The sequence below is a fragment of the Mesorhizobium sp. M0293 genome (assembly GCF_040321735.1).
Lineage (GTDB): Bacteria > Pseudomonadota > Alphaproteobacteria > Rhizobiales > Rhizobiaceae > Mesorhizobium.
In genome coordinates this window covers 1-52565 of record NZ_JAMYSA010000044.1, presented here as the reverse complement: position 1 = coordinate 52565, position 52565 = coordinate 1, and the positions used below count along the sequence as shown (strand labels likewise).

The window sequence follows — 52565 nt, the reverse complement described above, 5'->3', positions numbered from 1 at the left end:
TCCTGTTTTCCCGTCTCGCGCTTCTCGCGTGGCCTGGACATTCGCCGTCCCTCGATTCGCCGCCGCCGAACCAAGTGAATCACGCGCCGCAGCACAAGGGAATCGCAAAACCGAATTGCAGGAAAACAGCCCCCATAAACCGCTAATCCTGCAATCCAAAAGCCGCTATCCGCCTCAATCAACATGCCAGATCAACGGCTTGCGGATAGTTCACGGTCGACGAGCCCGGCGTACTTTTCCTTCATGCCGTGTCGGAAAAAGGCGCACCAGAAAAGGTGCGCGTGATCGAATGCTACGCTGATCAGGCGGCCTACGAAGCCCACCTGACCACGCCGCATTTTCTCAGATACAAGACGCAAACGGCGCATATGGTGCGGTCACTTCGGCTCATCGAAACTGACCCGATCACGCTGGCAGCGAAATCCGGTCAGGTTTCAGACTGACCCGCGACCGAGACCCGGCTCGACACCGCCGTTCATCCAGAGCGGTCGACTCCCTCTCAACGCGATGCGCTCTGGTTAAGAGTATCTGGCCGAACAACGGCCGATATCAGACCGGCGCCTTGCTGCGCACTTCCGACTTTTCCAGATAGTAGCTCGAGTATTTATCGAAGAATTTTTCCGAGCCGCCGAACGATCCGTATTTGGCAAGCTTCTTCAGATCGACCTTGTTCAGCACCGCGCCAACGATCTTGTTGGCGACATAGGGCTCGGATTCCAGCATCGACCTGACCATCGCGCGCGGCGTGCGGCCCCATTCGGTGACGAGCACAAAGCCGTCGACCAGCGGCGCGAAGGCCTTGGCGTCGACCACCGGTCCGAGTGGCGGCAGATCGACGACGATGTATTCGAACGTCTCCTTGGCGTTCTCGATGAAGCGCCGCATGCCGGCCGAGGAAAGAAGTTCGCTGGTATGCGAGAAGTTGCCGCGCAGCGCTGCCGGGATGATCGCCAGCTTCGTCTGCCTGTCGATCTTTCCAACGGACTGCCAGGTCTGGCCGCTGACCACCGCCTCCATCAAGCCTTGCTCGGCTTCCATGCCGAGGCCTCGGCTGAGGCCGGGATTGCGCAGGTCGCCGTCGATCAGCAGCGTCTTGGCGCCGTTGGCGGCAAGCAAGCCGGCGAGATTTGCCGCGACCGTCGACTTGCCCTCGCCGGGAAGCACCGAGATGACGCCGATGACGCGGCTGCCTTGCCCTTCCAACACGACGTCGAAGGCGATCTTGGTGCTGCGCAGCGTTTCGGAGAACATCGAGGCAGGCGAATCGATGCTGACCCGCATGCGCGCCCGCTTTTCCGCCGCCGAAAGCGATTTGGCGGTCTTGGTATCCATCTTGGTCTCGCCCGGCTTTTCTTCCTTGCCGAGCTTGCCGCCGATCGTCGGCAGATAGCCGAGGAATTTCAGGCCGACGCGGTCGCGCACATCCTCGCCCGTCCTGAAGAACCGTTCGTTGAACTCGTTCAGGCCGCCGAAGCCGGCGCCCATCAGCGTGCCAAGAACCAGCGAAAGTCCGAGCACGATAATCGTACGCGGGCTTGACGCGGTAAGCGGCATCGAGGCGTCCGAGATGATGCGGATCTTGCCGACAGGGAAGGACTGCTGCTGCGCGGCTTCCTCATAGCGGCCGAGGAATGTCTGATAGAGCGTGGTGAGTGCCGTCGCCTGCTGATCGAGTTCACGCAGCTTGACTTGCGTCTGGTTGTCGACGGAACTCTTGCCTTGTGCGGCCGCGACATTGGCCCTGAGCGCGGTCTCGCGCGCCTGCGCCACTTCATATTCGTTGCGATAGCTTTCGGTCAGTTGTTTCAGTTCGCCGAAAATCTGCGTCGATATGTCGGCCTTCTCCTTGGCGAGCGCCACCGCCTGCGGATGCTCGGGACCGAAATTCGCCTCGACATCCTGCAGCCGCTTGGCCACCGTCAGGTAGCGGGTCTTGAGCGCCGCGATGACCGAGCTGCTCGGCTGGTCGCTCGATATGGCGGCATCCTTGAAGGCATTGTCGGAGCCGCTGTCGACAATCGCCTTGTACTGCTGGTAGCGGGCGCTGGCGCGCGCAGTGTCGGCCTGCGCGACGATGAGCTGGGCGTTGAGATCGGAGAGCTGCTTGTCGCTCATCAGCTGGCCATCGCTGTTGGCGGCAAGCCCGTGTTCGGCCCGGAATTTCTCGACCGCGAGCGAGGCTGCCTGGGAACTCTGGCGCAGTTCGGTCAACCGGCCCTGCAGCCAGACCGCCGCCCGCTCGGTGGCGTCGAAGCTGGCATCGAGCTGATCGGCGAGATAGGCATCGGCATAGGCTTTGGTGACCGCGTTCGCCAGGGCCGGATCCGTCGCCTGATAGCCAAGCGCGATGACATAGCTTCGGCCGACGCGCTCTGCCTGCATCTCGTTCTGCAGCTTGAGGATCGCGTAGTCACGACGCGACGTCGCGATCAGCGCGTCGCGGGCCGCGGGATCGAGCTTGCTGATGTCGCCAACGCCCGGCATGGAAGGGCTGGGGCGGACATACTGGATCACGCTTCGGACAAAACCGACGCCCTTCGCCAGAGCCGATACGGGCGGATTCATGAACGCATCGTTCTGGTCGAGCTTCAGCTTGTCGACCACCACCGAGGCAAGCCGCGTCGAGGTCAGGATTTCGATCTGGCTCAGGATGGCGGAATCGGTCTGCATGGTTGTCGACGCCGCCGAGATGTCGTCCACAATCTTGTTCAAGCCCTCGTCGATCAGCACGCTCGCGACCGACTGATATTTGGGCGGCGTCGTCTGCAAATAGAGCACGCCCAGGAAGAGACCGATGACAGCGCACACGGCAACCACCTTGGCCTGCCGTGCAGCCATGCCAAGCAGCCGCTCGATATCGATGAAGTCTTCGCCGTCTCCTGCATCCGAATTCGGCAATGGCATCCTCTTGTCGAGAGGAAAGTTGGCATAATTCATCTTCGGTCCAATTCTAGAGCCGGTCCCATTCCGATCGATCGCAATGGGCTCTATCTTACTGTTTAAGCATGATCTTTGCCGGAAACCGGGACCCACTTTCCGGAATCATGCTTTGGCTTGCAGGCCCCTCGAAGATCGGGAGCATCGCCAGAATCGATGCACGCGTCGTGCCAGACAGCGAGGGCCTGTCGGCCCCTCTTCGCCAGCCATCTGAAAATGCTCCCGAAAAATGGGCATTATGCGGCTTCTTCCTGGCGTTCATGCGACCGGACGAACTCCTGAAGCATCTCGAAAACCGGGCCCTTCATGTCGTCGCGCGCCAACGCGAAGGCGATATTGGCCTGGATGAACCCTTCCTTGGAACCGCAGTCGAACATGCGGCCCTTGAAAGGCTGGGCGAAGAACGGCTGATCCGTCGACAGACGGACCATGGCGTCCGTCAGCTGGATCTCGTTGCCGGCGCCGCGCTGCTGATTGCCCAGAAGCGCGAAGATCTCGGGCTGCAGGATGTAGCGGCCGTTGATGTAGAAATTCGACGGCGCGTTGGCCGGCGCTGGCTTTTCAACCATGGCCGTCACCTCGAAGCCGCCGCCGATTTCGGCGCCACGGCCAACGATGCCGTATTTGTTGGTCTCGCTCGGGTCACAACGCTCGACGGCGATGACATTGCCACCGGTGCGCTCATAAAGGTCGACGGTTTCGGCCAGGCATCCGCGCCCGCCGAAGGAGACCATGTCCGGCAGCAGCAAGGCGAAGGGCTCGTTGCCGATAACCTCGCGCGCGCACCAGACGGCATGGCCGAGGCCTTGCGGCGATTGCTGGCGGATGAAGCTAGTGGCACCGGCCACCGGCAAAAGGCTTTCCAGCGACTGCAATTGCGCCTTCTTGCCGGTCTGCTCCAGGGTTCCGATCAGTTCCGGATGCAGGTCGAAATAGTCCTCGATCACCGCCTTGTTGCGACCGGTCACGAACACGATGTGCTCGATGCCCGCCTCGAAAGCCTCATCCACCGCATATTGCACTACAGGCCTGTCGACGACGGGAAGCATTTCCTTCGGCATCGACTTGGTCGCCGGCAGGAACCGTGTTCCAAGCCCCGCCACCGGTATCACGGCTTTCCTGATTTTCTTCATCGCAAATTCCTTCTGAGGAGATCGACTTCAGTCCATTCGCAGGCCATGAAAAAACCCTCCATGTGCCTGCATCTTCACCTCCCCGCCCCAACGGCAAACTGTGCCGCCATTCTTCGGAACCGCACCGCGATCGGCATGCCCATATGCCTGACCGCCGCCGGGTCGCTGAGCGCTGTCCAGATCGCCTTTAGCGGGGACCGCGCCTTGATGTGCTGAACCATCGACAGGAACGACGCGGCCTTGCGCAGGCTGCGACCGCGTCGAGCGAAGGCGGCCTGCGCGGCCTCATCCATCTGATGGGTTTGAGCGAACACCGCATCTGCCCTGAGCATCGCTTCGACGTGGTGAAGCTCGAGCACGCGCGAGATGGAACCGCTACGGATATGGTAGGCATAGCCGATATCAGGTTCGACCACGCATTTGCCGCCCTTGGCCAGGGCGCCGGCAAACAGGATGTAGTCTTCGCCGATCCTCAGTTTTTCATCATAACGAAGCTGGTTCTCGTTCAGGAACTCGCGCTGGAAGATCGGCTTGAGGTAGCCGAGATTGAACTTCGATTCGAAGACGACGTTGCCGGCGATGTAGGTGGCCAGCGAAATTTCGCGCAAGCCTTCCAGATAATGCCGCGGGAACATCGCGTCCTCGACGACACCGTCCTCACGAATGACCTGCAGATTGTCGACGGCGATCTGGGCACCTGCTCTTTCAGCACGAGCGATCATTGCGGCGAGCCGGTCGGGAAAGACCGCGTCATCGGAATCGAGAACCGCGATCCATCTGCCTCGGGCGGCATCGAGGCCTGCATTCCTGGCGCCGCCAGGGCCGCGATTGCTGGCCAGGGCGACGACGCTGACGATATCCTGCGCGTAGGCCCGCGCCACGTCGAGCGTCGCGTCGCGCGACTTGTCGTCGACAACGATGATTTCGACGCTGACGTTTTTCTGGGCGATGGCGCTGGCGATCGCCCGGTCGAGGGTCGCCTCGGCGTTGAAGGCGGCAATCACGAAGCTGACATCAGGCTGCACGCTTGCCTCCTTCCTGTGGCGAAGGCTGACCGTAAAGGCGGATTTCGCGGATGCCGACAAGGCCACTGACTACGCCGACATGCATAATGCCGCGCAGCACGCTTCGGTTCCTGCGGACCGGACTGATGACGACCGGAAGTGCCGAAGCGAAGCAATAGAGGGCCTTTGCCGACGCCAGCCCGACCTGCTTGACCAGACCGATGCCGCTGGCGCTACTACCCAGAAGATGGCCATGCGTCTGCCCAACGCGGAAGCGGCGGCGGCCGAGCCAGTCGAATGCCGCTCTTGAGCGCGGCACCACCTCGTCGACCCAAGCTTCCGGCGCAAAAGCGATGCGGCCGCCGGCCTTGTGCATCTGGTCGAAGAATTCGGTGTCTTCGCCACCGGTCTGGCCGCGCGCCAGGCCGAAACGGCGGCCGCGCAGGCTGTCCGATCCCATCCGCAGCAGAACGTTGCAGGTGTAGCCCGTCTGGATCTCGCCGCGCACCCAGACGGGCAAGGTCGAATGGAAGTCGCCGCGCCGCATCCAGTCCGGTGCATCCTGGCGATAGCGCGCCCTGACAGGGCCGAGCACGGCGGCGGCACCGCTGGTTTCAGCCATCGCGACCAGCTCGGCGAGCCATGCGGGCGTGGCGGTCTCGTCGTCGTCGATGAAGGCGACGAAATCCGCCGTACTGGCGTCGAGGCAGGCGTTGCGAGCGATCGAGATGTTGCGCGCCGGAGCATGTTGATAGTGGATCGGCACCGTCAATTCCCGCGACAGCACCGCCACCAGGTCGCGAGCGGTCGGGGTGTCGTCATTGTCGGCGACGATGATGCGGATATCGAATCCCGTCGGCATATCCATGGCGTCGAGCGAGCGCAGCGTGTCGGCCAGTTCCGGTCGCCGGAACGTGCAGACGCCGATGTCGATGCTGCGGTTCTTGGCCTGCAACGCCATCACGCCACCCCGCGCCGAGAGCCGAGGCCGAGAAGCTGCAGCCAGAAGCCGACCGACCAGCCCAGATGCATGACCATCGCCGAAACACCGGCAAGCGCGATATCCGCATTGCGCTGGCGGATGGCCGTCCACAGGCCATAGCCCAGGCACACCGATGCCCAGATCAGCAGCGGCACCGCCGCCAGCCAGTACACGAAAGACAAGACCGCCAGCAGCACGACCGGAAACACCAGCAGCGGCACCATCTGCCGGACTTTTGGGATGACGCGGTGCTTCAGCACGTTCTTGGCACGGCCGCGGCCATAGCCAAGATACTGGAAATAGAGGCCGGAGAGCGAGGCGCGCGGATAGTAGATCATCTGCGTCTTGCCGCTCATCCAAATCTTGTAGCCGGCTTGTCTCAGCCGGTAATCGAGTTCTGCATCTTCGTTGTGGCTGAACGTCTCGTCATAACCGCCGACTGCCCCGAAGGCCGATATCCGCATCAGAGCGTGATGGCCGTGGTCGATCCACTCTCCCCCCGAAAGGTGCCGATGTTTCGAGCCACCGGTGCCGAGCTTGGAGTTCTGTGCCGCGGCGGCCGCCTTCTGCACGGTGCTGCTGCCGCTGGTCAGCATCGAAACCACAACCGAATCCGCTCCGGTGGCCAATGCCTCCTCGACCAGCCGGTCACAATAGTCGTCGGGATAGCCGCCATGCGCATCGATGCGGATGAGATAGTCGGTACCCTCACCGAACGTGCCGACGACGAGATTGATCGCCGCACTCTGGATGCGCCGCTCATTGTGAAGCAGGATAACGCGCTTGTCCTTCGCAACGATGTCCTGGACGATGGCCAGCGTACCGTCGGTGCTGCCGCCATCGGCGACGATGATCCGGGCGTCAAGCCTGGCTGCAGCGGGTCGCAATTGATCGAGCAGCGCGCCGATATGGGCGGCTTCGTTCAGGCATGGGATAACGATCAGGCTGGATGATGTTTTCTCGGTCTGCGTCATCAGTCCATCTTGCCTCTGTCCATCTCTGGCCATCCTATGCCAATGCCTCCGCTGCAAAGGGGCCGGGCACGGCGGTCAGGCTGCGCAGCCGTTCGACGAGCGCCCGGCAATCGCTGCGATCGTAGCTCCAGGTCCTCGGATTGCGGGCCAGAACACGCCCCTTCAGCCTGGCGAAGCGATGCTCCTCCATCTTGCCTAGCGCGGCTTCGAGCGCATCGGGCGACGCATCGGGCAGGAGCACGCCGATATCCTGCTGTTTGAGGAACCGCCCAGTCTCGGTGTTGCCCATCGAGATCGGCACCGCGGCGAAACGGCAGCCTTCATAGAGCCGGTTTGGCAGAAGCCATTCGGAGTTTTGCCCTGCTTCGAAAAAGTCGATCGCCCAGGAAAAATGGACGTCGTTATAAATCGCCGCCATGTCCTCCGGGTTGCGGTAGGGCCCGCGAAACGACAGCCATGGTTCGGCTTCGACGAAGCCATGGAAATCCGGGAATTCGGACAAAGCCGGACGGCCGCGCAGCACGATCTCGAAACGTCCCTCCATGCGGCGGGAGAAATCGGCCAGCAGTTCGAGCGAACGGCGGCAGCGCAAGGCGCCGAACCAGCCGATCCGCCATGGCGGGCCGACCGGACTCTCCAATGCCTCGGGGGCGCCGGGCAAGATCGCCGCGGCCTCGAAGTACTTGTTTTCGACCAGATCGATGGGTGCCGCGACCTGGCCGAACGGCTTGAAATAATTGGCGATGAAGGCCGGCGAACTGGTCACCAGCAGCTTCACATCCCTTGCCAGAAAGCGTTCCGTGGCGCGCAGCGCCTTGCCCAGGACATCGTTGCGCAGCACAAGGCGATGAATGTCGAGGCACTCATATACGATCGGCACCGACGCACCGAAGGCTGACCGGGCGCGGCGGGCGAGCGCCAGCATTTCCAGGTTGCGCGCAATGATGAGATCGGGTCTCGGCATGCCGCCAAGTTTCGAGCCGATCGATAGAGCCGCCTTGGCGACCGCCGCGAGGCGCTGGCCGAATCGCCCGTCACGCGTCGCGCCAAGGTCGATCGGCCGCAATCCCTCGACATCCGCAATCGGATTCGTGGTGCGACGGAAGCCGGCCAAGGTGACCTGGGCCCCACCTGCCCTGAGCATCGTAATCCGCCGGCGCACGGCCGGGTCGGAGACGTCGTGCACAAGGTACAAGACATGCAGCATGAAACTCGACCGCTGTTGGCCCACCCATGGGAATGCTAGTACACCTCTTGCTGCATCGCAACATTTTTGGTGCAACGATCCACGTTTTCTGTTGCACTGCAAAATTATTGTCGTAGTTTGTGGTCGGCGGCGGTCGTGGATTTTCGAGTTTGGAATCCGCGCAAAAAATCAGGAATCCTGAATTTGGAAGCCAATGCATTTGATCCGCCAGAAGGCTCTTTGCGCAAATCGGTTGGGCGCGGCGCAGTTGTCACGGCCATGGCGCAATCGGTGCGGGTCGCGACCCAGATCCTGTCCGTCATCGTGCTGTCGCGGCTGTTGTCGCCACAGGATTTCGGTGTCGTGGCGATGTGCGCGCCGGTGCTGGCCTTCATCGCGCTGTTCCAGGATTTCGGCCTGACCCAGGCGACAATCCAGAAAAGCGGCATCCGGCATGAGGAGGTGAACTACCTCTTCTGGATCAATGTCGCCGTCAGCGCGATCCTGGCCTGTGTGCTTGCGGGTACCGCGCCGCTGGTCGCCGCCTTCTATGGCGAGCCGCGCGTGACCGGCCTGGTGGCCGCGTTTGGCTTGCAGATCATGGCCTATGGGCTGGGTGCGCAGCATCTGGCGCTCTTGACGCGCCGCATGCAGTTCGGCCGGCTGGCCGTCATCGACGTCGCCAGCGCCATCGCCGGGCTCACTGTCTCGATCGCCTGGACCTTCATCGACCGCTCTTATTGGGCGCTGTTTGCCGGCACGCTGACCGGTGCCGTGCTGCCGACGCTCTGCTACTGGGCGAGCTCACGCTGGCGTCCGGGCCTGCCGCGCAAGGTCGCCGGCATCAGCGAATTGATCAATTTCGGCGCCGGCATCACCGGCTTCAACTTCGCCAATTTCTTTGCCCGCAACCTCGACAACGTGCTGATCGGCAAATACTGGGGCGAGGCGCAGCTCGGTCTCTATGACCGCGCCTACAAGCTGCTTTTGTTTCCGCTGAGCCAGATCACCAACCCGCTGTCGAAGGTGATGGTTCCGGCACTTTCCAGGCTGAAGGACGAGCCGGACCGCTACCGCAGCGCCTATCTGCGCGTCATGCCGCTGATCCTGCTGGTGGCGCTCCCCGGCGTCGCCTTCGCCACCGCGATGTCGGATGTGCTGATCCCCTTCGTGCTCGGCGAGCAATGGCGCGCAAGCGCCTCGATTTTCCTGGCACTCGGCTTTGCCGGGCTGCTGCAGCCGCTCAACAATCCGGCGGGATGGCTTTTTGTCAGCCAGGGCCGCTCCGGCGATTTCATGCGCTGGGGCATCATAACGGCGGTGACATCGGTGCTGGCCTTCATGCTCGGTCTGCCCTATGGCGCGCTGGGCGTGGCGATAGCCTACGCGATCAGCGAGTATCTGCGGACGCCGTTCCTGTGGCTCTATGTCGGCAAGAGCGGACCGCTGCAGGCGCACCATGTGCTTCGCGCGGCAACGCCGTTCGTGCTTGGCGCCCATCTGGCGCTGGCCGCGATCTGGTTCATCAAGCCGCAGCTGCCGCAGCAGCATGTGATTGCCCTGGCCAGCGGCGCCGTGCTCGCTTACCTCATCACCATCGTCATCGCACTGGCATTCGCCTCCGGCCGCGAAGCCCTGCGCGAGGCTCTCAAGATGCTGCCGGCAAGGCTGCCCGCGGCAGCGCCGCGCGAAGCGCAATAATTTGGGCGCCTTCGACAGCTACGGACATACCCTCCAGGACCAGGTCTGAACCATGCACTACCGATCGATCTCCGATATGAACGACGCCATTGTCAGGGGCCTGCACCGGCTGCCGCGTGACATCGACCTGGTCGTCGGCGTTCCCAGAAGCGGCGTGCTGGCGGCAACGCTGGTCAGCCTTGCGGCCAACATCCCGATGACCGATCTCGACAGCTTCCTGACCGGGCGGATCTACACGTCCGGCGTCACCAAGCGCCGTGCCGCGCTCGACCGCAAGGTCTTCGAGATGCGCAAGGTGCTCGTGATCGATGACAGCGTCGCCGGCGGTAACGCCATGCGCGACGCACGCGCCCGCATCCAGGCTGCCGGCATCGAGGCCGATTTCACCTTTGCCGCCGTGTTCGGCTTGCAGCCGCAGCACGAGGAAACCGACCTCGTCTTCGAGGTCGTGCCGCATCCGCGCATGTTCCAATGGAACTTCATGCATCACAAATTCCTGGCGCAATGCTGCGTCGACATTGACGGCGTGCTATGCCTCGACCCGACGGAGGCCGAGAACGACGACGGCCCAGCCTATGAGAAATTTCTGAGCGAGGCGCGGCCTCTCCATGTCGCGACCCACAAGATCGGCTGGCTGGTCACCAGCCGGCTGGAGAAATACCGCGCGCTCACCGAGGCATGGCTTGCCAAGCATGAGATTAAATATGACCAGCTGATCATGCTCGATCTGCCGAGCAAGGCGGAACGGCAACGGCTTGGCGCACATGGCAGTTTCAAGGCTGATTTCTATCGCAAGTCCGATGCTATCCTGTTCATCGAGAGCGAACATGAACAAGCGCTGAGGATCACCGAACTGTCCGGCAAGCCGGTGCTGTGCGTCGAAACGCACATGGTCAGCTTTCCCGACACGCTGTCGCTGCCGGCACTCGGCCAGGCAGCCCGCAACCTGCCGGCAAGGCTGCGGCAGATCAACTCGCAAGAGGGCCGCAAGAGTACCGCCAAGACCATTGCCCGCGCCCTGCTGGGCGCCCGTGGCTACGAGACGCTGAAAAATCGCGTCAAACGCCTGGCCTGATCCCCACGCTAGAGCAATTCCAGGAAAAGTGTGAAACGGTTTCCCCGGGAAAAGCGCATAGCGCTTTCCCTTGGGAATTGCGTCAAAACAAGGAGTTAGAGCGGTTCGCCGTTTCCGTGAAACGGTGAACTGCTCTAAGCAGTCTTGCTGCGCGCCTTGGCTAAGCCGCTTGCCGCGCGCGCTGCTGCATTGCCTTGTCCAATATCGAGAAGAAGGTCATGAACTGGCGATCGGGATCGAGTTCCGAGCGTCCGGCGAAGCTGCGCGCGAGGCCTGAAAGCCGGTCATATTCCTGGTTATCATTCCACAGCCGCCTGACGGCCGCGACCCAGTCGGCAAGCGGAGCATCATAGTCGAGCACCACGCCGCCCGAGCCGATCGCCTCGGGCAGGCCGCCGCGCCGCGAGCCGACAACCGGGATTCCGCTGCAATGGGCCTCCGATGCAACGCGGCCCCAGGCCTCCTCCCACTTGCTGGGAGCAAGCAGGATCTTGGTGCGGCCATAGACGGTCTTCATGTCGCTGGTGCGGCTCTCCAGCACGACATTGCCCGAGGGTGCGATCGTCTGCTCGATCCGCGTCCGATGATCGTCGTCCAGCTTCCAGCTTTCGACGAACAAGAAAGGGATTTCGCGGCAGGCGCCAGCGATGCGCACCGCAAGCTCAAAACCCTTTTCCTCATAAGGATTGATCAGCGTGACGAACTGGCCCGTTGTCGGCGTGGAGTAATGCGCCGGGTTGATGGTCGGCGGGATCACCGCCGCCTCGATGCCGAACTCTCGCTTGTAGGTGCGCGCGGTAAACTCGGAATTGGCGATGTAGACTGCCGAGTGCAATTCGCGCAGATCGCCGCCCAGTTCGTGGAACTCGACATTGCGGAGATAGATGACCAGAGGCACGCCCTTCGCCTGCAGCGCCTTGCCGATCGGAACCGATTTGTGACACTGGACCACGGCCACATCCGGCTTCAGCCTGTCCACGGCAAAGGCCGCCGCTTCCCAGGGAAACCAGGCCCGCACCACCGGATAGCCGGGATAGCTGTCGATGACCGCCGGCTGCCGCAGCAGCTTCATCTTGGCACGCGCCTTGAAGCCGAAGACACCATCGCCGAACAGGGCGGCAAGCACCGCGGCTTCATGCCCATGTTCGATCAGCTGTTCGGCCAGATGGTGCGTGCTCGACTGCACGCCGCCACTGAACTCGGGTGTGTAGCCGTTGCCACCTGCAAAAAGAACTTTCATGATCGGGCTCCTTGTCGCATCTCGTATTCTTCGCTGAGAGGCAACAGGCATAGTCCGCCGCCTCGCTTTCGACGTCAGGCAAGTTTCGGCGGCTCCAGATTCGCGAAGGGATTGGTACAGGATTGCCAGCCGGTAAACCGGATCGGGTCGTTGGGCGAACTGCGCCAGGCATAGTCCGTCAGCATATGGAACTCGGCGATGACCCAGCGGTCGAAATGCACCAGATCTTCCCACTTCTGCTGGGGCAGCAGGCGGCGCGCGGCGCCCAATTTGAGTTCCTCCACCAGAGTGACGGCGTCGCTCAGTTTTTCGCTTGGAAAGACCCACGGATTGCGGTTGCGGAACTCCAGCACGAACTGCTGCAGATGCTCGATGCGGATGTTCAGTCTGCCAAGGTATTTTTCGAGCGTGACGCGCACCAGATCCTCGTCCGAGAATGAGGAAACGGCGGCGTAGGCGACCCCTGTCGAAACCACTCCGCCAGCCATGATGGCCAGGACCGAGCGTCGCGAAATTTCGATCATCCGATGCCTCCTTTCACGCGATCCGGCCCGCCGCCCGCAAGGACAGCGCTGCCGCGGTCAGACTTGGGTTGGCGCAGGAGCAGCTCGGATAGGTGCTGGTGCCGACGACGACCAGATTTCTGAGCTGGTGATGGATCATGCCGCTGTCGATCACCGAATCGGCCGGGCCGGTACCCATCCTCAGCGTCCCCTGAACATGCGATTCGGTCGGCCGGATGCCACGGTCGAAGAGCTTTTCGACCGGCAGCGGCGCCAAAAGGTCAGGCAATTTGTCCAGCGCGCGAGCCATGCCCTTCACCGCGTAATCCGATGGCGCCTTGAAGCTGACGAAGGCATTCTCATCCGCGTCAAGCGTGACGAAATTCTCGGGGTCGAGCAGGTTTTCGGTGACCACGACAAGCGGCAGCGCCTGGCGCAGCCGCCCCTTTTCGGCACGCATTCCGTGCTGCCAGCGGTTCTCGAAATAGACCAGTGCCGCTGCGTGCTCCGATCGATGCGGGCCGTCATAGAGGCCGAAATTCAAGCCGGTGGTGATGGTGCTGCCGTCGAAATTGTCGACGCCGTCGAGATAGACCTCGAAATTCCAGCCGTAGGATTCGTGCAGGCCGCGGCCGACGAATTCACCGCCCAGGCCGGACCGCAACATGATCGCCGCGCTTTGGATGGCATTCGCGCCGAGAATGAAGAGATCGCCGCTGACCTGATATTCCTTGCCGTCATGCATGAACGTGACCGAACGGACCGCGCCGCCGACGTGATCGAGCCGGCGCACTTCCGCACCAAGGCAGACCGAAACATCGGGATGCTCGAAGACATGCATCAACCCGTTGTTGACGGTGAATTTCGCGTCGGCCGGACATAGCCAGCAGCGCAGATTGGCGCAGCACGAGGTGCGTTGTGAAGTCGGTACCCGTGCCCGCGCGGTCGGCATGACGAAATGCTGGCCGGGCTGCGCCGCCTTCATCATCCGGTCGGGTGTCGACATGCGATGCGGCGGTTGCGGAAACGGCTTCGAGCGCGGCAGCATCGCCGCCATGTCGGGGTCGCCTGAGATCGACATGATGTCTTCGGCGTCGCAGTAGAACGGCTCGATGTCGTCATAGCTGATCGGCCAGTCATTGCCGATGCCGTAGGTACTTTTCAACCTGAAGTCATTGGGATGGAACCTTGGCGTCTGCGCGAACCAGCAGTTCGTTCCGCCACCCAGCCCGATCGTGTAGTTCCACGGCTTGTCGGAATTGGTCTTGTAGGTCGTTTCATCGTCGATGTCGGTGTTGGCGTTCTGCTCGAGCTGCCATTCATGGGTGTTGTGGCGCCCCCACTCCAGCACCAGAATGCGTGCCTTTCGCCGCTTGGCGAACTCATGCAGGAAGAAGGCCGAACCGAAGCCGGAACCGATCGCGACGAGATCGAAATGATCCTTGGTGATTTGCTCTGGCTTTACGTCCAGCACCATCAGCTACAACTCCACACAGAAATACGCGCTCAATCCTTGCGCCCGTCGGCTGGACCGGTCTTGCATCCGCCTGTCCCTGCCCGGTCTCATGCCGCCATTCTGCCGATCGAGTGATATTCGATGCCGTGGCGGGCGATGACCTTGGGGTCATAGAGGTTGCGGCCATCGAAGATGACCGGCGTGGTCAGTGCATCTCTCAGCGCGTCGAAGGAGGGCGCGCGGAAGCTCTTCCACTCGGTGGCGATCAACAGCGCGTCGGCGCCGCGCAGTGCCGCCTCCTTGGTACCGCACAACAGCAGATCGTCGCGCAGGCCGTAGATGGCCTGGCATTCCTGCATCGCCTCTGGATCATAGGCCTGGACATTGGCGCCGGCCTTCCACAGCGCTTCCATCACGACACGCGCCGGCGCCTCGCGCATGTCGTCGGTGTTGGGCTTGAAGGCCAGGCCCCACAGCGCGAAGGTCTTGCCTTTGAGATTGCCCTTGAAGTAGCGGTCCACCTTGTCGAAGAGAACCGATTTCTGTGCGTTGTTGCGCTCCTCGACGGCGCGCAGCAGCTTGGCGTCGAACTTGACGCCTTCGGCGGTCTTGATCAGCGCCCGCACATCCTTCGGGAAGCACGAGCCACCATAACCAAGACCCGGATAGATGAAATGGTAGCCGATGCGCGGATCGCTGCCGATGCCCTTGCGGACCTCCTCGATGTCGGCGCCGAGCTGCTCGGCCAAATTGGCCATCTCGTTCATGAAGCTGATCTTGGTCGCCAGCATGCAATTGGCGGCATATTTGGTGAATTCGGCGCTGCGCACGTCCATCACGATCATCTTCTCGTGGTTGCGATTGAACGGCGCGTAGAGTTCACGCATCACCGCCTCGGTGTCTTCGCTGTCTGTGCCGACGATGATGCGATCCGGCTTCATGCAGTCTGCGACCGCGGACCCTTCCTTGAGGAATTCCGGATTGGAAGCGACGTCGAAGGCCAGATCCTCGCGGCCTCGCTTCTTCAGCGTTTCGGCGATCCTGGCCTTGACCTTTTCGCAGGTGCCGACCGGCACCGTCGACTTGCCGACGACGATCTTGGGCTTGTCCATCTCACGACCGATGGTCTCGGCGACGGCCAGCACATATTTGAGATCGGCGGAGCCATCCTCGCCGGGTGGCGTGCCGACCGCGATCATCTGGATCTCGCCATGTCTGACGGCGGCGGCGGCATCGGTGGTGAACTTGATGCGGCCGGCCGCATGGTTCTCCTTGACGAGGTTTTCCAATCCGGGTTCGAAAATGGGAACCAGGCCCTGATTAAGCCGCTCGACCTTGGCGGCGTCGATGTCGACGCACACCACATGATGCCCGACTTCGGCAAGCACCGCCGCCTGCACGAGGCCGACATAGCCAATTCCAAACACCGTCAAGTTCATTCGGTTTCATTCCCATGCAAGGCAACGGACCGCCTTCGGCCCGGCCAGTTCAAATCGACTTTCCCAACTACTTTACGCTGCATGCCAGCGATTCCGGAAATTGACAGGGTTCGCCCAAGGCCGTGAACGCGACGCGATCGATCTGCAGCGTGAGCTTGCGCCCAGGATCCGCGAACGCTCCCAACCAACCGGTCATCGTATCGCTGCCCCACAGGCTGAAGAAAATCTTCTGCGCATGGCTCGGCAATTTCGCCGGATCGGTGATCGTGTTGACCAACTCACCGTTGACGTACCAGCGCAAGCTGTCCTTCTGCCAGACGAAGGCGTAGTCGTTGAACGCATTCTGGGTGCCGCCCGGCACATCGACCAGCTTCTCGTTCTTGCCCTTGCCCGCGATATAGGCATTGACCTGCACCTTGGAGGTATCCTTGGTCAGGATTTCGAAGTCGATCTCATCCCAGGGCTGTTTGTCGGATGGACCGATATAGGAGAAGAACGCTGCGTTGAGGCCGGAGCCGGTGTCGGTCTTCAACCGGGCCTCATAGGTGCCGTAGCCGAAACGCTGCTTGGTCTGGACCTCGCCGCAGGCAAACTCACGGTCCTTCAGCTGCTGCTTCTCGAAGCCCAGCGACAGCACGCCGTCCGACAGGCTGACCTGTCCCTTCGACCAGGTGCAATTCTGATGGTTGCCATTGTTCCAGCCGTCGGAAACATACCAACGTGCACGATCCAAGCTTTTGAAATCGTCGACAAAGGACGGCGATGTCGGAATGTCCTGGGCATGGGAAGGGGTTGCCAGGAAACTGCCAAGAGCGGCCAGCAGCAACGCACCGAGCGAAACCAGCCGCCGCCGGCCGGCTTGCCCGGTCTGCTGTGCGAACGACGGTGCGTCAAGTGTTGTCGTGGACCTAGGTTTCGGATTCGAATTCATACAAACTCACCTTTGCGCTGTGCGTCCCCAACCCAAAGTCGACGTTCGAACCGCTCCTGAGCGGGCAACCTTGACTCTTTTGTGACCCTCCCGAATTGCTTTTCTTGCCTTGCATCAAATCCGTTGCAACAGTTCCGAGCCCTCACCTTCAACCCCTGCCGGCTCCCGCCGGCCTGGCGAATTCAGCCGCGGGGGCCGTATCGGCACTCTCGTCGAAGACGATATCCAGCGAATGGCGAAGATCCTTCATCATGCCGTCCTGGCGCGACAGCGCCGCAATGCGGCGTTCGCAATTCAGGATCGACTGCGTCAGTGCGCTGACTTCGGATGACCGTTTGTCAGAGGCGGAACCGTTTTCCATTGCTTCGACCAGGAAGGCGGCGTTGGTCGCCTTCGTCCGATAGCGATTCTCGAGTCCGGCCCTCTCGGACTCGATCTCGGCCGCGATCTGCTCGAACAGCTTTGCCAGACGATCAAGACGTGAAACATCGGTCTGCCGGTCGCGGGCCGGATCCCTTGATCTGAAACCGAATATCGAGGCCATGAACTCAGATTCCTGTCATCGCCGGCTTGTGGGCCGGGCTTCTGGCCGATCCCCGCAGCCGGGGCTCAGAAAACTCGCGTCGCATTGTCCTGCTTCTCCCGGGGGGAGACGTCAGACCAATCCGATCGGGGCCAGTTCGGCTGGTCGTCCAATTGCTGCACCGCAGCATAGACTGCCATCGTCGGGGCCGCGAGGCAACTACCCAATTCGTAAACTCATAAATCCGGCCGAAATGGTTTGCGTGATGCCGAAATGGCTTGTGTGCAGCCTTACCGCTCCTTGCCCGTGCTGGTTCCGGCCATCAGAAAGCGCAGCGGCGGCACATGCTTTTGCCTGGAAGCAAGGCCGACACGGCGAAACAGCGCCTCAAGCTTGTCGGACGCCACGCCCTGGACAATGGGGATGAGGTTGGATTGGCTGGCGAAAGCGTAAGCCGCGGCCGATGCCAGCCCCTGTTCGGACTTGACGTCGAGGAAGTTGCGCAGCCGATATTTGTCGCGCACGTGCCGCTCATGTCGCCGCAGCACGGCTTTCGAGCCTTCCGGCAGGCTGTCGATGGCCAGCAGCGCCAGATCCGCATCGGCCAGACGCTCCAGGTCCTGGGTCTTGTGGCGGCCGCTCAGCGAATCGGCGCGGACGATGGCGCCGTAGCCGCAGGAGCGAATGACCTTGAACCGCGCCCCGCGGGCGACCGCGCGGGCGTAGAGTTCATAGTCCTCGCCCAGCCGCAGGCGCTCGTCGTAGCGCAAGCCATGGCGGTCGAGGAAGGCGCGGCTGATTACCGGCTTCAAAAAGCCCAGTTCGCCCCTTTGCACGCGGCGCCTGGAGATATTGCCTTCGACGAAGCGCTCGAAATCGAGGAACTCCGGATCGGCAGCAAATTCCGGCGCGACGATTTTCGTTGCATCGCCCGTCGCATCGTCCCTGATCAGCATGATGTTGTCGGCCGCGAAATCCCAATCGGCGCCGGCAAACAGGTTGCGAAACCGGCCTTCGAGGAAAAAATCGTCGGCATCGAGAATGCTGATGAACGGCGATTTCGAGGCGCTGATCGCGGCGTTGCGGGCAGCGGAGGGGCCACGATTGACGTCGAGGCGCATCACCGTAAGCCGGCCGCTGCCGTCGTCGGCGGATCGCGCGACGTCAGCGGTGCCGTCGGTGGAGCCGTCATCGACGACGACGACCTCCGCCACTTCCCGTTCGCGCAACGCGGACGCTATAGCGACAGCGATTGTCACCGCCGCGTTTTTTGCCGCGATGATCACGCAGACCTCGGATTTCGTCATCGACATGGATTTGCCTCTCGTACAGGTGATATCGATTTGCCCTCGCCCCGTACTCGTTCGATGCCCGATGAAATTGCCATCAGCGCCCAATCTGTCTTCATTCAGCGATTGCCCGGCCGTTCAAAGATCCGGCGGCTGATGTCGGCGGACGCCGCCCAGCCGGCTTCGGCCAGATAGCGGACCGGCGCGCGGCCGCACAGTTCCCACAGCACCGTTCGCCGCTGTGGCCACCGCAGCGACGGCTGCCACGGCGCGATAACCATGCTGAGCAGATCCTCATTGCCGATGCGCGACAGGATTCGTTTCGCCCGCTCCGACAGCAGCGTGCCGGCACCGCCGAGCAGCACATCGGCGGCGCGCAGGCCAAGCAGCAGCGTGTCATCCAGTCCCTGCGCGGTTGCGGCATCGAGCACATGCTGCTGATCCGCCTCGTCGAGGCGGCTGGCGCTGGCTTGAACGTCGCAGACATAGCCCGCACAGGGTTCCCGGTTGAAAAGCGCCTTGGCGACGCTGATGCAGGACAAAAGCAAAGTATCGGCTGCCGAGGTGAACGGCGCCGTCGCCCCGGCGATCTCGACCTGTCGTTTGCGCCGCAGAAACCCGTCCGCGTCGCGCGGGCTCGGCGAGCCGGGCTGCTGGAGGCGGTAGTGAAGATCGACCGTGGACTGCCTCGGCCCGTCGCCGTGGGTCATGTGTTGTTCGCCGAGGAAGCGGACCCACCAGACGGAACGCGACTTGCCTGATACCTCGTAGCCGATCGTGCGAAGCGCATCACGCGCCCTGAAAAACCCGACGGGCGAAACCAGAATGTCGACATCGCCCGAAGGCTTCATGAAGTGGTCGCCATAGAGCAGCTGTTGCTGGAAGGGGCCCTTCAGGAAGACGAAATCGATTTCGCTGGCGCGCAGCACGTCATGGATCGCCATCGAATCCATGATGCAGGATGCGTTCATCGAAACCGTCCTCCTGCGGTAGGTGTCGAGCCACTCGAAAAGCTCGGGCGGCCTCTCATGCGCAGTTGCGCGCGATAGGGCCTTGAGGACAAAGGTCGCGACCTTGTTCAGCCTGGCAATGTCGGCAATTTTGGCGCAGCCAAGGCCAGGCATCGACACGTTGCCGGCGGCGGCGTGCGGCCCCGCGAAATACAACCGCAGGCATGCCTGCACATAGGCCACCTCGTCGGCACAGTCGGCGGCGCGCAATCGTTCGTATGAACCATCCGGCAGGGCCATTTAGCGCATAGTCTCCAAATAAAGCGGTTTGCGCGACGCTTATGCTGCAAGTGCGAAACAAGCATCACCAAAAACCTTGATGCCGTAAAGCCTTTCCTTTTGCAGTGCGGAATTTTGCAACCGGGGCGTTTACCGATACCGCCTGAAAGGCAGTGAAAATCGTAGTTGAAACATCCCCACCAAGGCGTTTTTCAGCCGGGCTCAGCAAGGATTTGCCAAATGAAGTTGCTCCATTAGCAGCGCCTAAAATACAAGCGCCAAGCAAATACTTTATGCAAGCAAAATCAAATGCTTAAAGAATCGTCGTCGCTATAACTCATGTGCCTATGAAATCCACTCAAAAGAAGTCAGATTTTGGGCGTAGCTCACACATGTAGTGACACCCGCAACCCGTAATTGATTAACGCCTGGTAAATCAGGCTTGACTCATAAATGCTGCTATGCAGCTATTGCGTTGCAGCATGAAAGTGCTGACGGCACTCGACAGGCCGTTTCCAGTCCTTATCGGAGAGTAAAATGGAACAGAATGTTGAAAAGCATGAATATGAAACGCCAAGCCTGACGGTGCATGGTTCGATTGAAACCATCACCCAGGGCGGCGGCGGCAGCACGGCGATCGACGCCTCGTTCCCCGCGCACACGCCGATCGGCGACCTGACGTTCTCCTGAGCCTATCGTAGTTTTCCGGAGTGACGACGTTACGTACTCTGGACCCAAGGAAATAGGAGAGTCGGGGGCAAACCTCCGACTCCGCTTTCATTGCCTGGAACTGCCTGTGCGTATTGTAAGCGAGGTTTTGGGATGAACTGGAAGCTATCTGACCATGATCTGGCCGACCACGATTTGATAGGCGCGACCAAGGATGCCGTGGCTTGCGAGTTCGGCAATGGCCTGGCGCTGCTTTATCTCAAATCCAATGTCTATTACAGCCTGAATGGCGTCGGCGCCTTCATCTGGGAGTTGATCCAGGAGCCCAGATCGATCGCCGACATCCGCGGTGCCGTGCTTGCGCGTTACACTGTCGACCCACAGCGCTGCCAGGCCGACGTCGACGCATTGCTGAAGGGCTTGGCCGATAACGGGCTTGCGAGGCTGCAGCATGAGGCACTTGTCTAAGCCGGTTCCGCAAAAGTGGATCACGGATTCGCGACAGGAATCCGCGAGAAAGAAAAGTCCCAAGCAAACAAAGCGCGGGGGAAGCCGGCGCGGGCTGGTCAGGGTTTTCTCCCTGAGCGGCTCGGAAATGATCTTTCTTAGCCACTGCCTGCTGGTGGTCGCGGCGGTTCGGCTTGGGCTGACGCTGCTGTCCTATAACCATGTTCGCAGCCTGGTGACGCGGCTCGACGCACGTCAGTGCGCTTCAATGGGCGAGTTGCGGCGTGTCGCCTGGGGCGTTGCCGCCGCAGCCCGTTTCGTCCCTTACGCCACGTGCCTGACCCAGGCACTTTCGGGCCAGTACATCCTCGCCCGCCAGGGCAATGCCTCTAAAATACGCATCGGCATCGAACGTGGCACGGGCAAGCAGTTGAAGGCGCATGCCTGGCTGGTCAGCGACAACCATATCGTGCTTGGCGGATCGATCGACGGTTTCGCCTATCTCGTTGATCACGGCAGCCGATGAGCGGCGTCGCCGGAATCTTACTGCGACAGAGGCTCGCACCGGCGGTCGCGGCGGGTGACATCCAGCAGATGCTGGCGCGCATGCGCCATCGTGGCCCTGACGGCAGTTCGTGGTGGCTGGACGCCAGCATCGCGCTTGGCCACGCCTGGCTCAATACGTCAGATGAAGCCGGTCCGGGTCCGCGGACGATGGCCGGCGGCAGGCTCGCCATCACCGCCGATTGCCGGCTGGACAACCGCGACGAGCTGCTGGCCAGGCTCGGCATCCGCGACCAGTCGGTCGCCGACGCGATCGTGCTGATGCGGGCCTATCTGCGCTGGGGCGAAGCCTGCACGGAGCATCTGCAAGGCGATTTCGCCTTCGCCATCTGGGACGGCGAGCGGCAATCGTTGTTTTGCGCCCGCGATCATTTCGGCGTCAAACCGTTCTACTACCACGCGGCGGACCAGCGTTTTTGCTTTGCCTCCGAGATCGGGCCGATCCTTGGTGTCGATGGCGTCGGTGCGCGCGTCAGCGAGCATCAGATTTCCGGATTTCTGGCCGGGCTTCCCGACGACCCGCAGTCTACTCCCTACAGCGATATTTTCAGCCTGCCGGCCCGCCACAGTCTCACCGTCACCGCGCAACAAGTGGTGCTGCGCCGATACTGGCAGATCGAACCGTCGGTGCGGCCCTTGCGGTCCGACGCAGCCGAGGAGTTCGCCCACCTGTTCTCGCAATCGGTGCGCAACCGCATGCGGGGAACTTCCGCGGTCGGCGCGATGCTGAGCGGCGGCCTCGATTCCTCGTCGATCGCCTGTGTCGCCGGCCTGCAGAATGCCGCCGCGGGCAAGCCGAAGCTGCCGACCTTCTCGCTGATCTTCGACAAGGGTTCGCCGATGGACGAGCGGCCCTTCATCGACGCCGTTCTCGACCAGCAGCAGGTCGACGCGACGCTGATCCCGGTCGGCAACTATGCGCCATTCGCCGAATTTGAACGCGTGCTGGAAGAACAGCAAGGAACGTTCCTGGCGCCGGGCCTGACGCTGACACGCGGTATCTATCGGACTGCCGGCGCCAAGGGCATCAAGGTGCTGCTGGACGGCCATGGCGGCGACGAGGTCGTTTCACAAGGCCACGGCCATCTGCATGAGCTTGCCAATGCCGGCAGATGGATGGATTTGTGGCGCGAGGTCCGCAGCGCCTCCAACACTTATGGCGACAGCACGCTTGGCCTGTATTTCCAGTTCCTGGCCCTCTACGGGCCGGCCTGGCGCATCGCCAGGCTGAGATATCTGGCGAACCGTGCCCTGAACAGGATCCGCAAGACGGTGCAGATGCCGCGCGGCTGGCGCGACCTGATCAATCCGGACCTGGCCAGGCGAACCGAGCTTGTCGACCGGTTCCACCGGGCCGGATATATGCCGCCCGGCATCCAGGCCAGCGACGCGCTCAGCCATCGCTGGATCCTGTCAAACGGCTATGTCCCGCATGCTTTCGAGGTTCTCGACAAGGCCGCGGCCAATTTCGGCGTCGAGCCGCGCTACCCCTTCTGGGACAAGCCGCTGGTCGAGTTCTGCCTTGCGCTGCCGGGCGAGGCGAAGCTGAGCCACGGCTTTGGCCGTTATGTGCTGCGCCGCGCCATGCAAGGCGTCCTGCCGGCGGCGGTGCAATGGCGGCGCGACAAGATCGATTTCACCGCCAATCTCGTCAACGGCATGCTGCGCAACCACCGCGACCTCCTGGAACAGCTGCTGGTCTCGGATGCGGGCCGCATTGCGCCCTACGTCAACCTGCCACAGGTGAGTGCTGCCTATGCGCGCCTGCTGCGCCGGCCCGATCAGGCAGCGCCCCTGGATGTCCAGTATGTCTGGCGCTCGGCCTCGCTGTCGCTGTGGCTGCGGCAGCTCCAGCACAGCGGGAGCCACGCATGACGCCGCGCAACGAGCCGCTCACCGCATACAACGGTCACCCCCATCCGCATGGCCGGACTGTACGAGAACGCCGCTTCTACCGGGCTTATGGCATGACCATCGCATCCGAGGTGACGTTGCCGGAGCTGGAGCCGGCGCCGCCGGGAGCGGCGGATGTCGTGATTGCCGTCGGCGCCATCGACATGCCAAAGCCCTCGCCGGAGGCCGCGACCGACTTCCGCTTCGAGCCGCACCGGCAATATCTGACCTGGCATGCTGTCGGTGCGTTCCTGATCAGCGATGACTGCCGCATCGACATAGAACCGGCACCCGGCGTCGACGACACGCTGATCGCGTTTCCGCTGCTCGGCCCGGTCATGGCGCTGCTCTTGCACCGGCGCGGCCTGCTCGTCCTGCATGCCAGCGCCATTGCCGCCGCCGGCACGAGTGCCATCTTCATGGGCGACAAGGGTGCCGGCAAGTCGACGACGGCGAGCGCGATGATCCGGGCCGGACACCAATTGCTTACCGATGACGTAGTAGCGCTCGACCTCGCCAATCCGAGTGAGCCGATGATCGTTCCGGGTTTCCCGCAGATCAAGCTGGCGGCCGACGCGGCGGCGGCGATCTCTCTCGGGGAAGCGGAAGTGCGCCCACAAGTGCATCCGGCGATCGACAAGATGCAGCATCGCCTGAACGGCGGCTTCTCCGGCGACAAGGTGCGGGCAACCAGGATCTATATTCTCGAGCGCGGCGAAAAAGCTGACATCACGCCCTTGCCCGCTATCGCCGCTCTGCCGGCCATCATCAAATTCTCCTATGTGACGCGTTTTGGCCGCGCGGCGCTGCCCAGCGATTTCGCGGCGGTGCATCTGCGTCAATGTTCAGCGATTGCTAACCATATCGGCGTGTGCCGGCTGGAAGTTCCGACGGGTCTCGGCAGGATCGGCGAAGCCGTGGACCTGATCGAAAGGGATCTGGCGGCCGGCAGTCGGCGGCCGTGAGCGCGATCATGTCGAAGTCCTCAATCCTTCGCCTGTCGCTGTTTCGAGAAATTGCCGCATTCGGCGCCGTCATTGCCCAGATCGGCGGGCGGCGAACCTGGACGGCGCTTCTCTTCCTCATCCTGGGCAGCCTGACCGAGGGCATCTCCATCCTGCTGTTGATCCCGCTGCTGCATCTGGTCGGACGCCCCGACCAGGATTTCGCGGTCAGGCTGCCGAACAATGATTTCGTGCACTGGCTGGTGCCGGACGGAACACTGCAGCTGACGACAGTGCTTTGCGCGCTGGTCGGGCTTGTTGCTGTGCAGGCCGCGTTCAACCGCTTCAAGTCGGTCTACATGGCCAAACTTCTGTTCGATTTCATCAACCGCGTTCGACTGAACCTGTTCGAGAGCATCGGCAAGGCGCGCTGGGGCGTTTTCACGCGCATGCGCAGCTCCGATCTCGACCACGCCCTGACCGGCGACATCGACCGCGTCCAGGGGGCTGCTTTCTCGCTGTTGATGCTGGTGCAGATCGCGGTACTTCTGGCCGGCTATCTCATGATCTCCGTGTTCATCTCGCCGGTCATGACGCTGTTTGCCGTCATCATCGGCATCCTGATGTTCGTGGCGCTGCAGCCCTTCCGGACGCGGGCCACCGCCTTTGGCCGGGTGCTGACCGCCAATCGCCAGGATCAGTACCGGACGGTCTCGGAATTTCTCGCCGGCATCAAGGTAGCCAAGAGCCTGAACGTCGAAGCCAGCTATTTCGCGCAACTGCAGTCGACACTGGAAAAGATGAAGGCCGACAATATCGACTATGTGCGCAACAGCACCATCGGCACCGCGGTGTTCCAGGTGGCGAGCGTCGTGGGCTTGAGCCTGTTCATCTATGTGGCGCTGGTCCGCTTCAACCTGTCGCTGGCCGAGATCGTCGTGTTGCTGCTGGTCTTCATGCGCATTGCGCCGCGCTTCATGGACATGCAGACGCAGGCCCAGCAAGTGCTGATCAACCTGCCCGCCTATACGGCGATGCGCAGCATGCAGGCGCGGTTCGACGCCGAACGCGAACCGGATGACGGCGGCGGCATTGCGGAAGGCGGCAAGCTGTCACTCGCCACCGGGCTCAACATCAGGGACGTTTCCTTCGGATATGGCGACGACCCCACCAAGGCGGTGGTCGCCGGCATCACCTTCGGCTTGCCGGCCGGCAAGGTCACCGCCCTGATCGGCCCCTCCGGATCGGGCAAGAGCACGATCGCCGACATGCTGCTTGGCCTGCTCGAGCCTACCGCCGGCAAAATGCTCGTCGACGGCGTCGAGATCGATGCCGGCAATCGCCGCCGCTGGCGCGATCAGGTGGCCTATGTGCCGCAGGACGTGTTTCTGCTGCATGACACGATCGCGGCGAACCTGCGCCTTGCCGCGCCGCAGGCCAGCGATGACGATCTGTGGGCCGCGCTGCGCTCGGCGCACGCCGGCGAGTTCGTCGAACGGCTGGACCTCAAGCTCGAGACGGTGGGCGGCGACCGCGGCGTGCGGTTTTCTGGCGGCGAACGCCAGCGCATCGCGCTTGCGCGCGCGCTGCTGCGCAAGCCGTCGCTGCTCATTCTCGACGAAGCCACCAGCGCGCTCGACTGGCAGAACCAGTCGCTGATCGCCAGGTCGATCGACGGATTGCGCGGCACGATGACGATCCTGACCATTGCGCACCGGCCGTCGATGATCGCCTTCGCCGACTGGGTGGTGGCGATGGAAAACGGCCGTATCGTCGAGGTCGGCCAATACCAGCGGCTGAAGGAAAAAACCGGCAGCCGGTTGTCGAGGATGCTGTCGGGGGAACAGTCGGAGACCCAACCCGCCAACGTGGCGTGAGGCCGGCGAGCCTCCGGCCAGCTAGTGCAGGCCGCGCCTGGCGCTGCCCAGCTTCTCGCCTTCGGCGACCTCTGGCGCATTCAGCTTTCGCTCGGCGTCACGAGCCATGTCTGCCGGCGTCGGCGCGCTCCTGGCGATCATGGCATAGACGAGCACGAAATAGCCCGCCTGAATGACGACGGCGCAGATGATCACGCGCACCACTATTGTGCCTATCGACGCGCCGCCCAGCCAGGACCAGCCGACCACGATAGCCAGAGCGAAAATCATCCCGAGGATGAATTTTGGAAGCGCCATACCCAACAGCCCATAAACCGGCTCGGGTACATATAACGATTGCCCCACCCGAGCGCCGTCCCTTGTCATGTGGGCTTGTTAAAGGTCGCCCACTCTCGGCCGGTTGCTTCCGGCCTTTTCTACCTGTCGCCACTCTGACAGATATAATTTGCAATTCTATTAAGGCGAGCAATAGGCGGCAAGGGCAACTCCGAATATTTTTCATTGGGTTTTTGCGATCGACTCCGCCATGGTGCAATGCACGCAACGGGATTTAAGCCGATCTCCGGCCTTCAGCGCTTTTCAGTAAGATAGACAATATTAAGTAGTATTTTACATGGTTTTGTCCAAGCATCACCGCGAGCTAAAGCACTAATGTGTACCATGCCTTGGCAACTAGGTAGGCTTGCCTAAAAACCGCCCTAAAAATGTCCGTATTTTTTCGACGATGCCCATTTCTTGTCACAAATGTGCTAAATATGCCGAAATTTGTGCATGTCTAGCTTATTATTTAGTCAATTCATGACGCGACTATTTCAACGGGGTGGGAAATTGTGTGTTGCGCTGCAACATTTTTTTGGTATCTTGCCGCGAACCATTCGTTCAACGCATGGAGTTTACGGCATGAGGGACGTTGCCAAGTCGGCCACCGCGGGCTTTTCGCAGGCTGACATCGATTTTCCGCCGCCGATCGGCGGCCTGCTCAAACGCAGCTTCGATATCGCCGGTTCACTGATCGGCTTGATCGCTCTCAGCCCGCTGTTTGTCATGATCGCGCTGCTCGTCAAGTTTTCCGACGGCGGCTCGATTTTCTACGGCCACAGGCGAATCGGGCGCGGCGGGCGGATTTTTCCATGCCTGAAGTTCCGCACCATGGTTCCGGACGGCGACAAGGTACTGGCAGCCTATCTCGCCACCAACCCGGACGCCAATGCGGAATGGATTGCGACCCGCAAGCTGAAGAACGACCCGCGTGTCACCCGTGTCGGAGCGGTGCTGAGGAAACTCAGCCTCGATGAACTGCCCCAGATCATCAACATCCTGCAGGGCGACATGAGCCTTGTCGGCCCTCGTCCGGTTGTACGCGACGAACTGGAGATCTATGGCACATCCGCCGTCTATTACCTGAAATCCCGCCCAGGCCTGACCGGCCTGTGGCAGGTCAGCGGCCGCAACGATGTGTCCTATGACAGCCGCGTCGCCTTCGACCGCCACTATGTCGAGAACTGGTCGCTGTTCGAGGACGTTCGCATCATCATCAAGACCGTCCCGGCCGTCTGGATGTCGCGCGGCTCTTACTGACCGGCCGGAGGCCAATACCAGACACTGGGACAAGCATTCGACGGCAAGCTCATCGGGCGATGGGGCTAAAGCGGATCGGAACGTTCAGTTGAAGACAGATATGTTCGAAGCCTTTCGCAGCGGCCCGGTTTCCGGCCGCCTGCGGCGGGCGCGTTTATTGGCCACATGCCTTGCCGTGTCGCTCGTCGTCCCCCACATCGCCGCCGCCGGCGATTACCGCCTCGGGTCGCAGGACAAGCTCACCATCCGCGTTGCCGAATGGCAGACCGTGGAAGGCACCTTTCGTGACTGGTCGGCGGTGAATGGCGAGTACACGGTCGGCCCATCGGGCACGCTGTCGGTGCCGTTCGCCGGCGAGTTGCCGGCATCCGGCAAGACCACGTCCGAAATCGCAGCGGCGATCAGCGAGGCGCTGCAGCGTAAGCTCGCCCTATCGGACAAGCCCGAGGCCTCTGTCGAAATGGCGCAGTTCCGGCCATTCTACATTTCGGGCGAAGTGCAGAACCCCGGCCAATTTCCTTATGTGCCCGACCTGACAGTGCTGAAGGCGATCAGCGTCGCCGGCGGCATCAGGCGCAGCGCCGATTATGGCCCCCAACTCGGCAAGGACCTGGTCACCGCCAAGGGCAATTTCGATATCTCCGACGACCTGCGCATTCGGCTGATCGTCAAGCGCGCCCGCATCGACGCGGATATGGCCGGCAAGACGAGTTTCGATGTGCCTAAGGAGGTCGAGGGCGACCCCAGACTGCCAGCCATCGTCGCCGACGAGATGACGATCCTGACGTCCGACCAAAGGGCGTTGAAGCTGAAACTCGAGGCGCTCGACGATCTGAAAGGGGTTTTGCAGTCCGAGATCGAATCGCTGCAGAAGAAGATCGTCAACCAGCAGCAGCAGGTCGACCTGGCACAGCAGCAACTCACCAGCATCGGCCCGCTGGCTCAGAAAGGCCTGATCGCCAACGCCCGACTGTTGGATTCGCGGCAGTCCGTCGCCGACCTGCAGGGCAAGATCCTGGACTACGAAACGGCCATCCTCACCGCCAAGCAGTCGATCAGCAAGGCGACGCAGGACGCCATCGATGCCCAGAACACCTTGAGTTCAAGTCTCGCCACCGACCGGCAGCAGACCGAAGCCGACCTGAACGAGGCGGCGCTGAAGGCGAATATGCAGAAAGGCCTGATAGCCCAGGCCAGCGATCCCGCGACGACGGCCGCTATGACAAATGATCAGCAGCCCACCCTCCTCTATTCGCTGGTGCGCAACGTCGACGGCAAGACCAGCGAAATCGCCGCGAAGGAAGAGACGCTGGTGCTGCCTGGCGACGTGATCAAGGTCAAACTGGCGCCGCTGGCCAGCCAGTAGGCTCGCGAACCCCGGCATCATTCAGTGTTTCGATCCGTCCCGGCAAGGGATAGATTTTTTTGTCTAAAGCGCGGCGCGTTGAAGCGGATTCAGTCGACGGGCTTTAGGCTTTGTTTTTTATGCACGTCGTTGCCGGAGCCACTTTTGGGCGACATGCATTAGGCGTCACGCAAGCCGGGCGGAGGCTTCCCGTGCTCTGGCCTCAGCCCGCGAGTTGATAGGTCATGACGGATCGGCGGCCGCCGGACGGCCGGCATGCCGGGGCCAGTCAGCTTCTCCCCTGGCCTCCGCCTGCTCCAGGACCTGCGACCGCCGCGTGCGGGTAACGGGCAGCCGCGCCAGCTTGAAGAAGCTGAAATACATCAGGAACGAGCCCATGATGTAGGGGTTAAGTATCTCGACCTCGACGAAGGAGCGGATCAGCAGCAGCACCATCACGCCGAAGAGGATCACCGAATCCGCCTGCCATGTCCTGAAGATCACCGCCGAAACATGGCCGTAGAGCGTGCGCAGCATGATCAGCGATACCAGTGTCGCTCCGACGAAGCCGAGTTCGACGAGAGCCTCGATATAGGTATTGTGAAAGTGGAAGCCGGTGCGGGTGGTGATGTAGAATTCGTTCCAAAGCCGCTCGGCTTCGGCGAAGCCCTGCACCCAATAGGCGGCATAGCCAACACCGAGAATCGGCGATTTCTGCACGGCATTCCAGCCCTGCTCCCACAGATAGGTCCGCCCGGTGAGCGTCGAATCCTTGCCGAAGAGGCCGAGGACGAAGTCCATCAGCCCGAGATTCAAGGCGACAAAGGCAACGACGACCAGCAGGCCGGCGCCGATCAGGAAAATCACCCGGCGGTAGCGGCGTGACAGAAGTTTGCTCATCGCTAGAAGCGCCACCAGCGCCAGAACCGCCGGTATCGAGGCCATCGAGGTCGCCGAATGCGAGACGACCAACACATAGGCCGACAGCAGCACGATAGGCACCGCCAGGAGGAAGCTCAGCCGGCCGCGCCTGTAAAAGGCAAGGAAGACGGCGCAGAAATAGATGCCGAGCGAACCGACAAAGCCGATCTGGTTCTTGGAGGCGAAGGCGCCGACGAAGTTGACGGTGCCGTCGAGAACGTCCTCGGAATAGTTCGCGACCTTCAGCGAATAGAGCAGGACGACGAATATCCCGATCAGGGCACCGATCGTCAACGTGCGCACGCTGACGGTGCGCGCAGCGACGTAGGCGCAGGCTATATGGGAAAAATACTGGATGGCCGTTCTCACCGTGACGCCGGGCGCCTGCGACCAGAAGACGGAGGAGCAGACATAGGCGGCAAACAGCAGCGGCAGCCAGGCGCTGGACAGCTGGCGCAGGAACCGCCGGTAATCGACCAGGATGAGCGGAAGCCAAACCGCATAGTAGGCGAGGATCAGCACCTGGCCGAAAATGACGGAGTAGGAAAACGCCCAGATCGAGACGGCTACGGCAAAGGCGCCATAGACCGAGTTCCTCTCGGGATCGACCAGCAGGGACTTTGGTATCTTCATCTCAGAGTCCCGCCGACACGACCCACGGCCGGCAAGCCATGAGCCGGCCGGAATTTTCGCAAACATGGGCGTGCAATAAACGGCGTCTCCATTGTGCAGTGCAATATAACCTATCGCGCCCGGCGCTCAATGGCAAATCCGGTCACCTTGTCTTACAGCCTGTGCGAAACGCGGAGGGTGGGCGCTACCACAGTGCTCCGCCGGTGATCTGTATGTTTTCCATGGTGATGCCCTTGGCCAGATCAGAGCACAGGAAGACCGCCAGTGCCGCGATCTCCTGCGGCTGCAGCATGCGCTGCTGCGGATTGCCCCTGGCGATTTCGGCCATCGCATCTTCTGGCGTGCGCCCCTTGCCCTCACGCTCGACGACCTGCGCCACATTGCGGCGCATCAGCTCGGTCTCGACCCAGGTCGGGCTGATCATGACGCAGGTGACGCCGTGCGCCGCACCTTCCAGCGCCACGCAGCGGGTCAGGCCGAGAAGACCGGCCTTGGAAGCACAGTAGGCAGGGTTGTCCTTCCAGCCGACCGAGGCCGCCGTCGAGCCGATGTTGACGATGCGGCCCCAGCCGCGCTCGATCATGCCCGGCAGCACGGCACGCGTGACGCGGAAGGCGCCGGTCAGGTTGGTGTCGACGATCTTGTCCCACAACGCGTCGGAATGGCCGCAGACCGGTTGCTCGGCGGTGGTGCCGGCGGCGTTGACCAGAATGTCGGCCGGTCCGATGGCCGCTTCGGCGTCCGCCGCGAAACGGTTGGTGACGTCGCTGTCGCGCACGTCGAGATGGGCGGCGTGGACCTTGGTGCCATGGACGGCAAGGGCTGAACGCACACGCTCGATCTCGTCCGCGCCGGGATAGTAGGCGGCATCGGATCTGTCAGCGCCGGCGGGCGCGATGTAGGAGCCGACGGCGACATTGGCGCCGGCTTCGGCCATTGCCGTCGCAATGGCAAAGCCCATGCCTGAAAACCCACCGGTGATGATGGCCCCGCGGCCCGAAAGGTTCTTCATGGCGCGTGGTCTCCGCTCTGTTCCGGGTAGGCAATCAGGCCTGGCCGGATTTGGCAATCACACTCGAAGGCAGCGACAACCATTCATGTTCCCTGCAGCGGCTTGCCCAGCCATTCGCGGTAAAAGCCTTCGAGGTCGGGTTCGAAATCATGCACGATGGGATAGCCGGGTGCGGCCGCTTCCACCTCGTGCAGCGTGCCGCACTCAGGGCAGATGAACTCGCGGATTTCCATCCATTCGGGATCGGGAAGATCGCTGTTGGGATAGATTTCACGCAGCGCCTCCTCGGTGTTGCGGACATGAATAGCAGCGTTGAGCTTCCAGTTCTTGCGATAGTCGCCGAAGGAATGGCCGCACTCGCAACGAGTGATCCGCTCATCGCCGCTCTGGCAGATGAACAGGTGATCCGAGACCGGCAGCAGGATCGGATCCTTCCAGGCAACACGGTCCTGATAGACGGCGACCATCTTGAAGAAGCGGTCGTCGTCCTTGTAGGCGCTCATAATGCGCCGGGTTTGCGGCCAGGGCAGCTGGCCGGCTGCCAGATCGCGGATAACTTCCTTGCTGTACGAGGTCATGGCTTAGCTCCCGGCATGAAGATCGATCTGGCGTCGACGTTCCAGAACTCACTGAAATCCCTAGTGAAGCGCGAGGACAGCTTGATCGCGCTGGCGTACATTTTCTTCACTTCCGGGGCGAAGTCGGCCTTCTCGACACGGCCACGCTCTGAGGCGATCCAGTCGGCTACCGGGATCGCCTTGGCCAGGCGCTGCTTGCGCATGGCGGCACGGCGCTTCGCCGTGGCATCGATGTCGGCAACGGGATAGCCGTCTTCATCGTCCTTCAGCATGATACCGAAAACCTGGTCCGCCGCCTCGCGGGTCAGAAACCCGTTCTCGACATCCCATGCCGTCTTGATCGGATCGCGCTCCAGCACGTCGCCATAGCCGCCGCCGCCATTGTAGGAATGGCTGAAGATGTCGCCTTCCTTGTGTGGCGCGGTGATATAGGGACCCTCGACCACGGCATGGTCGCCGCCGATGTTCTTCTCATAGTCCGAGACGTATGGATCGATGCCGGGCGCATGCGCCAGCGGTTCGCCTTTTGCCGCCAGTTCATGGATGTTGGAGTTGCGTACGGCGCGATGCTTCTGGCAGGTCGGCGCGGGATAGCCGCCGCACATGCCGCCATTGTCAAAGACGCGCGAGGAATGTTCCGAGGTGTGGAGCCTGAGATGCGAGGTCTTGTTGATCAGCCAAGTCGAGACGAACGAGCAGCCGCCGCGATATTTGCCGGCACCGCCGGAGTTCGGGACGATCGAGCGGCCGATATAGACCATCGGCATCGACTGTTCCCAAACCTCGATGTTGCCCATGTCGGATTCCGGGTTCCAGCCGACATAGGCGGTGTCGAGACCGTCCTTGATGGCGAGCGCGCCGGAACCGGCGGCGGCGCATTCGAAATGCGCCATGCCGAACGGCGTGCCGTACTGGCTTTCGCCACCCATCTCGATCATCGGGCTGTTGACCTGGCCGACGAAGGCTTCCTCGACATAGCCGCGTGCCACGAAGCTGCGCGACAGCAGCCGCTGGAAAACGCCATAGGCCGGCAGCAGGAGTGCCCATGAGGTGGCCGTCGCCACCATCTCATTGTCGGGGTTGGTCCAGGTGCCGTGCGGCAATTTCAGTTCGGTCGCCATCCAGGCGCCGTCATTGACCAGGCCCTCGAAATTCATGTGCTGGGTCAGCGTCACGAACATGCCGCCATCCATGCCGGCCGGCGTGCAGTTCATCGAATGGTAGCCCCAGGGCTGCGTGCCTTCGAAGTCCATGGTGATCTTGCCGTCTGATGTGATCTCCATCTCGATCGGGATGTTGTAGAGCCAGTCGGGATCGCCGAGCAGCTGGAAGCCGGGCTTTCCCGCCGTGACGTGGCCGTAGAAAGTGTGGCCGCGATAAATGCCGGGAACGGTGAGCTGGCGGGTGCGGGCGAGCTGGGCGCGGCGGCCTTCCTCGATGAACTCCTTCGACACCTTCATCCAGTAGTCGAGGCCGATCTCGGAGATCAGCTGCTTGACGCTTTCGCGCATGTCGATGCAGGAGGCGACCTTGGCCTTCTCGTCGAGCACCCAGTAGATCGGCATGCGGAGATTGCGCTCGCAGCGGATGACGTAGTCGCGGCGGATCTCGTCATTCTCGCCGATCTTCTCGGCGCAGACGAACAGGCCTTCGGTGAAGCGCTCCTGCGCGAGACAGACGTCGCCGCCGGGCGTGATGCCGCCGGCTTCCAGCTCGTGGCAGACAGCGCCGGCCCAGCCGACCAGCGTGCCTTCATGGAAGATCGGCACCACATCCATGACGTCGGGCACCTGCACGGTGCCGATGAAAGCATCGTTGTTGGCGAAGATATCGCCTTCGCGGATTTTCGGGTTTTCCTCGTAGTTGTTCTTGATCATCCATTTGATGAAGCGGCTCATCGTATGGACGTGCACCATGATGCCGTTGGACAGCGCGATGGCATCGCCCTCAGGCGTGTAGATGGCGACAACCATTTCACCGACTTCGCGCACGCCGGGCGAGGCCGAAATGCGGCGCGCCATTTCGCGTGCCGAGACGCAATAGGCACGCAGCTTGGTGTGCAGCGTCTCGAATTTCAGCGGATCCTGGTTGCGTAGCGTGAGTTCCGTGATGCCGTCATAGCAGCCGGTCTCTTCCATCAACCGCTCGGAATCGAGCAGTCTTTCGCGAAGGCGCAGGGCCGAAGCAGGTTTGTCCAACATGGCGGTGCCTCTCAAGCGTGGGTGTAGTGCAGCAGCGTCCATTCATCGACATGGACGCGGTCCTGCGGATGAACGACGAGCGTGGTGGCGGGATGTTCGATGATGGCCGGGCCGATCACTTCGTGGCCGGGCTGCAGGAGATCCATCTCGTAGAGATTGGCCTTGTGCCAGCGCCCCGCAATATAGGCCTCGCGCACGCCCTTGTGGGCGGCTGCCGGATCCGACTTGCCGAGCGGCCGCTTGAGCAGCACCGGCTTGACCTTGTCGGCGGTGGCGATGAGGCCAAGCTCGGTGATGGTGAAGCCGGCTTCACCATAGCGCGACACGCGGTGGTTGACCTTGGCGTAGACAGCCTCGAACTCGTCGATAACCCTGCGCATGTCATCGGCCGAATTGACCTCAGCCAGCGGCGCCATGACTTCGACGTCCTCGAGCTGGCCTGTGTAGCGCATCATCAGGAACGGCACGGTCCTGATCTTTTCCCGCGCATGGCCGTCGGCGATCATCTCGTCGACTGCCGCCTTGGTCAGATCGCTCCAGACCGTTGTGACCTTGGCGCCGAAAGCGGCCAGCGTCGCCTCGTCGGCGCGCGACGGGATGTCGTGCTGCGTCGACACGGAATGACGGCGCATGAAATCGGCAGTCGTGCAGCCGAAGGCGGAGAAGGCGGCGGCAAACTGGAAGGTGATGATGTCCTTGAAGCCGATGCCCTTGGAGCAGCCGGCGAGATGCAGCGGGCCCGAGCCGCCATAGGAGAGCAGCGTGAATTCGGAGGGATGGATGCCTTGGCCGGAAATGACGCGGCGCAGCGCGTTGTTGGCATCGGACTCCAGCATGTCAATCATGCCCTCTGCCGCCTCTTCGACACCAACTCCCAGCACGTTGGCGCATTTCTCCTCGAAGGCTTTGCGTGCCTTCTCGACCTGCAGCACGACTTTGCCGCCGAGAAAGTAATACGGGTTGAGTCGGCCGAGGATCGCGTCGCAATCGGCGATGGTCGGTTCGGTGCCGCCCCTGGCGAAGCAGATCGGACCCGGATCGGAGCCCGCGCTTTCCGGCCCGAGCGAGACCTTCCTGGTCAGCGGGTCGACCTTGAGGATCATGCCGGCGCCCGCACCAATGGTGTCTAGATGCAGCGTCGGCACATTGAGCTTGAAACGATCCATCAGCGGCTCGTTCTCGATCCGCGTCTGGCCGCGCGTGATGACGCCCATGTCGAAGGAGGTGCCGCCCATATCCGAGCAGATCAGTGAGTCGTTGCCGATCAGCTTGCCGACATAGGCAGCACCGAGGATACCGCCGATCGGGCCGGAGATCATGGTTTCATGGAGGCGCGGATGGTTGATAGAGGTCAGGCCGCCGAAGGAAAGCAGAGTCTGCACGCCATATTTGAAGCCGTATTTCTTCGAGACGTCCTCGATGCCTTTGAGCTGCTTGCGGCCACGCGAGGTGGCGTAGGCTTCGATCAGCACCGAATTCAGCCGCGACTGCTCGCGGATGACCGGGCGGACTTCGTGGCTGGTGTAGACGATGATGTCGGCGCCGGCCTTCTCGACCTCCGCGCGGCAGATTTCGGCGATGCGCTTCTCGTGCACCGGATTGACGTGCGAGAAGATGGTCATGATGCAGATCGCCTCGACCTTGTCGCCGATCAGCTTTTTCGCGGCGGCGGAGACTTCGTGTTCGTAGAGCGGCAGCACGATGTCGCCGAACTGGTCGATGCGCTCGGTGACGCCATGGGTGCGGCGGCGCGGCACCAGCGGATCGGGATGGTGATGGGTTACCGCATGCAGCCGGTCGGCATAGGAATAGTCGGCCCAGGCCTGCAGGCCGCGGCCCATCAGGATCATGTCCTCGAGACCCTTGGTGGTGATCAGGCCGAGCCGGCGGCCGGTGCGCGACAACAGAGTGTTGAGCATGCCGGTGCCGGAATAGAGCACGACGTTGACGCCGGAAAACAGTGATTCCAGCGAGATGCCCCATGCGTCCGCCGCGTCTTCTGCCGAAGCCAGAAAACCCTCGGCTTCATTCTTCGGCGTGGTTGCCGACTTGCCGATCTTGAAGTGGCCGTCCTGATCGACAAGGATCGTGTCGGTCATCGTGCCGCCGGCGTCGATACCGATGACAATAGGGTTGCCGACGATGGGACAGGTGAGGTTGGGTTGGGTCACGGTCGCCTCGGGATCTGGTCTAAGATGCAACAAGGCTAGATTGGTTGGGTGGCCTTGCGCCATATGCCTAAAGACACAATGACGGTTGGGCTGGGATCGCCGAGAAAAGGGCATGCGCATGGGCAATATCTGGGCGCCGCTCGCCAGGGCGATCGCCGCCACCGGCACGGACAGGCATGTCGACTGCCTGATCGACCTGATCGGCGCGGACATCGAGCACGACCTCGTCACCGTGACGCGCTATTCGGCGACGCAGACGCCCGAGTTCGTCAAGCACCGGCGCTTCTCGGATGAAATGGTCCGGCGCTATCTCGACAACTACTACGTGTTCGATCCGTTCTACGCCTCGTGGCGGCGCGAACGAAGGCTGGGCATCATGCCGCTAAAACGGCTTGCCAACGATGAGGCCAAGCGCGGCCAGTACATAGCCGGCTTTCTGGCCCAGTCGGAAATTTGCGACGAGGTCGGCATCATGCTGGCCGACGGCGGCGACTGGTGCCTCGGTATCTTCCTCGACCGCTCGACCACTTCATTCAGGGATAGCGAGATCTCACTTCTGGATGAGCGTTTGCCGGTATTCGAGGCGCTGCATGCGCTCGACATCAAGGCGCGCGGAACCGACTTCTCCCGAACGTCGGCGCCGACAGGCCCCGGCGCCTCACCCCGGCAGGAGCCGACCATCCCGGCCAGCCTGTGGCCGGGGCTGTCGCTGCGCGAGCGGGAACTTGTCCAGCTGATCCTCGCCGGTCATCCGACCGCCAACATCGCCGAGCGCCTCGGCATTGCCATCGGCACGGTCAAGAACCACCGCCGGCGCATCTACGAAAAGCTCGACATCACCACCGAGCGGGAACTGTTTTTGCAGTTCTTCCAGCACCGGTAGCGACTGCCTCCGCTGGCCCACCAATATCCCGTTCGGCGGCTTCGATCCCGCCTTGAACTTGGTCATCGATAACTTCACATTCGCTACCGATTGGGAGGAAGACGATATGCCGAGTTTCGCGGAACGGTTTGCCGGACGATCGGCCGTGATCACCGGTGGCGCCTCCGGCATCGGTCTGGCAGTAGCTCAGAGAATTGTCGACGAGGGTGGACACGTCTGCGTCTGGGATCGCGATCCTGTCCAAATCGAGCAAGCCAAGGCTGTCATCCCTGGCCTCCACGGTATTGCCATCGATGTCGCCGATGCCGCGGGAGTCGAAAGCGCCGCCGCGCAGACGATAGAAGCGCTTGGCGGTGTCGATGTCCTGGTCACCAGTGCGGCGATCACCGGCCCCAACATGACGGCCTGGAATTATTCGGTAGAGGACTGGCAGAAGGTCATCGACATCAACATCAACGGCGTCTTCTACTGCAACAAGGCGCTCGTGCCGCACATGCTCGAGCGCGACTATGGCCGCATCATCAACATCGCCTCGATCGCCGGCAAGGAAGGCAATCCCAACGCCTCCGCCTACAGCACCTCGAAGGCCGCGGTGATCGGCCTGACCAAGTCGCTCGGCAAGGAACTGGCCAAGACCAAGGTGACGGTCAATTGCGTGACGCCGGCCGCCGTGCGCACCGCGATCTTCAAGCAGATGAGCCAGGAGCACATCGACTTCATGCTGTCCAAGATACCGATGGCGCGCTTTGGCGAGGTCGACGAGGTGGCGGCGCTGATCTGCTGGATCGCCTCGGAGGAGTGTTCGTTCACGACGGCCGCCGTGTTCGACGTTTCCGGCGGCCGCGCCACCTACTGAGGCAGGACGCATCTCAATTCCGCGTGACGGTGCAACGAATGGGTGCTTACGGGCGTATATAGTCCCAGACTTCGAATCGACTATGACGCAAGGAAGCTATGCCGGGAACCATGACACGGGATGCAGCCATCGGGCGGGAGCTTGTTTCTTTTGCTTAAAGTCGAACCTGCCGCGCTGTCCGACGACGAGCTTCTGGAGCGCTATCAGCGCGCCGCCTTCAACTACTTCCTCGAAAACGTGAGCCCCGACAACGGACTGGTCGCCGATACGTCGCGGCCGAATTCGCCGGCCAGCATCGCTGTCGTCGGCTTCGCGCTGTCTTGCTACCCGATCGGCGTCGAGCGCGGCTGGATGACGCGCGATGAGGCCGTGAAGCTGACGCTTGCCGCTCTGCGTTTCTTCTCGACCAGCCGGCAAGGCAATGGCGACGAGGTCACCGGCCACAAGGGTTTTTACTACCATTTCCTCGATATGCGGACCGGCCTGCGCGTCTGGCGCTGCGAACTGTCGATGGTGGATACCGCATTGCTGATATCAGGCATGCTGGTGGCAGGCGCCTATTTTTCCGACGATAATGGCGACGAAGCCGAAATCCGCCAACTGGCCGAGGCGCTTTACCGGCGCGTCGACTGGCGATGGGCGCAAGGCTCAAGCCCGACGCTCCGGCAGGGCTGGAAGCCGAAGAGCGGCTTTCTCCACTATGGCTGGGAAGGCTACAACGAAGCGACGATCCTCTACGTGCTGTCGATGGCCTCGCCAGACAACCCGACCTCTGACAACAGCTACGAGGGCTGGACGGCGACCTATCAGTGGGAAAACATCTACGGCTACGACGTGCTCTATGGCGGTCCGCTGTTCATGCACCAGTTCTCGCATGCCTGGATCGACTTCGCCGGCATCCGCGACGCTTTCATGCGTGAGAAGAACTCGGACTATTTCGAAAACAGCCGCCGCTCGACCTATCTGCACCGCGACTATGCGCGCCACAACCCTTACGGCTACGGCGGCTACGACGAGAACCTGTGGGGACTTTCGGCGGGCGACGGACCAGGCGGCTTTCGTGCCAGCGTAGCGCGACAGCGTCGCCGGTTTTCCGGCTATGCCGCGCGCGGCGCGCCTTTCGGGCCGGATGACGGAACGATCGCCCCATGGTCCTATCCGGCCTCGCTGCCCTTCGCGCCGGATATCTGCCTGGCGGCATTGCGCCATCTCGAGGATCGCTACCCCGAGGTGATCGACAATTTCCGGCTGCCGAGCGGCTTCAATCCGACATTGGCCAACCGGCGAAAATTCGGCCGCAACGGCTGGGTGTCGGAAGGTCACTACGGGCTGGATCAGGGCATCGTGGTGATGATGATCGAGAACCATCGGTCGCGCCTGATCTGGGAACTGATGCGATCCAACCCGCACATCCGCCGCGGCCTGGGCAGAGCCGGATTCAGCGGCGGCTGGTTGTCTCAGCCGGCAAGCTCGGCGTCAGGTGGCGGCGATGTCGCGTGACCCGACGACCATGGCCAACGCCTTCCCTGTCGACCGCGATGACATTGAGCTGATCAGGGGTGCCCATCCGCCGCTCTGGAAGAACCCGGAGCCAGATGGCCCATACAATCTTGTCGTCATCGGCGCCGGGCCAGCCGGCTTGACCGCTGCCAGCGAGGCGGCAAACCTCGGTGCGAAAGTCGCGCTGATCGAGCGCGGGCTGATCGGCGGCACCTGCATCAATGTCGGCTGCATCCCCTCGAAAGCGATCATTCGCACGGCCAGGCTCTATGCCGATATGCGCGATGCCGAGAATCTTGGCGGCGACGCGCAGGACCATCTTCACGTCGACTTTCAGCGTGCCATGACGCGGATGCGGCAGATCCGGCAGCGGATCAGTCGCGCCGATTCGGCTGCGAGCCTGGCCTCCGCAGGCATCGACCTCTATTTCGGCGAAGCGCGATTTTCCGGACCGGACGAGGTCACGGTTGCCGGGAAGACACTGCGTTTTAGAAAGGCGCTGGTTGCTACGGGCGCACGTCCGGCCCTGCCGACGATTCCAGGTCTCACCGAGGCCGGCTATCTCAGCAACGAAACCATGTTCGACCTCACAGAGTGCCCGAAACGGCTTCTGGTCATTGGCGGCGGACCGCTCGGTTGCGAGGCGGCGCAGGCCTTTTGCCTGCTGGGCGCGAAGGTCATCCTGGTGCAGCGGGAGCCGATGTTCCTGCCTGGCGAGGAACGCGACGCCGCTCAGATCCTTTCGGACGCGCTGGCGCGCGAAGGGATCGAGGTTCGCCTGAATACCGAGGCGGTGGCGGTGCGGACAGAAGGCGACAAGAAGCTCGCCGACCTTTTGCGCGACGGTGACACGATGACGGTTTCCGTCGACGAGATCATCACCGGCATCGGCCGTTCGCCCAATGTCGACGGTCTCGACCTGGAGGACGCCGGGGTGGCGTACGACGCCATCGGCATCAAAGTGGACGACTACCTCAGAACCACCAATCCACGCATCTATGCGGCTGGCGATGTCTGCCTCGCATACAAATTCACCCATACCGCCGAGGCGACAGCCCACATGGTTGTTCGCAATGCCCTGTTTCTCGGGCGCAGAAAACTAAGCGAACTGGTTATTCCGTGGTGCACCTACACCGATCCGGAGATTGCCCATGTCGGCCTCTATCCAGTGGAGGCGCGCCAGAACGGCATCCCGGTCAAGACCTATACGGTGCTGATGCACGATGTCGCCCGTGCAGTGATGGACGGCGAGGAGGAAGGCTTTGTCAAAATCCACGTCAGGGAGGGGTCCGACCGCATCCTGGGTGCCACGGTCGTCGCCAGCCATGCCGGCGAGATGATCAATACGGTGTCGCTCGCCATCCGGTCGGGCATGGGATTGCATGCGCTGGCCGACGTCATCCATCCCTTCCCTACGCAGGCACAAGGCATCAAGATGGCCGGCGACGCTTTTCGGCGGACAAGGCTCACCTCATTTCGGAGGCATCTGGCAAGCCGCTGGCTGGCATGGTCCAGGCGATGACTTCAGGCCTAACCCGGATATCTCACACAGTTGAAGTGCATCGGGGCTCCGAATCAAGGAAAATGCTTCTGCGACAAAGACTTACCTTGAGCAGAGGTATTCCCCGATGCAAACAGAGTGTATACCGGAACGGTTTGATTTTGCACCTGTTGAAAGGCGCGCCGTCGTAGTCGGTTTTGACGGTGGAACGATCACCTCCGATGCCGGCGCGCTTCTGCTGGGGCTGACGGACCGGGCGATCGGGCTGGTCGGCCGCTTTGCCCGCTGCTTCGTGGATGCCCGCCGTCCGGCATTGATCGAGCATGAGGTGAAGACGCTGGTCGGTCAGCGCGTCTTGGCGCTGGCGCTTGGCTACGAGGACCTGAACGACCATGACGAGTTGCGCCATGATCCGGTGCTGGCCGGCAAGCTCAAGGCGCGCCGTCACAAGAAATGCGCGGCCGTTGCCGGCAAGTCGACGCTCAACCGGCTGGAGCTGAGCCGGCCGCAGCCTTCGCGCTATCACAAGATCAGCCATGATCCAGCAGCGATCGAGGCGCTGTTCGTCGATTTGTTCATGGGTGCGCACGCCGCCCCGCCCGAAGAGATCGTGCTGGATCTGGATGCCACGGACGATCCCCTGCACGGCAACCAGGAGGGGCGGTTCTTCCACGGCTACTATGGCAACTACTGCTACCTGCCGCTCTACATCTTCTGCGGCGATCACCTTTTGTGCGCCAAGCTGCGGCCCGCCAACATCGACGCGGCCGCCGGCGCGGTTCAGGAGATCGAGCGCATCGTGCGCCAGCTGCGTGAGCGCTGGCCCAAGGTCCGCATCGTGCTGCGCGCCGATTCCGGCTTCGCCCGTCAGGAGCTGATGGCCTGGTGCGAGGCCAACGCCGTCGACTACCTGTTCGGCCTGGCCCGCAATGTTCGGCTGGTCCGCCACATCGCGGCTGAACTGGAGGCGGCCAAGGCAGAAAGTGCCCTCACCAGCCGCCCCGCCCGCCGCTTCAAGGACTTCCTGTGGACCACGCGCAAGAGCTGGAGCGGCCGGCGCCGGGTCGTGGCCAAGGCCGAGTGGACGCAAGGCGAGGCCAATCCGCGCTTTGTCGTCACCTCGCTCGACGCCGAGGCTTGGCCGGCGCAATGCCTCTACGAGGACCTCTACTGCGCCCGCGGCGAGATGGAGAACCGCATCAAGGAATGCCAGCTCGACCTGTTCGCCGACCGCACCTCGGCCGCCACCATGCGCGCCAACCAGCTCAGGCTCTGGTTCGCCTCGATGGCCTATGTGCTGATTTGCGCGCTGCGCCGCATCGGCCTGGTGGACACACGGCTCGCCAGGGCAAGCTGCGCCACCATCCGTCTCAAGCTGTTCAAGATCGGCGCCCTGGTCAGCGTCTCGGTGCGCCGCATCAAGCTGGCCATGAACTCAGCCTGCCCCTTCCAGCGCGAATGGGCCCTGACCTATGCCCGGCTCTTGGCAGCCGCCGCCTGAGCGGCCCCATCCACCCTTCCCGTCAACAGCAAGGAAACAGCGCCGAACCACACCAACCCGCTCCAAGCGGCCGACATCCCTTGCCCGCAGCTCAAGCGCCGGCAAAATCGCTGCCGCCAGCCTCGCGCCGAAAGACTGTGTGAGATATCCGGGCTAACGCTGGAAGCGACGGCAGTGTTAGTCGTGCAATTCCCGCGATATCGGTGGCCCGACCGAAAAGCCGGAGAATGTGACCTCGAAACCCTCGCGTTGCGGCGAACAGCACATCATGCCGACATCGACCGTTTTCGAGATCGGGAAGTAGGCAAGCCGCACCGGCTTCCAGCGTCCGTCGGAAGCATCGAGGTACTGGACGCGGATCGTCTCGGCGTGACGGGTCAACCGGATCCTGACACCGTGCGGGGCAGCCGGAATGGTGGCCAGCGACCAGTCGGAGGCATCGTTGGTAACGACGACGGAAAAATACATCACGCCGTCGGTGTATTCGATACCGGCCTTGATCCAATGGGATTCGCTCAGCCGGAGCATCAACCCGGCCTGGTCGTAAAGCACCCGATAATCGCCCTTGACGGTGACCTCAGCGGTGAAATCGCCCTCGACCTGCTGGTACAGGAAGTGGCCGTTGTCGCGCCAGAAATCGTAAAATGTCTCGCGCCAGAAATCGGTCTCCTTGCCGGTGCGCACACGGAGGCTGTCGCCGTCGATGGAATGCTGCGGCGGCGGATTGAGCCAGGTCAGGTCCCGCAATGTCATCTTCGCGCCGATCACTCCCTTGATGTGTGGCGGTTCGCCGGCCGAGCAGCCGGCGCCCGATCGCCCGGCATGATCGGCCGGTGGCCGATCAGCCAGCGAACGTGTAGGCGGTCTTCACCGTGGTGTAGAATTCCGCCGCGTAGCGACCCTGTTCGCGCGGGCCATAGCTGGAACCCTTGCGGCCGCCGAACGGAACATGGAAGTCGACACCCGCCGTCGGCAGGTTGACCATCACCATGCCGGCCTCCGAATTGCGCTTGAAGTGCGTGGCGTGCTTGAGGCTTGAAGTGCAGATGCCTGACGTCAGCCCGAAGGGCGTGTCGTTGGCGACGGAAAGCGCCTCGTCGTAGTCCTTGACGCGGATGACGCTGGCGACGGGTCCGAAAATCTCCTCGCGCGAACTGCGCATGGCGTTGGTGGCCTGTGTCAGCAGCGCCGGCCGCAGATAGAAGCCCGGCGTCTTGCGGTCGAGCCGCTCGCCGCCGAAGGCGAGCGTGGCACCTTCCCTGACGCCGATGGCGATATAGTCCTCGTCCTGCTTCAGCTGCGTCGCGTCGACGACCGGGCCGATCTGGGTCTGCGCGTCGAGCGCATCGCCGATGACCAGCTTGCTCATGCGATCCTTGAGGGCGTCGACGAAACGGTCGTGAATGGCGTCCGTCACAATCAGCCTGGACGAGGCGGTGCAGCGCTGGCCGGTCGAGAAGAAGGCGCCATTGAGCGCGCAATCGACGGCGACCGCGAGATCGGCATCGTCGAGCACGACCAGCGGGTTCTTGCCGCCCATTTCAAGCTGGAACTTGCGCATGTGCTCGATGCTTGCCGCAGCGACGCGCTTGCCGGTACCGACTGAGCCGGTGAAGGTGATGGCGTTGAGATCGGGACTGTCGAGCATCGCCTGACCAACCACCGAACCCTTGCCCATGACGAGATTGAGCACACCCTTCGGCAGGCCTGCCCGATGCAGGATATCGACGATGGTCCAGGCGCTCTCGGGAACCAGCTCGGCCGGCTTGAAGACGACGGTGTTGCCGTGGCACAGCGCCGGAGCGATTTTCCAGGCCGGAATGGCGATCGGGAAATTCCACGGCGTGATGATGCCGACGACGCCGACCGCCTCACGCGTAATCTCGACGCCGACGCCCGGCCGCACGCTTGGCACGACCTCGCCCGACAGGCGCAATGTTTCGCCAGCAAAGAAATCGAAAATCTGGGCGGCGCGAATGGTCTCGCCGATGCCCTCGGCCAGCGTCTTGCCTTCCTCACGCGCCAGATTGCGGCCGATCTCGTCCTTTCGCGCCATGATCTCGTCCGAGGCCTTTTTCAGCACCGCGTGGCGTGCCAGCGGACCGGAGCGGGACCACGCCGGAAACGCCGCCTTGGCCGCAGCGATCGCCTGCTTGGCCTGCTCGACACCCGCCGAAGCATAGTCGCCGACGATGTCACCGGTATCGGAGGGGTTGATGTTGCGGGAACCGGCCTCGCCGACCCATTCGCCATCGATGAGATTCTTTCGAAACAGCGTCATGTTCCTATCTTCCCTGCTGGTTGGCCGCGCAGCGGCATCTGTCTGAACTGGTATTTGCCAGACAATTGCCTTGCGGGAAAGCAAACACTGAACCCGCAGCCGCGACAAAAATCCCCTTGGTTGCGCCGCGCGCTGATGGCTTGGTGGCGACGGAGCCCCCATCGAGCCTCAATCCGACTAACATCGGCGATGCATCATTCGGCTTGGGTCGGATTACTCTGTACACCCCTGTCCATAGCCTTGATTTGCCTGAGGCAGCGTGTCATGCGTCATGTCGATGGCAGCTCTCGAAACGACGATTCAGCGCGCCGGTGCCACCGGCAACATCAAGGCCACTCGCGAAGACTGGCTGAAGCTTGCGCTTGAAACGTTGATCTCGGACGGCGTCGAACGCGTCCGCGTGCTGACACTTGGCCAGAAGCTCGATGTGTCGCGTTCCAGCTTCTACTGGTATTTCAAGAGCCGGCAGGACCTGCTCGAGCAGTTGCTGGATTACTGGCGGCAGACCAACACCAGGTTCATCGTCGAACGCGCCAGGCGACCTTCCGCGACCGTCATCCGCGGGGTGATGAGCATTTTCGAATGCTGGGTGGACGAAAGGCTGTTCGATCCGCGGCTGGATTTCGCGATCAGGGCCTGGGCCCGCCGCTCGCCTGCCATCAGACGCGCGCTCGATGAGGCCGACGAGGAGCGTGTCAACGCTATCCGCGACATGTTCATGCGTCATGGCTATGGGGAGGAGGACGCGTTCGTGCGAGCCCGCATCCTCTATTTCATGCAGATCGGCTATTACTCGCTTGAACTCAACGAGCCAATGAGCAGTCGCCTGACACACGTCGCCTCGTATCTGCGCAGCTTCACCGGCCAGGAGCCTTCGGCCAAGGATATCGAGGACTTCTCGCGCTACGTCGAGAAGACGCTTTCGCGCAAGCGTTAGCGCCATCATTTGTACACAAGACTGCAGCCCATACTAGACATATGTGTACAATACCAATACGCTTCACCTCGAGAAATTCAGGCTTGTCCGGCACACCATGACCAGACGCTATTCCGCATTGTCGCTCCTCAAGGAGGGCTTGGCCGGCCAGACCGGTTGGCAACCGGCCTGGCGCTCGCCCGAGCCGAAACCGTCTTACGACGCGATCGTCATCGGTGGCGGCGGCCATGGGCTGGCGACGGCTTACTACCTTGCCAAGAACCACAACATCGCCCGGGTCGCGGTGCTGGAAAAAGGCTGGATCGGCGGCGGCAACACCGGCCGCAACACCACCGTGGTGCGCTCCAACTACTTCCGGCGTCGACGGAACTGGCGTGGGCGCCTTTGGTGCGGCACAGGGCGACCGCTATGCGGTGCGGCTGGCGCGCGACCGGCTGCTCGTCGTGTCGAACAGCCCGCTCGCCATCGCGACAGGCTGGCACGCGAAAGGCTTTGCGGTGACGACGATCAGCGCCAGGCTGCAGGTGTTCGAGGTCGAGGGCACGGCACTCGACGCTTTCATCGCACGGGGGACGACGCTCGATCCAAACCAGGCTGGTGCAAGTGCAGCACTTTCCTTCGCCGGCATCAGTGCCATCGTCTGTCGTCATGATGGCAAGCTGCGCATCCATGTCGACCGCGGTCTCGCGGCCTATCTCTGGACATGGATGGAAACGGCGGCCGGCAACGTCACCGCCGGATCAGCGAAGTAACTGGCGGCTGTGCGATCCGGTTAGAGCGTGAACGACCAGAACAGGCAGGCCAGCGTCGCTACGGCGAAGACGACGAAAAACAGGCTGCGCAGGAGCACGTTGCGGCGCAGCTCGTTCATGACGAAGTGACAACCGACGATTGCCGCGGCAAACAGGAACCGCCAGTTGAGCAGCGCCCACACAGCGCTGCCCTGGCCGAAAGCCCATCTGGCGGTGAGACAGCCGACGATCGCCGCAAACAGCGCGATCACGGTCCAGAAAATCGCGTCGGCCGCATGGGTCAGGACAATGCCGGCCGCCCTGATCGGCAGGATCATCATCAGCATCGCGCTGAAGAAATAGACGGCGGCGATCGGGATGAACACACCGGCATCGGCAATGCCGTCAAGGCGCCTGACGCCGATCGCGCCATAGGGATAGCCGTGCCTGGCCACAGCCAGGCTCAAGGCCATGAGCAAGGCGGTCAGCACGGCGACCAGTGCGAAGGAGGTGAGGGCTTTGCTCATGACGTTCCTGTCCCAGACGAATCAGACAGGAACGTTTTTAGCGGGCGGTCGTAAACTGCGCGTAAGCGAGGGCGCTGTCCTCGCTTATTTCGATCGTGGCGAATGACGGCAGGCTATTCGGCAGCGATCCTGCCGGCCGAGCGGTTGGCCAACACGAAGCCGACCTCGTCGACCGCCTGCGCCGCGCGCTTCAGGATCGCCTCGGAGCGCAGCACGCCGTCGGTGAAATCCTTGTCGGTGGCGTAGACGGCGGTCGGTAGCGCAAAGGCCTCGAAGAAGCCGAATAGCGGCCGCAGCTGATGTTCGACGATCAAGGCATGGCGCTCTCCACCGCCGGTCGCCGTCAACACGATGGGCTTTCCCCGCAGCGCTGCCGGATCGATCAGGTCGAAGAAATGCTTGAACAGACCAGTATAGCTGCCCTTGTAGGTCGGCGACCCGACGACGAGCACATCGGCGGCGAGGATTTGTTCCAGGATCGTGCGCGCCTGGCCGTCGAGATCGCGGGCCCATTTCGCCGTTCCCAGCGACGGACCGAGATCCTCGATATCGTAAGTGCTCGCCGACAGGCCGTGGCTGGCGGCGATGTCCCTGGTGACCAGATCGACGAAGGCGCGTGTCTTTGACGGCCGGGTGATGTTGCCGGAAAAGCCGACGACTGTTGGGTTTGACATGGCAGTGGGCCTCTTGGGAAATGATAGTCGAAGTTCGATGTGGCGAGCCGCCCGCCCGCCGGTGGGAAATCAGCTCCAGGCGTGCAGCGGCGGATTTTCGCCGTTGAGGAAATATTTGCCGAGGATGGAGTACTTCCAGCGCACCGGATCGTGCAGCGTGTGCGTGCGGGCGTTGCGCCAATGCCGGTCGAGATTGTGTTCGGCCAGCGTCGAGCGGGTTCCCGCCAGTTCGAACAGCTTGTTCGTCGCGGCGATGGCAATTTCGGTCGACAGGATTTTTGCCTCGGCGGTGACGATCTGGGCATGCGCCACCGTCTCGGCGGTCGGCTCGACCACTGCCCGGTCGATTGCCAGGCCGGCTTTTTCGAGCAGCGCCTGCGCCGCGTGCAGGCGCAGCGTCAGATCGCCGATGGCCTGGATGGTGTAGGGATCGTCCCAGGCATTGTCGACGCCGCTGTCGATCCAGGCGCGGCTCTTGGTCCTGACGAAATTGACCGCCTCGTCGATCGCCGCCTGGGCGATACCGGTGTCGACCGCCACCTGGATGATCTGGAAGATGGCGCCGTCGGCGGTCGGTTTGTCGTAACCCTTGTAGCCGGGCACCAGATGCGTCTTCGGCACCTTGACGTTGTCGATGATGACGGTGCCGGACAGCGTCGTGCGCTGACCGAAGCTCGACCAGTCGTCGATGACCGTCAGGCCGGGCGCGCCGCGGTCGGCGATGGCGTACCAGGCGCGGCCCTCCTCATCGAGCGCCACGATCGGCACCAGATGGGCGAGCAGCGCGCCGGACGAATAGAATTTCCGGCCGTTGACGACCACATGATCGCCGGCATCGGTGAAGCGGGTCTCGAAATCGGCGGCGCGCTTGGAGCCGAATTCCGAAAAAGCGTTGCCGAACCGGGTGCCCTTCAGCGCTTCGGCGAACAGCAGCTTCTGCTGTTCGATGTTGGACACGGTGCGGATGGCGGCGACAACGCCGAGATGGTTCTGCGCCACCTGGCCGATCGAGGAATCCGCCGCCGATATGATCTCGACCACCTTCGCCAGCGTCGCATAGGACACCTCTGGACCACCGAATGCTCTGGGCACGTTGATCGACCACAGGCCGCTTTGCGAAAACGCATCGAGTTCGGCAACCGGCCAGATCCGCTCGCGATCGCGCTTGGAGGACTCCTTGACGAATTCGGCGGCGAGCGCGTGGGCAATCGCAATCGCCTCAGCATCGTCCTTGATGATGTGCGCAGGCACGGTTGGTCGCGCGACTGGCGGCACGGCGGCGGAAGCGTGGTCGGTCTTGACGGTCGAAACGGTCATTTCAATGCTCCTTCGGATTTCATTTCAGGCCACGGCATGGAGATGAGCTGGCTTGGCGGCAGGCGATGCCTGTTGCCCGGGGGGTCGATTGACCGAGATAGAAGGCCCGCACATCCTCGCGCTGGCGAAGCTCGGCAGCCGCGCCGGAGAGAACAGAGACGCCGTTTTCGAGCACCGTGGCGTGGTCGGCATATCGCAGGGCGACCGCCGAGTTCTGCTCGGCGACCAGGATCGACAGGCCGGTCTCGCGGTTGAGTTTTCTCAGGCTCTGGAAGATGTCCTGGACGATAAGCGGGGCGAGTCCCATCGACGGTTCGTCGAGGACCAGCAGACGCGGCCGCGACATCAGCGCCCGGCCGATCGCGGTCATCTGCTGTTCGCCGCCCGAGGTCAGGCCGGACAATGTCCGGCGCTTTTCCCTGAGGCGAGGGAAATATCCGTAGATCCGCTCAAGATCTCCATTGATCTCGGCACGGCTGCCGCTGCGGCCGATACCGCCTGCGACCAGATTTTCTTCGACGGTGAGGCTCTTGAAGCAGTGGCGGCCTTCCAGCACCTGGACCAGGCCGGCACGCACGAGATCGCCCGGCTTGCGGCGCGAGACATCCGAACCTTCATAGCGGATGGTGCCGGCGTTGACCTGCCCGCGCTCGGCCGGCAGCAGGTTGGAGACGGCCTTCAGCGTCGTGGTCTTGCCGGCGCCATTGGCACCGAGCAAGGCCAGGATCTTGCCGCGCCGAAGTTCGAAGCTGACGCCGTGCAGCGCCGTGATGGCTTGGTTATAGGTGGCATGGACCGCGTCCACGGCAAGAATGACATCATCGTTCGGCATGGGCTCTCATTTCGTGGTTCGATGAACCGAAACAGGCCGGGCGCTGCGGGAAACCGATCCGCAGCGCCCAGCTTTGGCTGATCAATTGGTGGTCACCGCGTCGGCGTCGTCGGCGGTGCGCAGCTTGATGCCCTTCTCGGCCGCATAGGCTTCGGCGGACTTCTCGATGATCGGTCGCAGCAGTGCCCAGTCCGGCGCGATCCAGTTGGAGACGACGTTCCACTTCTTGCCGTCCCATTGCTGGAAGGTCACGTAGCCTTCGCCTTCGTGGTTGTCCCAGCTGACATTGATCGAGTGGAACAGGTCCTTGGCGCCGAGCGCCTCGACTTTGGCCGGATCGAGCTTGAGATGTTCGAAGCCCCAGCGGACCTCGTCGCCGGTCAGCGTGCGATGGCCGAACTTCTCCTGCGCGACGCGAATCGCCTCGACATTGAGGATGCCGTTGACGATGCCGAGGTTGTGGTAGACCGAGCCGATGCGCGACTTGTCTTCCAGATTGCCCTTGCCGGCGCCGTAGACCGTCTTCACGATCTCCTGCACCACCGGATAGGAGTTGCCGGAAGCCTGGGTGGTGATGGCGGTGTAGCCCTTGGCGGCGTCGCCGGCCGGGATCACGTCCTCTTCCGAATTCGACCACACATTGCCGACGATATGGTCGACGGGATAGCCGACCTTGACCGCGGTCTTAAGCGCCACCGGGTTCATCACGCCCCAGCCGCGCAGGACGACGAAGTCCGGCTTGGCGCGGCGGATGGTCAGCCATTGCGATTGCTGCTCGTTGCCGGGATGCGGCACCTCGATCTGCTGCACGGTGAAGCCGTATTTCTGCGCCAGCAATTCATAGATCGGGATGGTCTCCTTGCCGTAAGGCGAGCCGTGGTAGAGCACGACGATCTTCTTGCCCTTCAGCTTGTCGATGCCGCCTTCCTTGGAGGCGATGTAGTTCACGATGCCCGAGGTCTCGCTGTAGGGATTGAGCAGCAGCGGGAAGACGTAGGGGAAAACGCGCCCGTCGGTGGAGTCGGTACGGCCGTGGTTGACTGTGATCAGCGGCACCTTGTCGGCGGTTATGCGGTCGATCATGGCATAGGCGATGCCGACCGAGAGCGGGTTCCAGGCGGCGGCACCGGCATGGCTCTTCTGCCGCTCGTAGCACTCGACGCCGCGCTCGACCTCGTATTGGGTCTCGCATTCGTCCCAGGTCAGCTTGACGCCGTTGACGCCGCCGTCGCGGATGTTGATGAGGTTGAGATAGTCGATGAAGCCGCCGAAGAAGCCGGTGCCGCCGGCCGCATAGGGCCCGACGCGATAGCTTTGCAGCGGGAAATATTGTTCGTCGGCGTGCGCGGCCGGCAAGGCCACCGACACGATCATCGCCGCGGACAATGCCACCGCCTTGATTGTGCTCAGGAAAGTCATGATTGAGGTACTCCCGGGTATTGGCCGTCTTGGGTTCGGCCCCTTGTTCATTTTCGGATGTGGTTCATTTTCGGATGCGTCACTCAAGTCGATTGCCAGGCGAACAGGAGCCGTCTCCGGAGCCTGTCCCACAGCGCCACCAGCCCGTCGGGTTCGAGGATCAGAAACAGGATGATGAGCGCGCCCAGCACGATGCGCTGGCTCATGTCGAGCACGCCCGAATCGAAGAGATCGCCGAGCAGAAAACCGCCGAGGCGAGACAGGGCGAGCGGAAAGACAACGATTAGGGCGGCGCCGAAGAAGGCGCCGCGTATCGAAGCCAGGCCGCCAATGATGATGATGAACAGGATCTGGAACGATCTATCGAGATCGAAGCCGTCCGGCTCGACGGTCCGCAGATACGCGAAGGCCCAGATAACACCGGCAACGCCGATGATGAAGGACGAGATGGCGAAGGCTAGAAGCTTGGTCTTCAGCACCGGGATGCCGATGATGCGGGCCGCGGTTTCATTGTCGCGGATGGCGATGAAGTTGCGCCCGGTCTGCGACGAGACCAGGCGGTGGGCAAGGAAAGTGAGGACGCTGACGATGGTCAGCGCGAAGAGATAGCGGCCGATGGCGCCGTCCAGAGCGAAGCCTGAGATCGACAGCCTCGGCGCGTCGATGACGCCGGAAGCCGAGTTGTTGGAGAACCAGCTGAATTTGGTCAGCGCCCATTGCACGAAGAACTGCGCGGCAAGCGTGGAGACCGCGAGATAGAAGCCCTTCAGCCGCAGGCTCGGCAGGCCGAAGACGATGCCGATCGCGGCGGCGACAATGCCGGCGAGGAAGATGCTGCCGATCAGCGGCAGGCCCTCGACGCGCAGGTTGAAATTGTAGGCGGCGAAGGCGCCCGCCGCCATGAAGGCGGCACTCCCCAGCGACACCTGGCCGGCATAGCCGGTCAGGATGTTCAAGCCCACGCCGGCGAGGCTGAGCGCCAGGAACGGCAGCAGGATGGCTTCGAACAGATAGCTCGAGCCGATCAGCGGCACGACGCCATAGGCGAAGGCGAGCAGCAGGACCGGTACGACCCATTTCGGCAGCACCGGCGCGGACGAGAAATCGCTTGTTATGGCGGTCATAGCTCAGATCCTCTCGACGAGCTTCTGGCCGAACAGGCCGGAAGGGC

General features: G+C 62.3%; 45 protein-coding genes and 1 pseudogene. 18 read left to right on the top strand and 28 right to left on the bottom strand.

The features are described from left to right. Positions 1 to 221: 221 nt before the first annotated feature. A pseudogene (locus NKJ06_RS18150) lies at positions 222 to 443 on the top strand (putative quinol monooxygenase); the annotation flags it as partial. A gap of 106 nt (positions 444 to 549) precedes the next feature. On the opposite strand, the gene NKJ06_RS18145 reads toward NKJ06_RS18150, so the two are convergent. From NKJ06_RS18145 to NKJ06_RS18120, 6 genes are all read right to left on the bottom strand, one after another. Further along, on the bottom strand, positions 550 to 2937 hold the full coding sequence (locus NKJ06_RS18145; protein ID WP_352628148.1) for a polysaccharide biosynthesis tyrosine autokinase: 2388 nt from the start codon (positions 2935 to 2937) through the stop codon (positions 550 to 552). Positions 2938 to 3173: 236 nt separating this feature from the next. Beyond that, positions 3174 to 4070: a UTP--glucose-1-phosphate uridylyltransferase gene (locus tag NKJ06_RS18140; RefSeq protein WP_352628149.1), complete on the bottom strand. Its 897-nt coding sequence runs from the start codon at positions 4068 to 4070 to the stop codon at positions 3174 to 3176. A 74-nt stretch (positions 4071 to 4144) separates the two neighbouring features. After that, the gene (locus NKJ06_RS18135) at positions 4145 to 5095 is read right to left on the bottom strand and encodes a glycosyltransferase family 2 protein (protein ID WP_352628150.1); all 951 of its coding nucleotides are present in this window, start codon (positions 5093 to 5095) and stop codon (positions 4145 to 4147) included. Then, positions 5085 to 6035, bottom strand: coding sequence for a glycosyltransferase family 2 protein (locus NKJ06_RS18130; RefSeq protein WP_352628151.1), 951 nt, complete (start codon positions 6033 to 6035; stop codon positions 5085 to 5087). Before NKJ06_RS18130 ends, NKJ06_RS18135 begins: the two co-directional genes overlap by 11 nt. Continuing rightward, positions 6035 to 7030: a glycosyltransferase family 2 protein gene (locus NKJ06_RS18125; RefSeq protein WP_352628152.1), complete on the bottom strand. Its 996-nt coding sequence runs from the start codon at positions 7028 to 7030 to the stop codon at positions 6035 to 6037. The genes NKJ06_RS18130 and NKJ06_RS18125 overlap by 1 nt, the downstream gene beginning before the upstream one ends. Before the next feature lie 34 nt (positions 7031 to 7064). After that, positions 7065 to 8237 (bottom strand): glycosyltransferase, encoded by a 1173-nt coding sequence (locus NKJ06_RS18120; RefSeq protein ID WP_352628153.1) that lies wholly within the window; start codon positions 8235 to 8237, stop codon positions 7065 to 7067. Positions 8238 to 8420: 183 nt separating this feature from the next. Here NKJ06_RS18120 and NKJ06_RS18115 point away from each other — a divergent pair, with 183 nt between their 5' ends. Next, positions 8421 to 9917 (top strand): lipopolysaccharide biosynthesis protein, encoded by a 1497-nt coding sequence (locus NKJ06_RS18115; RefSeq protein ID WP_352628154.1) that lies wholly within the window; start codon positions 8421 to 8423, stop codon positions 9915 to 9917. A 52-nt stretch (positions 9918 to 9969) separates the two neighbouring features. Then, positions 9970 to 10992 (top strand): phosphoribosyltransferase, encoded by a 1023-nt coding sequence (locus NKJ06_RS18110; RefSeq protein WP_352628155.1) that lies wholly within the window; start codon positions 9970 to 9972, stop codon positions 10990 to 10992. Between the two features lie 160 nt (positions 10993 to 11152). On the opposite strand, the gene NKJ06_RS18105 is transcribed toward NKJ06_RS18110, so the two are convergent. The 8 genes from NKJ06_RS18105 to NKJ06_RS18070 form a co-directional block, all read right to left on the bottom strand. Beyond that, positions 11153 to 12232, bottom strand: coding sequence for a glycosyltransferase (locus NKJ06_RS18105; RefSeq protein ID WP_352628156.1), 1080 nt, complete (start codon positions 12230 to 12232; stop codon positions 11153 to 11155). 74 nt (positions 12233 to 12306) lie between these two features. Further along, on the bottom strand, positions 12307 to 12756 hold the full coding sequence (locus tag NKJ06_RS18100; RefSeq protein WP_352628158.1) for a hypothetical protein: 450 nt from the start codon (positions 12754 to 12756) through the stop codon (positions 12307 to 12309). Positions 12757 to 12769: 13 nt separating this feature from the next. Further along, positions 12770 to 14212 carry a GMC oxidoreductase gene (locus NKJ06_RS18095; protein WP_352628159.1) on the bottom strand — a complete coding sequence of 481 codons (1443 nt, stop codon included), beginning with the start codon at positions 14210 to 14212 and terminating at the stop codon, positions 12770 to 12772. Positions 14213 to 14298: 86 nt separating this feature from the next. Next, positions 14299 to 15630, bottom strand: coding sequence for a UDP-glucose dehydrogenase family protein (locus NKJ06_RS18090; protein ID WP_352628160.1), 1332 nt, complete (start codon positions 15628 to 15630; stop codon positions 14299 to 14301). 67 nt (positions 15631 to 15697) lie between these two features. Then, positions 15698 to 16561, bottom strand: a complete 864-nt coding sequence (gene exoK / locus NKJ06_RS18085; protein ID WP_352628161.1) for an endo-1,3-1,4-beta-glycanase ExoK — start codon at positions 16559 to 16561, stop codon at positions 15698 to 15700. A gap of 148 nt (positions 16562 to 16709) precedes the next feature. Further along, positions 16710 to 17105, bottom strand: coding sequence for a hypothetical protein (locus NKJ06_RS18080; protein WP_352628162.1), 396 nt, complete (start codon positions 17103 to 17105; stop codon positions 16710 to 16712). Between the two features lie 269 nt (positions 17106 to 17374). Continuing rightward, positions 17375 to 18397: a glycosyltransferase family 2 protein gene (locus NKJ06_RS18075; RefSeq protein ID WP_352628163.1), complete on the bottom strand. Its 1023-nt coding sequence runs from the start codon at positions 18395 to 18397 to the stop codon at positions 17375 to 17377. A gap of 95 nt (positions 18398 to 18492) precedes the next feature. Then, on the bottom strand, positions 18493 to 19623 hold the full coding sequence (locus NKJ06_RS18070) for a nucleotidyltransferase family protein (RefSeq protein WP_352628164.1): 1131 nt from the start codon (positions 19621 to 19623) through the stop codon (positions 18493 to 18495). 516 nt (positions 19624 to 20139) lie between these two features. Between NKJ06_RS18070 and NKJ06_RS18065 the strand changes: the two genes are divergently transcribed. The 6 genes from NKJ06_RS18065 (at position 20140) to NKJ06_RS18040 (ending at position 25996) form a co-directional block, all read left to right on the top strand. Beyond that, entirely contained in the window at positions 20140 to 20292 is a 153-nt protein-coding gene (locus NKJ06_RS18065; RefSeq protein ID WP_010913078.1) for a lasso peptide, read from the top strand. A gap of 132 nt (positions 20293 to 20424) precedes the next feature. Then, entirely contained in the window at positions 20425 to 20739 is a 315-nt protein-coding gene (locus tag NKJ06_RS18060; RefSeq protein ID WP_352628165.1) for a PqqD family protein, read from the top strand. 127 nt (positions 20740 to 20866) lie between these two features. Further along, on the top strand, positions 20867 to 21244 hold the full coding sequence (locus tag NKJ06_RS18055) for a lasso peptide biosynthesis B2 protein (protein WP_352628166.1): 378 nt from the start codon (positions 20867 to 20869) through the stop codon (positions 21242 to 21244). Continuing rightward, entirely contained in the window at positions 21241 to 23157 is a 1917-nt protein-coding gene (locus NKJ06_RS18050) for a lasso peptide isopeptide bond-forming cyclase (protein ID WP_352628168.1), read from the top strand. Before NKJ06_RS18055 ends, NKJ06_RS18050 begins: the two co-directional genes overlap by 4 nt. Beyond that, the gene (locus NKJ06_RS18045) at positions 23154 to 24140 is read left to right on the top strand and encodes a phosphoenolpyruvate carboxykinase (ATP) (RefSeq protein WP_352628169.1); all 987 of its coding nucleotides are present in this window, start codon (positions 23154 to 23156) and stop codon (positions 24138 to 24140) included. The genes NKJ06_RS18050 and NKJ06_RS18045 overlap by 4 nt, the downstream gene beginning before the upstream one ends. Positions 24141 to 24148: 8 nt before the next feature. Continuing rightward, positions 24149 to 25996, top strand: coding sequence for an ABC transporter ATP-binding protein (locus NKJ06_RS18040; RefSeq protein ID WP_352810342.1), 1848 nt, complete (start codon positions 24149 to 24151; stop codon positions 25994 to 25996). 21 nt (positions 25997 to 26017) lie between these two features. Here the strand turns inward: NKJ06_RS18040 and NKJ06_RS18035 are convergent, their stop codons facing one another. After that, a complete protein-coding gene (locus NKJ06_RS18035) occupies positions 26018 to 26293 on the bottom strand; it encodes an exopolysaccharide production repressor protein (RefSeq protein WP_352628172.1) in 276 nt (91 codons plus the stop codon). A gap of 603 nt (positions 26294 to 26896) precedes the next feature. On the opposite strand from NKJ06_RS18035, the gene NKJ06_RS18030 reads away from it, so the two are divergent. Continuing rightward, positions 26897 to 27574 carry a sugar transferase gene (locus tag NKJ06_RS18030; RefSeq protein WP_352628173.1) on the top strand — a complete coding sequence of 226 codons (678 nt, stop codon included), beginning with the start codon at positions 26897 to 26899 and terminating at the stop codon, positions 27572 to 27574. Positions 27575 to 27674: 100 nt separating this feature from the next. Then, entirely contained in the window at positions 27675 to 28940 is a 1266-nt protein-coding gene (locus NKJ06_RS18025) for a polysaccharide biosynthesis/export family protein (protein ID WP_352628174.1), read from the top strand. A 222-nt stretch (positions 28941 to 29162) separates the two neighbouring features. On the opposite strand, the gene NKJ06_RS18020 is transcribed toward NKJ06_RS18025, so the two are convergent. The 5 genes from NKJ06_RS18020 to NKJ06_RS18000 all read right to left on the bottom strand — a co-directional run bounded on the left by NKJ06_RS18020 (position 29163) and on the right by NKJ06_RS18000 (position 36435). Continuing rightward, the gene (locus NKJ06_RS18020; protein ID WP_352628175.1) at positions 29163 to 30473 is read right to left on the bottom strand and encodes an O-antigen ligase family protein; all 1311 of its coding nucleotides are present in this window, start codon (positions 30471 to 30473) and stop codon (positions 29163 to 29165) included. Between the two features lie 184 nt (positions 30474 to 30657). After that, positions 30658 to 31485: an SDR family NAD(P)-dependent oxidoreductase gene (locus NKJ06_RS18015; protein WP_352628176.1), complete on the bottom strand. Its 828-nt coding sequence runs from the start codon at positions 31483 to 31485 to the stop codon at positions 30658 to 30660. 83 nt (positions 31486 to 31568) lie between these two features. Next, positions 31569 to 32063: an acetone carboxylase subunit gamma gene (locus tag NKJ06_RS18010; RefSeq protein ID WP_352628177.1), complete on the bottom strand. Its 495-nt coding sequence runs from the start codon at positions 32061 to 32063 to the stop codon at positions 31569 to 31571. Further along, a complete protein-coding gene (locus tag NKJ06_RS18005; RefSeq protein WP_352810341.1) occupies positions 32060 to 34264 on the bottom strand; it encodes a hydantoinase B/oxoprolinase family protein in 2205 nt (734 codons plus the stop codon). The genes NKJ06_RS18010 and NKJ06_RS18005 overlap by 4 nt, the downstream gene beginning before the upstream one ends. An 11-nt stretch (positions 34265 to 34275) precedes the next feature. Then, entirely contained in the window at positions 34276 to 36435 is a 2160-nt protein-coding gene (locus NKJ06_RS18000) for a hydantoinase/oxoprolinase family protein (protein ID WP_352810339.1), read from the bottom strand. Positions 36436 to 36547: 112 nt separating this feature from the next. Here NKJ06_RS18000 and NKJ06_RS17995 point away from each other — a divergent pair, with 112 nt between their 5' ends. The 5 genes from NKJ06_RS17995 (at position 36548) to NKJ06_RS17975 (ending at position 42676) form a co-directional block, all read left to right on the top strand. Next, positions 36548 to 37318 carry a helix-turn-helix transcriptional regulator gene (locus NKJ06_RS17995; RefSeq protein WP_352628180.1) on the top strand — a complete coding sequence of 257 codons (771 nt, stop codon included), beginning with the start codon at positions 36548 to 36550 and terminating at the stop codon, positions 37316 to 37318. A 106-nt stretch (positions 37319 to 37424) separates the two neighbouring features. Next, positions 37425 to 38174 carry an SDR family NAD(P)-dependent oxidoreductase gene (locus NKJ06_RS17990; protein ID WP_352810338.1) on the top strand — a complete coding sequence of 250 codons (750 nt, stop codon included), beginning with the start codon at positions 37425 to 37427 and terminating at the stop codon, positions 38172 to 38174. 150 nt (positions 38175 to 38324) lie between these two features. Next, entirely contained in the window at positions 38325 to 39674 is a 1350-nt protein-coding gene (locus NKJ06_RS17985) for a glucoamylase family protein (protein WP_352810337.1), read from the top strand. Next, a complete protein-coding gene (locus NKJ06_RS17980) occupies positions 39664 to 41196 on the top strand; it encodes a mercuric reductase (RefSeq protein WP_352810335.1) in 1533 nt (510 codons plus the stop codon). Before NKJ06_RS17985 ends, NKJ06_RS17980 begins: the two co-directional genes overlap by 11 nt. 106 nt (positions 41197 to 41302) lie before the next feature. Further along, positions 41303 to 42676 (top strand): IS1380 family transposase, encoded by a 1374-nt coding sequence (locus tag NKJ06_RS17975; RefSeq protein ID WP_352810333.1) that lies wholly within the window; start codon positions 41303 to 41305, stop codon positions 42674 to 42676. A 177-nt stretch (positions 42677 to 42853) separates the two neighbouring features. On the opposite strand, the gene NKJ06_RS17970 is transcribed toward NKJ06_RS17975, so the two are convergent. Continuing rightward, complete coding sequence (locus tag NKJ06_RS17970; RefSeq protein WP_352810332.1) at positions 42854 to 43429, bottom strand: DUF1349 domain-containing protein; 576 nt, start codon at positions 43427 to 43429, stop codon at positions 42854 to 42856. A gap of 88 nt (positions 43430 to 43517) precedes the next feature. Continuing rightward, complete coding sequence (locus tag NKJ06_RS17965) at positions 43518 to 44957, bottom strand: aldehyde dehydrogenase family protein (protein WP_352810331.1); 1440 nt, start codon at positions 44955 to 44957, stop codon at positions 43518 to 43520. Positions 44958 to 45234: 277 nt separating this feature from the next. Here NKJ06_RS17965 and NKJ06_RS17960 point away from each other — a divergent pair, with 277 nt between their 5' ends. Together NKJ06_RS17960 and NKJ06_RS17955 are read left to right on the top strand one after the other, a co-directional pair. Beyond that, positions 45235 to 45894, top strand: coding sequence for a TetR/AcrR family transcriptional regulator (locus tag NKJ06_RS17960; RefSeq protein ID WP_352628186.1), 660 nt, complete (start codon positions 45235 to 45237; stop codon positions 45892 to 45894). Between the two features lie 97 nt (positions 45895 to 45991). Next, the gene (locus NKJ06_RS17955; protein ID WP_352810330.1) at positions 45992 to 46546 is read left to right on the top strand and encodes an FAD-dependent oxidoreductase; all 555 of its coding nucleotides are present in this window, start codon (positions 45992 to 45994) and stop codon (positions 46544 to 46546) included. A 120-nt stretch (positions 46547 to 46666) separates the two neighbouring features. Here the strand turns inward: NKJ06_RS17955 and NKJ06_RS17950 are convergent, their stop codons facing one another. The 6 genes from NKJ06_RS17950 to NKJ06_RS17925 form a co-directional block, all read right to left on the bottom strand. Next, on the bottom strand, positions 46667 to 47152 hold the full coding sequence (locus NKJ06_RS17950; RefSeq protein ID WP_352810329.1) for a hypothetical protein: 486 nt from the start codon (positions 47150 to 47152) through the stop codon (positions 46667 to 46669). 113 nt (positions 47153 to 47265) lie between these two features. Then, complete coding sequence (gene msuE, locus NKJ06_RS17945; protein ID WP_352628191.1) at positions 47266 to 47826, bottom strand: FMN reductase; 561 nt, start codon at positions 47824 to 47826, stop codon at positions 47266 to 47268. Between the two features lie 69 nt (positions 47827 to 47895). Next, the gene (locus NKJ06_RS17940) at positions 47896 to 49143 is read right to left on the bottom strand and encodes an SfnB family sulfur acquisition oxidoreductase (protein WP_352628193.1); all 1248 of its coding nucleotides are present in this window, start codon (positions 49141 to 49143) and stop codon (positions 47896 to 47898) included. A 19-nt stretch (positions 49144 to 49162) separates the two neighbouring features. Further along, positions 49163 to 49975 (bottom strand): ABC transporter ATP-binding protein, encoded by an 813-nt coding sequence (locus NKJ06_RS17935; protein WP_352628194.1) that lies wholly within the window; start codon positions 49973 to 49975, stop codon positions 49163 to 49165. Between the two features lie 81 nt (positions 49976 to 50056). Continuing rightward, entirely contained in the window at positions 50057 to 51394 is a 1338-nt protein-coding gene (locus NKJ06_RS17930) for an ABC transporter substrate-binding protein (protein ID WP_352628195.1), read from the bottom strand. An 83-nt stretch (positions 51395 to 51477) separates the two neighbouring features. Continuing rightward, positions 51478 to 52518: a branched-chain amino acid ABC transporter permease gene (locus tag NKJ06_RS17925; protein WP_352628196.1), complete on the bottom strand. Its 1041-nt coding sequence runs from the start codon at positions 52516 to 52518 to the stop codon at positions 51478 to 51480. Positions 52519 to 52565: the final 47 nt, after the last annotated feature.

What these genes read in the sequence shown, in the direction of transcription:
- NKJ06_RS18145 (WP_352628148.1), bottom strand. Translation starts at nt 2,937, where the DNA reads ATGAATTATGCCAACTTTCCTCTCGACAAGAGGATGCCATTGCCGAAT.
- NKJ06_RS18140 (WP_352628149.1), bottom strand. Translation starts at nt 4,070, where the DNA reads ATGAAGAAAATCAGGAAAGCCGTGATACCGGTGGCGGGGCTTGGAACA.
- NKJ06_RS18130 (WP_352628151.1), bottom strand. Translation starts at nt 6,035, where the DNA reads ATGGCGTTGCAGGCCAAGAACCGCAGCATCGACATCGGCGTCTGCACG.
- NKJ06_RS18125 (WP_352628152.1), bottom strand. Translation starts at nt 7,030, where the DNA reads ATGACGCAGACCGAGAAAACATCATCCAGCCTGATCGTTATCCCATGC.
- NKJ06_RS18120 (WP_352628153.1), bottom strand. Translation starts at nt 8,237, where the DNA reads ATGCTGCATGTCTTGTACCTTGTGCACGACGTCTCCGACCCGGCCGTG.
- NKJ06_RS18110 (WP_352628155.1), top strand. Translation starts at nt 9,970, where the DNA reads ATGCACTACCGATCGATCTCCGATATGAACGACGCCATTGTCAGGGGC.
- NKJ06_RS18105 (WP_352628156.1), bottom strand. Translation starts at nt 12,232, where the DNA reads ATGAAAGTTCTTTTTGCAGGTGGCAACGGCTACACACCCGAGTTCAGT.
- NKJ06_RS18100 (WP_352628158.1), bottom strand. Translation starts at nt 12,756, where the DNA reads ATGATCGAAATTTCGCGACGCTCGGTCCTGGCCATCATGGCTGGCGGA.
- NKJ06_RS18095 (WP_352628159.1), bottom strand. Translation starts at nt 14,212, where the DNA reads ATGGTGCTGGACGTAAAGCCAGAGCAAATCACCAAGGATCATTTCGAT.
- NKJ06_RS18090 (WP_352628160.1), bottom strand. Translation starts at nt 15,630, where the DNA reads ATGAACTTGACGGTGTTTGGAATTGGCTATGTCGGCCTCGTGCAGGCG.
- exoK (WP_352628161.1), bottom strand. Translation starts at nt 16,561, where the DNA reads ATGAATTCGAATCCGAAACCTAGGTCCACGACAACACTTGACGCACCG.
- NKJ06_RS18080 (WP_352628162.1), bottom strand. Translation starts at nt 17,105, where the DNA reads ATGGCCTCGATATTCGGTTTCAGATCAAGGGATCCGGCCCGCGACCGG.
- NKJ06_RS18075 (WP_352628163.1), bottom strand. Translation starts at nt 18,397, where the DNA reads ATGTCGATGACGAAATCCGAGGTCTGCGTGATCATCGCGGCAAAAAAC.
- NKJ06_RS18070 (WP_352628164.1), bottom strand. Translation starts at nt 19,623, where the DNA reads ATGGCCCTGCCGGATGGTTCATACGAACGATTGCGCGCCGCCGACTGT.
- NKJ06_RS18065 (WP_010913078.1), top strand. Translation starts at nt 20,140, where the DNA reads ATGGAACAGAATGTTGAAAAGCATGAATATGAAACGCCAAGCCTGACG.
- NKJ06_RS18060 (WP_352628165.1), top strand. Translation starts at nt 20,425, where the DNA reads ATGAACTGGAAGCTATCTGACCATGATCTGGCCGACCACGATTTGATA.
- NKJ06_RS18055 (WP_352628166.1), top strand. Translation starts at nt 20,867, where the DNA reads ATGATCTTTCTTAGCCACTGCCTGCTGGTGGTCGCGGCGGTTCGGCTT.
- NKJ06_RS18050 (WP_352628168.1), top strand. Translation starts at nt 21,241, where the DNA reads ATGAGCGGCGTCGCCGGAATCTTACTGCGACAGAGGCTCGCACCGGCG.
- NKJ06_RS18045 (WP_352628169.1), top strand. Translation starts at nt 23,154, where the DNA reads ATGACGCCGCGCAACGAGCCGCTCACCGCATACAACGGTCACCCCCAT.
- NKJ06_RS18040 (WP_352810342.1), top strand. Translation starts at nt 24,149, where the DNA reads ATGTCGAAGTCCTCAATCCTTCGCCTGTCGCTGTTTCGAGAAATTGCC.
- NKJ06_RS18035 (WP_352628172.1), bottom strand. Translation starts at nt 26,293, where the DNA reads ATGGCGCTTCCAAAATTCATCCTCGGGATGATTTTCGCTCTGGCTATC.
- NKJ06_RS18030 (WP_352628173.1), top strand. Translation starts at nt 26,897, where the DNA reads ATGAGGGACGTTGCCAAGTCGGCCACCGCGGGCTTTTCGCAGGCTGAC.
- NKJ06_RS18025 (WP_352628174.1), top strand. Translation starts at nt 27,675, where the DNA reads ATGTTCGAAGCCTTTCGCAGCGGCCCGGTTTCCGGCCGCCTGCGGCGG.
- NKJ06_RS18020 (WP_352628175.1), bottom strand. Translation starts at nt 30,473, where the DNA reads ATGAAGATACCAAAGTCCCTGCTGGTCGATCCCGAGAGGAACTCGGTC.
- NKJ06_RS18015 (WP_352628176.1), bottom strand. Translation starts at nt 31,485, where the DNA reads ATGAAGAACCTTTCGGGCCGCGGGGCCATCATCACCGGTGGGTTTTCA.
- NKJ06_RS18010 (WP_352628177.1), bottom strand. Translation starts at nt 32,063, where the DNA reads ATGACCTCGTACAGCAAGGAAGTTATCCGCGATCTGGCAGCCGGCCAG.
- NKJ06_RS18005 (WP_352810341.1), bottom strand. Translation starts at nt 34,264, where the DNA reads ATGTTGGACAAACCTGCTTCGGCCCTGCGCCTTCGCGAAAGACTGCTC.
- NKJ06_RS17995 (WP_352628180.1), top strand. Translation starts at nt 36,548, where the DNA reads ATGCGCATGGGCAATATCTGGGCGCCGCTCGCCAGGGCGATCGCCGCC.
- NKJ06_RS17990 (WP_352810338.1), top strand. Translation starts at nt 37,425, where the DNA reads ATGCCGAGTTTCGCGGAACGGTTTGCCGGACGATCGGCCGTGATCACC.
- NKJ06_RS17980 (WP_352810335.1), top strand. Translation starts at nt 39,664, where the DNA reads ATGTCGCGTGACCCGACGACCATGGCCAACGCCTTCCCTGTCGACCGC.
- NKJ06_RS17975 (WP_352810333.1), top strand. Translation starts at nt 41,303, where the DNA reads ATGCAAACAGAGTGTATACCGGAACGGTTTGATTTTGCACCTGTTGAA.
- NKJ06_RS17970 (WP_352810332.1), bottom strand. Translation starts at nt 43,429, where the DNA reads ATGACATTGCGGGACCTGACCTGGCTCAATCCGCCGCCGCAGCATTCC.
- NKJ06_RS17965 (WP_352810331.1), bottom strand. Translation starts at nt 44,957, where the DNA reads ATGACGCTGTTTCGAAAGAATCTCATCGATGGCGAATGGGTCGGCGAG.
- NKJ06_RS17960 (WP_352628186.1), top strand. Translation starts at nt 45,235, where the DNA reads ATGGCAGCTCTCGAAACGACGATTCAGCGCGCCGGTGCCACCGGCAAC.
- NKJ06_RS17955 (WP_352810330.1), top strand. Translation starts at nt 45,992, where the DNA reads ATGACCAGACGCTATTCCGCATTGTCGCTCCTCAAGGAGGGCTTGGCC.
- NKJ06_RS17950 (WP_352810329.1), bottom strand. Translation starts at nt 47,152, where the DNA reads ATGAGCAAAGCCCTCACCTCCTTCGCACTGGTCGCCGTGCTGACCGCC.
- msuE (WP_352628191.1), bottom strand. Translation starts at nt 47,826, where the DNA reads ATGTCAAACCCAACAGTCGTCGGCTTTTCCGGCAACATCACCCGGCCG.
- NKJ06_RS17940 (WP_352628193.1), bottom strand. Translation starts at nt 49,143, where the DNA reads ATGACCGTTTCGACCGTCAAGACCGACCACGCTTCCGCCGCCGTGCCG.
- NKJ06_RS17935 (WP_352628194.1), bottom strand. Translation starts at nt 49,975, where the DNA reads ATGCCGAACGATGATGTCATTCTTGCCGTGGACGCGGTCCATGCCACC.
- NKJ06_RS17930 (WP_352628195.1), bottom strand. Translation starts at nt 51,394, where the DNA reads ATGACTTTCCTGAGCACAATCAAGGCGGTGGCATTGTCCGCGGCGATG.
- NKJ06_RS17925 (WP_352628196.1), bottom strand. Translation starts at nt 52,518, where the DNA reads ATGACCGCCATAACAAGCGATTTCTCGTCCGCGCCGGTGCTGCCGAAA.